The sequence below is a fragment of the Bacillus cereus group sp. BceL291 genome (assembly GCF_051776705.1).
GTDB lineage: Bacteria > Bacillota > Bacilli > Bacillales > Bacillaceae_G > Bacillus_A > Bacillus_A cereus.
This window is the reverse complement of the sequence record NZ_JBPWAP010000001.1, coordinates 286090-341766: the sequence shown is the minus strand read 5'-3', so window position 1 is coordinate 341766 and position 55677 is coordinate 286090. Positions and strand designations below refer to the sequence as shown.

The following is a 55677-nucleotide window of genomic DNA, read 5'->3' as shown; positions in this document are numbered from 1 at the left end:
TGAGACGAAAACTACAATTTAGGTAGACCGCCGTATGCCATGAAAGTGGCACGTACGGTGCGGATCGGGGGAAAAGTTGGAGATAAACTCAAAGACTTACCTATCGACAATAAAATAAAACAGTGCCTGATAAGGGCACTGTTTACTCTTTTTCATCTCAAGGAATCGACTTTTTTAGTTATTCTTAATGAACTGACGCATGCGTTAGTTGCATAAGTAAGAGGTTTGAAAAAATAGCCTGTATATATTTGAATGATGAATAACTTACCTATTTTCTTGTGTTTGTTTGCGTTACATACAGAAAAAATTCGGAAAATAAAACATATTATTTATCTGTTTGTTTTTGCTTCTTTTTCAAATACTCCGTACGCAATTTTTCAAGTTGCTGCTTTTTATCAAATTTGGCAGGCTTCTGTTTTTCATGGAACTTTGCCACAGCTACCTGACTTTTGGAATCCAATTGATATTTTCCCACTTTGTTCACCTACTTTTCTTGTCTCTAAAGAGAATCTACTCAACAAATATAATATACCTTATTTTCCTGAAGTAAACCTTATTACTTTATTTTAACTGCTTTTTCTCGTTTGTAGACGTAAATTAAAACACCCTTTCATTGCATTACTGCAAGCAAGGGTGTTTTAATTTTATTATTTTATTAGTTGATGGCCATTCCCACATAAGGGCACAGTTTACTCTTTCCCATCTAATAAACGACCAAGGCCACCTAATACACTACCTTCGCCAGTACTTTGCGCTGCTGGGCTTGTAAGGCGTGCTGCTAATCGGCTAAGTGTTAAGGACTGAATCCAAACTGTTCCAGGTCCTTCTAACGTTGCGAAGAATAAACCTTCGCCGCCAAATAGAGCTGTTTTTACTTTTCCAACGAACTCGACATCATAGTTAATGTCTTTTGTCATAGCAACGAGACAACCTGTATCAATGCGAAGTTTCTCACCAGGTTTTAATTCACGTTTATATACAGTTCCACCTGCGTGCATGAAAGCAAGACCGTCACCTTCAAGTTTCTGCATGATAAAACCTTCACCACCGAAGAAACCAGTTCCTATTTTTTTCGTAAATTCAATTCCGATAGAAACACCTTTTGCGGCACAAAGAAAGGCATCTTTTTGACAAACTACTTTTCCTTAATATTCTGTTAAATCTACAGGAATAATTTTACCAGGATAAGGAGCAGCAAATGAGACGTGGCGTTTGCCGTGACCTGTATTTGTAAATACAGTCATAAACATACTTTCGCCTGTAACGAGACGCTTACCAGCGCCCATTAATTTTCCGAATAAACCTCCAGATGGGCCAGAACCATCACCGAAGATTGTTTCCATTTCTATGTAATCTTCCATCATCATCATTGCGCCAGCTTCTGCGATCACGCTTTCTTCTGGATCTAACTCAATTTCAACAAACTGCATATCATCGCCGTATAATTTATACTCGATTTCATGTGCTTGCATTTTTCTCACCTCATAAATATGTAGTAATTATATTGTACAGAAATTATTAGAATTAGCACACTATAGTTTTGTTAATTTTCCAATAAAATATGAATATGGAAATTCAACATTATATTAAAATTATAAAAAAATGGTGGAATGAAAGTGTTCTCATTTGACGTTTTTGATATAGCGTGATATAGTGAAGTCACTATTGAGCTACATAATGTGGTACGGAAATAAAGCACGTTGAATTAAAGGCTGTAAGCTTGTTATACATTCATGTCCTTTATATCCACCTTTTCATGTGGATTCATAGTTTCATTTTTATTTAGGAGGTACATGACATGCAAACAGGTAAAGTTAAATGGTTCAACAGCGAAAAAGGTTTCGGTTTCATCGAAGTTGAAGGTGGAGACGATGTATTCGTTCACTTCTCAGCTATCCAAGGTGACGGATTCAAAACTTTAGAAGAAGGTCAAGAAGTTTCTTTCGAAATCGTTGAAGGTAACCGTGGACCACAAGCTGCTAACGTTACAAAAAACTAATTAGCTAGCGATAAAAAGCATTCCGATTTTCGGAATGCTTTTTTTTATTCTTTGGAACTCGACTCATTTGAAGATAATTCGCCCTTAAAGGTACGCTCTTCAAAGTCATCAAGCATTTGTTCATATTCTTCATGTTCTTCCGTAGCGAAAACTTGCGGATTTTTTCCATACATATCTGTACCAATAAAGTTTTCGAAATCTTCTACGTATCCTACATTTTCCTCACTGTTTACGTACATGCCATTATAGTTTTTCGAATCTCGTCTTTCTAAATCAGACGGTGTTTCAGACGTTCCATAATTGGCAACATCTTGCCACGCATCTTCTGCATCGTACTCAACAGAGCGATCCTCATCGTGTTTATGGAAAGAGGGAGACAATACTTCTTCTTCAACTGGTCGTGTATTCATATTTAGCTTATTTGTCGCGTGCTGGATGCATGTTGTAGCAGTCGGCATTGCTTCTAATCTTTCAAATGGAATTTCTTCGCCAGACACTTCGCAAATGCCGTACGTACCCGCTTCTATTTTTTGCAAGGCATGTTTCGTATCCTCTAGCTGTTTATGCCAAAGTTCAATAAGCCCGAAGTCTTTTTCACGTTCATATAGCTCTGTTGCCATATCAGCTGGATGATTATCATAGCTAGATAATTCTCCAACAGACTCACGTTCAGATGCACGATCTTCATTTTCGTGTGTTTGTATCGTTTGCTCTAGTTCGTGTTTTTGTTTTTCTAAAACGGATTTAAATTGATTTATTTGTTGTGGAGTTAACATAGTCGTCCACCTTCCTACAATTCAGTTTCTTTACATAGTATGAGCGTTGCGAGTAGGAATTATGAGATGAATTTCAGATATGAAAAAGGAGCCGCATAAGCAGCTCCTTTTATAGAAAGTATCCAAGTAATAATCCGATTCCCATGAGGAGACCGAAGATCGTATTTGTTTTTGCTGTTGCAATCATCGCAGGTACCATTTCCACTGGAATGCTTTTGCCGATAAAGCCTTTCGTCGCTTTAAATGCTTTCGGTGCACTTAAAAATACGATAAGCATCCATGGTGATACGATGCTCACGATAATTAAAGCAATTGTCCAAATGTAGGAAACGATGAACATAGAAGCAAGTACACCAACCGCTCTTTCACGTCCAACGAGAATTGCTAACGTTTTACGACCGTTTTCTTTATCGCCATCTAAGTCACGAATATTATTAGCTAGTAAAATGGCACCAATTAAAATGGAGCTTGGAATAGATAGTAAAATGACTTCTGATGTTACAGTTGCAGTTTGAATAAAGAATGAAATTCCAATAATGATAACACCCATAAATAATCCGGCTGTTAACTCTCCAAATGGTGTATAGGCAATGGGAAGTGGGCCACCCGTGTAAAGGTAAGCAACGGCCATACAAACAAGACCGATTGCAGCAAGCCACCAGCTAGAATTCATACAAATATAAACACCTAATAGTATTGCGATGCCGAAAAATCCAAATGCTAAGTTAAGCACTGTTTTTGGCTGAATGCCATCGCGAACGATAGCGCCGCCGATACCAACTGAACCTTCGTGATCGAGTCCTCTTTTATAATCAAAGTATTCATTAAACATGTTTGTTGCTGCCTGAATGAGAAGACAAGCAAGAAGCATTATAAGGAAAAGAGGGAGATGGATTTGATTTATACCTCCGACCTGCATTGCATAGGCTGTTCCGATGAAAACAGGAACGAAAGCTGCTGTTAATGTATGGGGACGTAGTAAACTCCACCAAATGCGCCAGCCTGTTTGCTTGCTTGGTTTTGGCGCCATAGGAGAGGAATTCGTTTCGACGTTCATTTCCATGTTGAATCCTCCTTTGGTCACATATTGTACACAACTAAGTGTAGAAAAAGCATCATTTAGTGTCAACGTTTATTTTCTAGGAAGAGAAGGTGAATTTCTCAGAAATGCTAAACGTTGACAGGCCTTTCGTTTGAGGTGTATCTTAAAATCAAGCGTAATTATGACTATTTTTCGCCCATAGGGGGGAGACAATTGTGATTCAAACAAAACAAAAAGGCTTGCAAGAAGTTCTTAGTGCAGCCATTAAGCATGCAACTGATGAAAAAATATTGGTTAGTTTTGTAAAACAAATAGACTGGATGGATCCGCTTCTGTTTTATGCAGCAGGAAAAAGGATTGCATTGGAAAATAGATGTTATTTTGCAGATCCAGCTCAGCATGTAATATTTGCTGGAATTGGCTCTGTTTTCACTATAGCAAATTCTTCTCACAAACGCTTTCAAGCGGCTCGTGACGAGTGGGATAAAGTAAAAGAGAAAGCATTTGTACAAAGAGAAAAATATGAATTTGGAACAGGTCCTCTTTTATTTGGTGGATTTTCATTTGACCAAGAAAAAGAGAAAACGGACTTATGGAAAGAATTCGATGATACGACATTTTCACTACCAGCATTTTTATTAACTGTAAAAAATGAAAAAGCATGGTTAACGATGAATACATTCGTTTCAGCAACAGATTGTGCAGAAACTCTTTATAACGAAATTGTTTCTTTAGAAGAGAAAATTTTTGGGGAGAGTAAATGTGCATTAGAAGGATCGAAATTAACAGTTACTTCTAAAGTGGAAGTGGATCCGAAAGGCTGGATGAAAGCCATTGAGAAAGTGCAAGATGAGATGAAGCAGGGTAACGTGCAGAAGGTTGTATTAGCGAGGGAGCTAAAAGTAGAAATGGATCATCATATTGATTCTGCTCTTGTTTTAGAAGCACTTCGCATTGGGCAACCGGATTGTTACGTATTTTCTTTTGATTATAAAGGAGCATGCTTCTTAGGAGCGACGCCAGAGAGGTTAATTCGCAAAGAAGATGAGAAGTTTACTTCGATGTGTCTTGCTGGTTCAACTGGTCATGGTCAATCTATAGAAGAAAGTAAGCGAAATAGTAATGCGCTTCTTCATGATGAAAAGAATTTAGCTGAACACGGTTATGTTGTGAACATGATCAGGTCGGTATTAAATGAGCACTGCGAATACGTTAATATTCCGGAGAGTCCAGGTCTATTAACAACGAAAAACTTAATTCATTTATATACGCCTGTAGAGGCAAAAGGCACTGCGAGTCTTTTAACGATGGTAGAAGAATTACATCCAACACCAGCTCTTGGCGGGACACCTCGTTTGGAAGCGATGAAACTGATTCGTGATGTTGAATTGTTAGACAGAGGATTATATGGTGCACCGATTGGCTGGATAGATGATGAAGGAAATGGTGAATTTGCGGTTGCACTTCGCTGCGGATTATTAAATGGCGAGAAAGCATCCTTATTTGCCGGTTGCGGGATTGTAATTGATTCAGTACCGCAACTTGAATATGAAGAGACAAGTTTGAAGTTTAGACCGATGCTTGGTGCTTTGGAGGAATTAATGAAATGAACAATCATATAGAAGCATTATCATATTATTTAGGCGCGTTCGTGGATGAACTGACGCGTCTAAATGTATGTGATGTTGTCATTAGTCCAGGCTCACGGTCAACGCCGATTGCTCTACTAATGGAACAACACGAAGGAATGAACACATATTTACATGTAGATGAAAGATCTGCAGGATTTTTTGCGCTCGGTATCGCAAAAGCGAAAAAACGTCCGGTTGCATTATTATGTACGTCAGGAACGGCAGCAGCGAACTACTATCCAGCTGTATGTGAAGCTTTCCATTCACGAGTGCCGCTTATCGTCTTAACAGCAGATAGACCGCATGAATTAAGAGATGTCGGTGCACCACAAGCGATGAATCAATTTAATTTATACGGTACGTTTGTGAAGCAATTTACAGAGATGGCACTTCCAGAAGCGAGTGAAGCGATGTACCACTACGCTCGCATGACAACGCAGCGCATGATAGCAAGTGCTTGTTTAGCGCCGCAAGGACCTGTTCATCTTAATTTTCCAGTTCGTGAACCGCTTATCCCGGACTTTTCATTAGAAAGTTTATGGGATAAAGGACGCGGGGAATATACAGGAGTAGTTCAGCAAGGGAACGTGGTGATGCCGAGTGAATATGTAGATTCTCTTGTAGGGCGCCTTTCACATATGGAAAAGGGGCTTATTATTTGTGGAGATGATAGTCATTCAGAAATCGCAACGTTTGCAACGCAACTAGCTGAAAAAACGGGATACCCAATATTAGCAGACCCACTTTCTAATATTCGTAGCGGACACCACGATAAAACGATGGTAATCGACTGTTATGATACATTTTTACGAAATGAATTGTTAAAAGAGACGTGGAAGCCGGACGTTTTAATTCGTTTTGGTGGTATGCCTGTTTCGAAAGCATTAACGCAGTTCATTAAAAAACAAACGAAAGCTGTTCATATCGTTGTTGACGAATCTGGACAATGGAGAGATCCAGCTCTCGTTGCGACAGAAGTTGTCCAAGCAAATGATATTGCATTTTGCAGTGCATTAATAGAAAAAATGCCAGTTATGAAAAAGAATGATTGGTCCCAAATGTGGCAACATATAAACGAAAAAACGAAGGAAACGCTTCGTGAAATGGAAACATATGAAACTGCATTTGAAGGAAAAGTCATTACAGATATTGTACGCGTATTACCAGAAGGAGCAACGTTATTTGCGAGTAATAGTATGCCAATTCGTGATACAGATTCATTCTTCTTCACATCAGATAAAAATATTCAAGTGATGGCAAACCGCGGTGTAAATGGGATTGATGGCATCATTTCGACAGCTTTAGGAGCGAGCATGATTTGCGATCCGCTCGTATTAGTCATCGGTGACTTATCATTCTATCACGATTTAAATGGACTATTAGCTGCAAAATTACATGAATTAAATATAACGATTGTCGTTGTAAATAATGATGGTGGGGGTATTTTCTCATTCTTACCACAATATGAGAAAAAGGAACACTTCGAATCGTTATTTGGAACGCCGATTGGGCTTGACTATGAGCATGTTGTTAAAATGTACGGTGGTTCATTTAGCCGTGTAAATGGTTGGGAGCAATTCCGGGAGGAAGTACAAAAGGGAGCAACGACAGAAGGTTTACACGTTGTAGAAATTTGTACGAACCGTGATGAAAACTTAACGTTGCACCGTACGTTATGGGCAAAAACACAGGACGTAATTACTACATCATTGCAAGGTGAATCAAAATGAAAGTAACGCTGCAAGGTGTATCGTATGAATATGAAGTAGTCGGAAGCGGGGAACCACTTCTACTTCTTCATGGTTTTACGGGAAGCATGGAAACGTGGCGTTCTTTTATCTCTTCATGGAGTGGGCAGTTTCAAGTTATTGTAGTGGATCTTGTTGGACACGGAAAGACCGAGAGTCCTGAAGATGTTGCGCATTATGACATTCGAAATGTGGCATTGCAAATGAAAGAACTATTAGATTACCTTCATATTGAAAAAGCACATATACTTGGCTATTCAATGGGCGGTAGACTGGCGATTACGATGGCGTGTCTATATCCAGAATATGTACGTTCTCTTTTATTAGAAAATTGTACAGCTGGACTCAAAAGTGAAGATGAGCGAAAAGAACGCTGTGAAAAAGATGAGCGACTTGCCGATAAAATTGAGCGAGAAGGCATAGAAAGTTTTGTATCGATGTGGGAAAATATTCCGCTGTTTGAAACGCAAAAACGTTTAGCAAAAAACGTACAAGAAGCGGTGCGAAAAGAACGACTTGCTAACAATCCAAAAGGACTTGCAAATAGCTTGCGCGGCATGGGAACAGGGGCTCAGCCTTCATGGTGGGATGAGCTACACAACTTGAAAATGCCTGTTCTTTTAATGAACGGAGAGCATGATGAAAAGTTCTTTCGCATATTAAAAAACATCGAAAAATGCGTCTCTGACGCGAAATTTGTCAAAATTGATGGTGCTGGCCATGCAATTCATGTGGAACAACCGGAAAAGTTTGATACAATAGTAAAGGGATTTCTAAAAACTATGCAGTGATGCTTTTTTCAGTTAAGAATGAAGTTACACTTATAGATGAGATCAGAAATATACAAGGAGGTAGTTGTAATGGCTATTGAATGGGTAAAAGAAGGCAATTACGAAGATATTATTTATTCAACATACAATGGTATCGCAAAAATTTCGATTAACCGTCCTGAAGTACATAACGCATTCCGTCCAAAAACGGTAATGGAGTTAATCGACGCTTTTGCACAAGCTCGTGATGATGCAAATGTTGGCGTTATCATTTTAACAGGTGAAGGTGGACGTGCATTCTGTTCTGGCGGCGACCAAAAAGTTCGTGGTCATGGTGGATATGTAGGTGACGACCAAATCCCACGTCTAAACGTATTAGACTTACAACGTCTAATTCGTGCAATTCCTAAACCAGTTATCGCAATGGTAGCAGGTTATGCAATCGGTGGAGGACACGTACTTCATATCGTATGTGACTTAACAATCGCTGCAGACAACGCTGTATTCGGACAAACAGGTCCTAAAGTAGGAAGCTTTGACGGTGGATACGGAGCTGGTTACTTAGCTCGTATGGTAGGCCACAAGAAAGCTCGCGAAATTTGGTACCTATGCCGTCAATACAGTGCTGGGGAAGCGCTTGATATGGGCTTAGTAAATACAGTAGTACCATTAGAACAACTTGAAGCAGAAACAGTACAATGGGCACAAGAGATCTTAGCAAACAGCCCAATGGCACTTCGTTTCCTAAAAGCTGCATTCAACGCAGACACAGACGGTCTAGCTGGTATTCAACAACTAGCTGGAGATGCAACGTTATTGTACTACACAACTGACGAAGCAAAAGAAGGTCGCGACGCATTCAAAGAAAAACGCAGTCCGGACTTCGGTCAATTCCCTCGTTTCCCTTGATCAAATCAAAAGCGGAGCCGACTGTTTAGCCCCGTTGACTAAGGTTCTTAGACGTAAGCGGCTCGCCCACAAAGTGAGTCGCAACCAAATGATCAAACCGGAAACAAAACAACTAAGAGACTTGATGTCACATCAAGTCTCTTTCTTTCATGAAAGGAGAATGTATGATGGAGACGATGCCAAATTGGTTAAAGCAACGTGCATTTTTAACACCAGATCGTACTGCAATTGAAATAGAGGAAGAGAAAGTTACTTTTATGCAGCTGCATGAAAAGGTAGTATCTGTTTGTGAACACCTCACGCATGTAGGAGTGAAGCGAGGGGAAAAGGTGGCTGTTCTGATGAAAAATGGTATGGAGATGATTACAGTTATTCACGCCCTATCGTACGTAGGGGCAGTAGCTGTGCTTTTAAATACGCGTCTTTCAAGAGAAGAGCTACTTTGGCAAATGGATGATGCTGAAGTTATTTGTTTAGTGACCGATCAAGAATTTGATGCTAAAGATGTTCCTGTCTATTCATTCGCCGAAGTGATGAATGGACCAAAAGAGGAAGCCTCTATACAAGAAGAATTCTCTTTAGAAGAAGCGATGACGATTATTTATACGTCAGGGACGACAGGGAAACCGAAAGGCGTTATTTTAACATATGGAAATCACTGGGCCAGCGCGGTTGGCTCTTCGCTTAATTTAGGACTTCGTGATGATGATTGCTGGTTAGCGTGTATGCCGCTGTTCCATGTTGGCGGGTTATCTCTTCTAATGAAAAATATTATGTACGGCATGCGCATTTTACTCGTTCCGAAATATGATGCTGATTTTATTCATACAGCACTTCAAACGAGAGGCGTAACGATTATTTCAGTCGTATCAAAAATGTTAACTGATTTATTAGAGAGACTGGGAGAAGAAACATATCCTTCTTCTTTACGATGTATGTTACTTGGCGGAGGACCAGCGCCAAAACCGTTACTCGAAACATGTGTAGATAAAGGAATTCCTGTGTATCAAACGTACGGTATGACAGAAACGTCTTCGCAAATTTGTACGTTGTCCGCAGATTACATGTTAACGAAAGTAGGATCAGCTGGAAAGCCACTATTTCAGTGCCAACTTCGTATTGAAAAAGACGGCGTAGTAGTGCCGCCACATGCGGAAGGTGAAATCGTAGTAAAAGGACCGAACGTAACAAGTGGTTACTTTAACCGTGAAGATGCGACGCGTGAGACTATTCAAAACGGATGGCTTCATACTGGCGACCTCGGTTATTTAGATGAAGAAGGATTTTTATACGTATTAGATCGCCGCAGTGATTTAATTATTTCTGGCGGAGAGAATATATATCCGGCTCAAATTGAAGAAGTGTTGCTGTCCCATCCAGCGATAGCGGAAGCTGGTGTTGTAGGTATGACTGATGATAAATGGGGACAAGTACCCGCTGCTTTTGTTGTGAAAAGCGGGGCGGTAACAGAAGAAGAAATTCTTCACTTTTGCGAGGAGAAATTAGCGAAATATAAAGTGCCGAAGAAAGCATGTTTCTTAGAGGAATTACCACGTAACGCTTCGAAAAAATTGTTAAGACGAGAGTTAAGAGAATTAGTGGAGGAGAGGTAAGTGGAAATAAAAAAAGCGACACTTCATATAACGGAAATGCCACTTGTCATTCCGTTTGCTGCAAGCTACGGAACGTATGAGAAGCGTGAGAGCATCGTCATTGAATTAGAAGATACGGACGGATACATTGGATTTGGAGAAGTCGTTGCGTTCTCTGAACCTTGGTATACGGAAGAAACAGTGAAGACAGCATTGCATGTACTACAAGATTTTTTATTACCTGATTTATTAAAGGCGGAGATTTCTCATCCGAATGAAGTGCCAGGTTTGTTTCAGCATATAAAAAGAAACCGAATGGCAAAGGCCGGAATTGAAGGCGCTGTTTGGGATTTATATGCGAAGCGAGAACAGGAATCGCTAGCGACGTTACTTGGCGGAACTAGGACTGAAATTGAAGTTGGTGTTGTGATTGGTATCAATACAATACCGGTTATGCTAAAACAAATCGAGAAGTATGCAGAAGAAGGATACGAGCGTTTTAAAGTGAAAATAAAACCAGAGCATGACTACGAGTTATTGAAAGAAATTCGTAAAGAGTTTCCGCATATCCCGTTAATGGCTGATGCAAATTCAGCCTATACATTAGCGGATACAGAGAAATTGAAACGATTAGATGAATTTCAATTAATGATGATTGAACAACCACTAGCGGACTACGATTTTCTCGATCATGCACAGTTGCAAAAGGAAATTGCAACGCCCATTTGTTTAGACGAAAGCATCCATAGTTTAGAAGACGCACGCGTTGCGATTACGCTTGGCAGCTGCCGCATCGTTAACATTAAACCAGGGCGAGTGGGCGGATTAACAGAATCGATTCAAATCCATAATTATTGCATGGAGCATAACATACCCGTTTGGTGCGGTGGTATGGTAGAGATGGGGATTTCACGAGCACAAAATGTTGCGCTTGCTTCATTGCCGAACTTTACGATTCCAGGAGATATATCTGCCTCTAGTCGACATTGGGAGAAAGATATTATTTCGCCGGAAGTGATGCTTGAAGGCGGAAAGGTTATTGTACCGCAAAGCGTTGCCGCTGAGTATGAAGTAGACCGCGGAAGGTTGGCGGAGATTACGAAACAGCGGATTGTTTTGGAGCGGTAGGTTGAGTCTTTCAAATAGCGGGCGAATTTCGTCGTTAATTGTCGGTAAGTCGATATTCCTTGTCGAAACGTCGATATATTAAAAAAATCGCTGATATAATTCAAGTTGTGGTCGATATATTTCGAAAATCGCCGATATAAATTTCATTTACTAAGGTTACTCCCGCGAGTAACCTTTTCTTATTGTACAAATTGGATAGACTAGTTTACAATCGAGCGTATATAAGGGGGAGTAATATGAAGCGCATTTCAATTTTAATAGCGGATGATGAGGCAGAAATTGCTGATTTAATTGAGATACATTTAGAAAAAGAAGGCTACTACGTCGTGAAAGCAGCGGATGGAGAAGAGGCAATTCATATTATTGAAACGCAGCCAATCGACTTAGTGGTTTTAGATATTATGATGCCGAAAATGGATGGATATGAAGTGACGCGCCAAATTCGCGCGAAGCACCATATGCCAATCATTTTCTTAAGTGCGAAAACGTCTGATTTTGATAAGGTGACAGGTTTAGTATTGGGTGCAGATGATTATATGACGAAACCTTTTACACCGATTGAATTAGTTGCACGTGTAAATGCACAATTACGCCGATTTCTTACGTTAAATCAGCCGAAAGTAGCGGACAATAAATCAGCTTTAGAGGTAGGCGGAGTTATTATTGATCCTGAGCGAAGAACAGTGAACGTCTATGGAGAGCAAATTGAATTAACACCGAAAGAGTTTGATATTTTATATTTATTAGCGAGCCATCCGAAGAAAGTGTACAATGTAGAAAATATTTTTCAGCAAGTATGGGCAGATGATTATTTTGAAGGTGGAAATACAGTTATGGTACATATTCGTACATTGCGGAAAAAACTTGGGGAAGATAAAAGAAAGAACAAGTTAATCAAAACAGTGTGGGGAGTAGGTTATACTTTCAATGGCTAAAAAGATGAGAAGCTTTCGCTCGAAGATGGTTATGCTATTTGCGTTAAGTATGATATTTGCTGGTGGCGTAACGTATATCATTTATGAAGGATTACGAATTTATTATAAATTGGTCGTTCGTTTTGAGGACCCGTTAGCTCAATTTCGTTCCATGGTAAGACAAATTGGGGATGTTAATTTCTTTTTAATTATTTTCATTCCTCTATCCATTATGTTTTTCTTCTTCCTTACTAGACCGTATGTAAAATATTTTGATGAGATTTCAAATGGGATTCACCATTTGGCAAACGGAGAATTTACAAATGAAGTTCGCGTGTCATCAAATGATGAGTTTGGATATATTGCACGTGAAATTAATGTAGCGAGTGAAAAATTAAAGGAAGCAGTGGAACGAGGCGACTTTGCAGAAAGTAGTAAAGACCAGCTTATTGTTAACTTAGCTCACGATTTAAGAACGCCGTTAACGTCTGTTTTAGGTTACTTAGATTTAATTCTTAAAGATGAGAATTTGACGAAAGAACAAATTAAACATTTTTCCACAATTGCTTTTACGAAATCCGAAAGGCTGGAAAGTTTAATTGATGAATTATTTGAAATCACAAGAATGAATTATGGGATGCTGAAGCTGGAAAAAAGACCAATTGATATAGGTGAATTGCTTATTCAGTTAGATGAAGAATTATATCCGTTATTAGAAAAGAAGGAATTAGAAGCGAGATTGAATATCACGCCGCAATTACCTATTAACGGTGACGGGAAATTATTAGCGAGAGTATTTGAAAATCTGTTAACGAATGCGATTCGCTACGGGTATGATGGAAAGTTTGTTGATGTGAACGGGTACATTGAAGGTGAAGAGGTAGTCGTACAAATTATTAATTACGGAGATAGCATTCCGGAAGAAGATTTACCGTATCTTTTTGATATGTTTTATACAGGTGATAAGGCAAGATCAGAGCAGCAAGGTGGTACAGGCCTTGGGCTATTTATTGCGAAAAATATTGTTGAGCAGCATGATGGAAAGATTTCTGCTGAAAGTAATGTAATTAGAACGATATTTGAAGTGAGATTGCCAAAAGAAGAGAGCGAAGTAATTTAATAAAAATTTAAACTTTACCCCACTTTTTATTTTAATAGTTTTTTCTATTCTATACGTAAGTTACGTGAAGGAGGAACTAGAAATGAAAAAGTGGGTATTTATTTCTTTTTTTATAGCATGCACAATCTGTGTAGGCGTTTATATATCACCATTATTTCAAAAAGAGATCGATGTTAAAGTTGCAGACAAAGATAATACGGTAAGAGCTGCGAATACGGAAAATATAGAGGTTACAAAAGAAGACATTTATAAAGGGGATCTATTATTAGTTAATAAAGATTACCCAGTTAAAAAAGATAGTATTAGGTCTGACATTATAAATGTAAATCATAATAGTGAATTAGTAAGAGGCTACGTCATATTTGATAGAAATCTTCGCTTATCAAAGGATGTTGTGGAAAATTTTTTGAACGTTGTCGATGCAGCTGGAAAAGATGGAGTACAGCATTTCTTAATGAGTAGCGGATATCGAGATTTTAAAGAACAAAGTAAGTTATATAAAGAAATGGGATCTGACTATGCACTTCCAGCAGGATACAGTGAACATAATTTAGGATTATCACTCGACGTTGGATCTACGCAAAAGAAGATGGAGAAAGCGCCTGAAGGAAAATGGATTGCGAATAATGTATGGAAACACGGATTTGTTTTACGTTATCCGAAAAATAAAAGTCATATTACAGGCATTCAATATGAGCCGTGGCATATACGTTATGTAGGATTACCGCATAGTGCTATTATGCAAAAGGAGAAAATTACACTAGAGGAATATTTGGACTTCTTAAAAGAGAAAAAAGAAATCACAACCGATGTGGAAGGTAAGAAATATACGGTTTCTTATTATAAAGTTTCCGGGAACAGGAAAGTGAATGTTCCAGCGAATAAGCAGTATGAAATTTCTGGGAATAATATGGATGGGGTTATTGTGACGGTTCAGGAATAGATAATCTTGATTCTCCCATAAAAGTCCGATTGGTGAGGGCTAATAATCAGTGGGGGATGAAGAAAACCCCCACTGATTAAAGTTTCACTTTATATGACGAGGGTTGTAATGAACACATCTTCAATGACGTTCATTCCTAGTAAAAAAGATTGGAGCCTCATCAACATTCTTCAGCCACATATACTCCTGACTATGTAAGCTATCCTTCACCCAGACATCGCCTTTATATATATTTGCTTTCTTGCGAAGCCAAGTAAGATAAGGTCCAATAACTTGAGGGTCTTCATCACGTTCATTCTGTTTTGGGAACGAGATTTGTTTCTGTTCTTCTGTTTTTATATTAATCGTATAAAGTGTTGTAAACATCTTCGGAACAGGGCCTTCTTTCCATACCTTATTGTCTTTTGCACGAGCTACAACCACTTTGTTTGGTGAAAGCCATTCTAAATCAAGGTCTACATAACCGATAGGTGTGTAGACCTTTTGTTGTTTTGCTGTTACCATGTCTGCAACTGTAAATTTTTTATTTTCTACAAAAAACCTTCCTTCGCCTGAAATATAGGCCAGTTGATTAGTTGATGGAGCCCACTTCATCCAATCTTTGAACCATAGCATGTTACCAATCGTTCGAAAGTGTTTCCCTTTTGATGAGATAACACATAATGTATTGCTATCCATTGCCAAAGAAGCAGTAGGATTTGCCAAAAGGCTAATCCACTTTCCATCAGAACTCCACTTGAAATAGTTAGCGTTAATCGCAAATAAATCAGTTTCATTTGTTTGAATCGTATAAAAAGGCTTTATTTTATCTTTAGCAAGATTTGCATCAACTGGTATTTTATAAAGTGGAATTGTGCCCCACCCGGTCGGACGCAAGCAGGATTGTGAGGAGACGATAAATTCCTTTCCGTTCGGGAACCATTCGAAATCACTAACCCCAAGTGATACATTTTCAAAACCTTGTGGGCGACCATTTTTAATTTTTGTAACGTTTAATAAACCTTGATCAGTGTAAGCCAATTGATTTTTATTTGGTGACCACTTAAAGTCAGATGTTACGACTCTTACATAAGGCTGGTAGTTTATTTTCTCTTCCGTATCATAAATGAATAAGTTAGATTTTTTACCCGTTTCATCACTATCAATATAACCAATAAACCTACCGTCATAAGACCATTTCGGAGAATACACATATCGGTTTTTTGTGATTTGGATTTCTTGATTTCCTGTCTTTATCCATAGCTGATGGTCTCGGATAAATGCAGCCGTGAGTGATGGAGGGGCTGCGCTAACCGTTGTTGGTACATATAAAATGATTAAAATTATAAATAATAAAATTCGAAGTCTCAAGAATATCCCTCCTGCTTATAGGTTGTCCGAATATGTAATGGAAACTCACATTTTAATATAAAATTAAACATTATAACGTTATATTTACTTCTCCCTTTTTTTATGTTACGCTAAACGTGTGAAAGACATATAAAATGAAACTTTAATGTAAGCGTATTCTCATGGCTTCTTATAGAAAAGGGTGGAAGTACAATGACAGAACGATTCGTACTACGTAATGTAAAACGTGTGAACGGGGAAGAGATTGACATTGTAATTGAACATAATAAAATCGCACAGGTGACGAAAGCTGGTGCTGGCGAAGGTGGAAAGGTTCTTGATTACTCAGGTACTTACGTATCGAGTGGCTGGATTGATTTGCACGTTCATGCTTTTCCGGAGTTTGATCCGTATGGCGATGAGGTGGATGAAATTGGCGTTAAGCAAGGGGTAACGACAATTGTTGATGCGGGTAGCTGCGGAGCTGATCGTATTGCAGATTTAGTAAAAAGTAGAGAACAGGCAAAAACGAATTTATTTGCCTTTTTAAACATTTCTCGCATCGGTTTGAAACGAATTGATGAATTGTCCAATATGGAATGGATAGATAAAGAGAAAGTAATAGAAGCAGTAGAAAAGTATAAAGATGTAATCGTTGGGTTAAAGGCGAGAATGAGTAAAAGTGTCGTTTGTGATAGTGGAATTGAACCGCTTCATGTAGCGCGCTCGTTATCTCGTGAAACATCATTACCGATTATGGTACATATCGGTTCAGCCCCTCCTCGCATAGAGGAAGTTGTACCTCTTTTAGAAAAAGATGATGTGATTACACATTACTTAAACGGGAAAGAAAATAATTTATTTGATGAAGAAGGAAAACCGCTACCTGTATTACTAGATGCAGTGAAGCGCGGTGTTCATTTAGATGTTGGTCATGGCAATGCTAGTTTTTCTTTTAAAGTAGCAGAGGCGGCGAAGCGTCACGATATTGCTTTTAATACAATTAGTACAGATATTTACCGAAAGAATCGTATACACGGTCCAGTATATAGTATGGCTCACGTTCTTTCGAAATTCCTTTACTTAGGTTATCCGCTAGAAGAAGTAATTGACGCGGTTACGAAAAATGCAGCAGAGTGGCTGAAAAAACCAGAGCTTGGCCGCATTCAAGAAGGCGATATTGCAAACTTAACTTTATTTACGGTGAAAGATGAGAAGGTTACGTTAATTGATTCAGAAGGGGATCAGCGCGTTGCTGAAAGAAGAATTGATACGAAAGGGGTTGTAATCAATGGGTCATTCATTGAATGCTAAGTATGGATTAAAAAGAGTAATTAATGCGAGCGGTAGAATGAGTATTTTAGGTGTATCTGCTCCTACAGATACGGTAATGGATGCGATGAAACATGGTGGACAAAATTATGTGGAAATTGCTGATTTAGTAGATAAAGCAGGAGACCATATTGCGAGAATTCTAGATTCAGAGGCAGCGGTCGTTGTAAATTCAGCATCGAGCGGAATTGCGCTTTCTATCGCTGGTATCGTTACAGAAGGAAATCGCCGTAAAAGTGAAAGAATTCATCAAGAAGTAATCGCGAAAAACGAAGTGATTATGTTAAAAGGTCATAACGTTCAATACGGTGCTCCTGTTGAAACGATGATTTATTTAGGCGGCGGTAAACTTGTAGAAGTTGGCTATGCAAATGAAGGGAAAGCAGAGCATATTGAAGAGGCAATTGGTGAAAATACAGCAGCAATTCTTTATGTGAAATCACATCATGCAGTGCAAAAAAATATGATTTCTGTTGAAGAAGCATGGGAAGTTGCGCAGCGAAATAATGTACCGCTTATCGTTGATGCAGCAGCTGAAGAAGACATTCAAAAGTATGTGAAGTATTCAGACCTTGCCATTTATAGTGGTTCAAAGGCAATTGAAGGACCTACTTCTGGTATTGTTGGAGGTAAACGAAAATATATCGAATGGCTGAAAGTGCAATTACATTGCATCGGAAGAAGTATGAAAGTCGGGAAAGAGACAACTTTTGGCTTACTTCAAGCGCTTGATGAGTACGGAGTAAAAGAAGATAAGAGCGAGCAAGAAAAAGAATTGCTACAAATACTTATGCCGCTAAAAGAATTAAATGGTGTAAATGTAACGATCGTTCAAGATGAAGCTGGAAGAGCAATCTTTAGAGCTCGTATTCATATTAACGAGAAAGAGTTAAACAAATCAGCAAGAGATGTTGTGACTGCATTACGCGAAGGGGAAATCGCCATTTATACACGTGATTACGGAGTAAGACAAGGATTCTTTGATATTGATCCACGTCCACTTCAAGGTGATGACATACATGTAATTGAAGAAAAATTGAGAGAAATCGTAGGGGGAAACTAAAATGCCAAACATTCAAAAACGTTTTTATAAAGGCCGCGTAGCATTAAATGTATTAGCAAACAATATAGAAAATGCAAAAGATATTTTTGAAGCAGCAGAAGGTTATGTAGTAGTGGGAGTGTTATCAAAAGACTACCCAACAGTAGAAGAAGCAGTTACAGCTATGAAAGCATACGGAAAAGAAATTGATGACGCTGTATCAATCGGACTAGGCGCAGGAGATAATCGCCAAGCGGCAGTTGTAGCTGAAATTTCGAAGCATTATCCTGGTAGCCATATTAACCAAGTGTTCCCTTCAGTTGGAGCAACGCGTGCAAATCTTGGCGAAAAGGATAGCTGGATTAATAGTTTAGTATCACCAACAGGAAAAGTAGGTTACGTAAATATTTCTACTGGCCCAATTAGTGCGGCTGGAGAAGAAAAAGCAATCGTTCCAATTAAAACAGCGATCGCACTTGTACGTGATATGGGCGGAAATTCATTGAAGTACTTCCCGATGAAAGGGCTAGCTCATGAAGAAGAATATCGCGCAGTTGCGAAAGCTTGTGCAGAAGAAGGATTTGCATTAGAGCCAACAGGCGGAATTGATAAAGAAAACTTCGAAACAATTGTACGTATTGCGCTTGAAGCAAATGTAGAGCAAGTTATCCCGCACGTGTACTCTTCTATTATTGATAAAGAAACTGGTAACACGAAAGTAGAAGATGTGCGTGAATTATTAGCAGTCGTGAAGAAGTTAGTTGATCAATATGCGTAAGAAAATTGCAGCATTCGGCGAAGTAATGATGCGCCTGCAAGTACCTGGATATGAGTTATTGTCGCAAGCTAACACATTAAATTACTCTTTTTCTGGTACAGGTGTGAACGTGGTAGCGGCACTTTCTCATCTCGGGCATGAAGGCTTTCTTATTTCAACTTTACCAGAAAATTCGGTTGGAGATGCTGCATTATCTTACATTCAAAAGTTAGGTGTGCAAACCTCACTTGTTTCAAGAGGTGGCAAATATGTCGGCATGTACTTTTTAGAAAATGGATTTGGTGCACGTGCAAGCCGCGTTACGTATTCGAATCGACTAGAAAGTAGCTTCAATATGGCATGTGAAGAAATGTATCAATTTGAAGAAATCGCAAAGGAAATTGATATCGTTCATTTTTGTGGTATTACACTTGCGATGAATGATACTGTGCGCCATCATATGAAATCTTTAGCGAAAGCAGTGAAAGAAAACGGAGGAACCGTCGTTTTTGATTGCAATTATCGTCCATCACTTTGGGGAGAAGACGGATATGAACAGGCAAAGCCGCATTATGAAGAAATGTTGGCTCTTGCTGATATCGTTATGATGAACGAAAAAGATGCAATGTTCGTTCTTGGAATGAAAACAGAGGAGACGGAGCGAGAAGCACAACTTATTGATCTTATTCCAAAGGTGGCTGAAACATATCATATCGCTACAATCGCTGGTACACATCGCTCTATTAATAGTGATAATACACAATCGCTTCGCGGATTTATATGTAAAGATGGTGCGTTCACTTTTGCAAAAACACTTACGTTTTCTGTATATGATAGAATAGGTGCTGGAGATGCTTATACGAGCGGGATTATTCATGGCGAGATAAAAGAGTTTGCACCAGAGAAAGCTGTTTCATTTGCGTCAGCAGCTGGAATGCTTGCACATACAATCGTCGGTGATACGCCCATGTCATCAGAGAAGGATATACTTCGGGCAATGACGGCATCAGTAGGTGATGTAGAAAGGTAGTGGGTGTAACGGTGAACGTAACGAGGAAAAAAGGACCATTATATTTACAAATAAAAAATATTATTCGTGATCGAATATTGCATGGTGTATATGCGATTCATACGAATATTCCTTCTGAACCGCAGTTAGAAGAAGAGTTCAAAGTGAGCAAAATTACAGTGCGTAATGCAATTAAAGAACTCGCTCAAGAAGGATATTTAGAAAAGAAAAGCGGTAAAGGAACGAAAGTTATCCGTAATACTTCTGCGACAAAGTTGTCAAAAGGTAAGAAATTTACAGAAGTGTTAGTGGAAGAAGGATATAAAGTACAAAAGAAATTGCTAAAAGCAGAAATCGTTCATAATGAAGAAGGAACGGTGCCATTTCGATTATTCGGCAAGGAGAGTTTTCGTATTGAACGTTTATATACGTTAAATGATGCACCTTACATTCATTATACGCACTATTTCTCAGCAGGAATGGCAAGTACAGATTTATCGGACTTTGACTTGCAATCGCTTTATGATTTAGTTGAAGACCGAGGCATTCACTTAGAAAACTTCAGAGATGAATTCGCTGTTGGACTCGCGCCTAGTTTCGTTGCAGAAGCGCTAGGTGAAAAAGAGGGGACAGCGCTATTAAAACGTATGCGCTATTCTTATGATGAAGTTGGCGAAGTAATTGAATATAGCGAAGGCTACTACAATACAGAGATGCAGCATTATGTAGTGAATTATGACGTATAAAAAAGAGGGGATGTTCCCTCTTTTTTTATAAAGTAAAACTTTAATTAGTGGAGGAGGGCATCATCCACTAATTATTAGCTCACACCAATCGGGATAAAAGTAAGGGGAATGGGAGATGGATATATACTTATTAATCGTCACGTTACTTGCGATCACAATTGTTATTTTAGGGGTATCATGGTGGAAATGGCATGCATTTATTAGTTTAACAGTTGCGAGTTTATTTTTAGCCATTATGTCTGGACTGAATGTAACGAAAATAGTGACTGCCTATGAAACTGGTGTTGGTAGTGTACTAGGGCATTTAGTTGGTATTTTAGCTCTCGGAACAATTTTAGGGAAAATGATGTCCGATTCAGGGGCCGGCATGCAAGTGGCAGATTTCTTTATTCGATTTTTCGGTGTAAAGAAACTACCTTGGGCTATGTTATTTGCAGGGTTTGTTATAGGGATTCCCGTATTTTTTGAAGTGGGGATTGTCATTTTATTACCACTCGTTATTTCAATTCGAAAAACGACGAAGCAAAATATATTATTAATTGCGTTACCTGTCATTGCAGGATTATCTATTGTTCACGGGCTCGTACCACCACATCCAGGGGCGATGACAGCAATCGGTATTTATAACGCGAACTTAGGAAAGGTACTTTTATATTCATTAATTATCGCGTTACCAACAGCCATTATCGCAGGCCCAATATTTGCAAAGTGGGTACATAAGAGGGTTATACCTGAAAATGAACCGGAGCTTGTTCGAGTTACGACAGTATCAACTGATTTGCCAAGTCGTAAAGTTTCATTCTTTATTATTTTATTACCAGTTGTATTGATGATTTTATCAGTAGTTGCACCATATATTTCATTACCGAAAAAATTGACTGAATTTTTTGTGTTTATAGGGAGTCCAGTAATCGCCTTACTTATTTCATGTTTCGCAGCATTTTATTTACTTGGTATCAAACAAGGTATTAATAAAAAGATGATTAAAAAATTAACAGATGAAAGTTTATTGCCTGTCGGTTCTATTATTTTAATAATTGGTGCAGGCGGTGGATTTAAACAAATATTAATTGAAAGTGGCGTTGGAACGGCGATTGCGCAAATGGCAGAACATATTTCGTTATCACCAATTGTATTAGCTTTCATGGTAGCTGGATTAATTCGAATTGCAACAGGTTCAGCTACAGTAGCATTAACGACAGCAGCAGGGATTGTTTCACCAGTTATTCAGCACATGTCTGGTGTGAATTTAGAGTTGCTAGTTATTGCAACCGGTGCAGGATCATTAATGTTTTCTCACGTAAATGATGCAGGGTTCTGGCTTGTAAAAGAGTATTTAGGTTTGACGGTGAAGGAAACATTTAAAACGTGGACGGTACTCGAGACATTGTTATCATTTATTGCATTTGGTTTTGCTCTTTTGTTGAATATGTTTCTTTAGGGAGAAAAGCCCATTTTAATTAATAAAACCCACAGGAGAAATTCAAATTCTCTGTGGGTTTTGCTATTTTTTAATCGTAGTTACTTACAAATATACAGGGCAAGGTGCTTTTTATATCTTTTTTCTATTGTCCTATTATTTAATAGAACGGACATACTGATTTTCTCCATCGTCTTTGACAAAGACTCCTAGCTCATTCAAATCTTTGCGTAAATGCTTCTTTTTTTTCGAGTTTCCTTCTCGAAGGGCATTTCGTCTTTCATACAAAATAGTATTTATGCTTTTATTAAATCGCGCATCCTCTAATTTCCATAAGCTATACTCATGTTTATAAGGATCTTGTTCCACCCAGGGGAAGTCGTGCATTAAGAAAGTATCTTTAATTTTGCTTGGGGTAATGTCAGATGTTTCACGTAACCATTCTCGGTCTTCTTGATCAATGATAACCACTTGACGCTTATCTACAAAAACGGCTTTTACATTTGATCTGGTGATTTGTTTCTTTTGATCGTCCTTATTCACGTGAATGCTTTCCGAAGTAATGTTCATTTTTAAAGCTTCACTATAAATAATTAAAGAAAATAAAATTCCTGCAATAACACCAATTAGCATGAGGATAATAGGAAGCCAGAAGGGATTAATAAAATTTAAAAGTTCTATAATTTTTGAATCAGAAAAGAGAGGAATCTTTTTTATAATCTCTATTAATTTAGGTGAAAAATATCCAATAACGCCTAAAAGGATTGGACTTACTATAGCAAGTAACTTTTCTAAAAAACCTAATCCAATGACAGATGCCTTTTTCATGTGTAGTTCATCCTTTCTTATATATATTTTTTAACCAGGGCATGTTTTAAATAGTGAGTTTTTTCACCATTTTTATGAGCTCATCTGAGTAATTTTCTATGGATATAGATGAATTTGCCTTCAACATTCTTTCTTCGATTGCTCCTAAAATAAATGAAGCTAATGTGTCGGTTTGAAAAGAGTTAGAAAACACGCCATTTTGTTGTCCAGTCTTCAAAATATCTAATAACATCGTTCTAAGAGCATCCTCTTCGTCGTCTTCGATTCTGTAATAAGGAATGTTCTCTTCATTTCTTGCATTAAAGACAATCTCAATTAAGGCAATATTATTTTTGTAATGAGTTTCTTGATAAGCCAAGTGTGCTTCAATAAAAGCCTCTAGTTTATTTATTTCAGATTGAGCTAATAGTACTCGATTACTAATAAATTCATGTTGTTTGGCAACTAAAAATTGTAATGTACGGTTCATAAGGTAAAGCTTATCATTAAAATGATAAGAAATAAGTCCGGTACTAATCTTAGCCTTTTTTGCCACCTTCGTTAAGCTCAAGTTGTTATATCCAACCTCTTCTAATGTATCAATACATGCAAGAATAATTTGTTCACGCCTAGCCTCTGCAATAAAAGAATCAGTCACGCTATTCAACTCCTGATTTATATAATTTGAATGTATAATCAAAAAATTGATTGATCGTTCAATTAAATATTAGTAAGAAATTATTAGTATGTCAAATGTTTTATACCTACATCTTGATAAGGCTCATTTTCTGAAACAAGCCCGTTTTTAAGAAAGCCAAGCTTCCTATTCGCCCTGAAAACATACTATAAATGGAATCCCCTCATTTAGAACAAGAGGAACTTGTTATGAATGATACTAAAGGAGGAATAGGGTAATGAGCGAAAAGTGTGAACACAGACATGATGATTGTAACCGCAGACATGGTTGCGGAGGCGGTTTTGCGCTTCTAATCGTATTGTTTATTTTATTAATTATCATCGGTGCTAGCTGCTTCGGCGGAGGCGGCGGTTGTGGTTATGGCGGTTACGGCGGCTACGGATATGGTGGCTACGGCGGATATTGCTGCTAATTATTAAAAACTATTGAAAATGGCCTTGTGCAATACGCACAAGGCCATTTTATTCATATTTTTATATGCTGTGATAATTTATTAATGTACAGAGAACGGATTAAGAAGAAGAAAATGATCTCGATAATCCCGAAAAAGGTGAGTACGATACATGTCTCTTTTAGTAAGGAGAAAGAAAACATGCTTTGTAAAAACTTAACCGCAAATAATGTGTGAACACCAGCAACGATGTAAGGAACGAAAAATAAAATTCCTAATTGAATCGTTGCAGAGCGAAACATTTCTGATTCAGTTAAGCCAAGCTTTGTAATCGTAATATATTTTTGTCTTTCAGTTGTTAAGTCATTATACATACGGAAGTATAGAACACTAGCCGCACCGATAAAGAAAATAAAGCCGAGAAATGCCCAAATAAAGAATTGAGCAACTGCATTTCCTTTACCGTAAATGAGTTCATCCGTAGCCGTATGTATGAAGAAAGGAACTTGAGCGTTCTCTTCTGTATGCTTTTCGTAGAACTCACGCGCATCGCCACTAATAACACGTAACATATTTTTGGTTGGAACGATTGCATTTTCCCAGTTTTCTACGAAGTAGTTATAGATTACAGTTGTTTCAATATGAGGAATCATATTATCAAATACATAATCTTGTACGACAGCTAAATGTGGGAATGCAAAGGATGGTTCGATTCCCTTATTAATAAACCCTTTAATATGAAATTCTTTTTTATTAGAACCGAGTGTAATCGTATTTTGCTTTGCAAATGGATTAGATACGAGATCGAGAAGTTCTGGTGAGTGCCGAGAAATAATATAAACTTCTGTAGAATCGATTGTTATTTCCGGTCTTTTCAATTGTTTAGCAATTGCGTTATAATCACTCATCTTCATAAGCATAATATCTTCTTTGGAAGCTGTATCTTTTAATACTGTAAACTTATATTTTTTGTAAAGAAAATTATTAGTTGTAAGCTCCGTTTCAATTGTAGAAATATGCTTTTGTTCAAGGGAATTGTCACCTTCTGATGTATACGTGAAGGGAACGGGATATCGCTCTAATACTGATGCCTTCGTATTGTTATTAGCGGCGAATAATCCAATAATAATCGTAAATGCAAGTGCAGATAGCATAGAAACAATAAAGAGTACATTAATATTACTGCGTGTACGAGAAACTAAATCTGAAATCCATAACATATTTATTTGTTTCAAATAAAACTTTCTGCGCTTCTTTAAAATATAGATGAAAAGAAGGAATGTTTGTGAAAAGAATAAATATGTCCCGACTATTACGAGCGGTAAAATAGATAACATAATAAAAAAGACAGATCCATTTTGCACATTTTTTTCCGTTACGTAGCCTCGCGGATAACCAGCGATATAATAGCATAGCCCTAAACAAATTAAAGCGAATAAAGAGATGAGTATAGATGGTCTTTTTTCAGCTGGCATTTTCTTGTTCCCTTTAATGAGGTGGGCTGTCTTTCGAGTACGAATAAACATTGGTGTAAATGTAGAAACGATTAAAAATAAAATGATAAACGTTACGGTTGTAACGATAATCGCTTCTGTTGGCCAATATAAATAGAGACCTTTCGCACTTGTTAATTTCGAAGTGACTAATAAGAAAAAGTTAGAAAATACAAGTCCACCTTGAATGCCGATAAAGATAGATAATATCCCAATTATCATGTTTTCGGTAAATAACAATCTTTTTAATTGTCTCTGTGAGATACCAAGAATAGTGAGTATCCCGAATTGCTGCTTCCGAACATTTAAAAATGTTCCAATTGAATATAAGAGAAAGAAGAACGAGAACATAACGATCACAAGTTGTGCTGTACTAGCTAAGTTCATTAGAGGATCACGTTCTTGAAAGCTTTGTACACTCTGTAAGCGCGGATGATACGCGTATACAGTAAATGAAAAGAAAACCATGATAGAAAAAGCACTACTTACAAAGTAGGCGAAATATGCTTTCGAATTACGCGAGACATTTTTAAATGCGAATTGCCAAAATGTCATCCACGTCTTCCTCCTAATAACGCTAGAACATCTAATATTTCTTGATAAAATTTCTCGCGATATAATCCGCGGTGTAGTTCATTGTAAAGCTCTCCATCTTTAATGAAAATAACACGGTTACAATAACTTGCTGCAAACGGATCGTGCGTAACCATTAAAATCGTTGCATCTTCTTCTTTATTTAATTTCGTAAATAACTCCATTACGTCAATTGCCGCTTTTGAATCTAAGTTTCCTGTCGGTTCATCGGCTAGTAAGAGAGAAGGGTGATGAATAACAGCACGTGCTACTGCGGTACGCTGTGCTTGTCCCCCAGAAACTTCAAAAATACGCTTGTCCAAAATATGATCAATTCCAAGCTTTTTTGAAATGTTATCAAGCTTTTCATCCATTTCTTTTAATGGAACATTATCTAATGTTAAAGGTAGTACGATATTTTCACCGATTGTTAGTGTATCTAGTAGATTAAAGTTTTGGAAAACAAATCCTAACTCTTGTCGGCGGAAAATAGCTAACTTCTCTCTACGAAATGTGTGCGGTTTTTTTCCGTTAATAACGACATCACCAGAAGTAGGGGAATCAATTGTAGAGATAACGTTTAAAAATGTAGATTTACCACTGCCAGATGGTCCCATGATAGCGACGAATTCACCTTTATCTACATGTAAATTTATATTTTTTAAAGCAGTATGAGGAACTTTTCCTTCATACACTTTTGAGACGTTTTTTATGTGTAAAACTTCTTCCATAGTAATCACCTTTCTATCCTTTAAAACTTAATATGTTGTGATAATTTTTGCATATAAAAGGAACGAATTAAAAGGAAAAATAAAATTTCAACTGTTCCAAAAATCAACAGTACGACTGTAATTTCAGCGAAGAACGAGAGATGTAATATTTCTTGTAGCATCTTTGTCGCAAACATCGTATGGATTGATGCCATAATGTAAGGTACGAAGAAAAGAATCGCAAGCTGAATTGTCGCTGAACGTTTCATTTCAGTCTCAGTTAAGCCGATTTTCGTAATCGTTATATATTTTTCTTGCTCATTTGTTAAATCTGTATACATCCGGAAGTAAAGAACACTGCCAGCACCGATAAAGAAAATAACTCCTAGGAAAGTACCAATTAAGAAGAACGAAGCGACATTTAGTTTTGTCTTATATAGAGAATCGCTCGCTTCACTTGCATGGAAAGGTGGATGCTCTGCTTGAATTGCTGCATTATCGTTATGGATTTTTGTTATAAACGATGAACCGATATTATGTGCTTTTTCCCAATCTGTAACTTTGAAGTTATATACACTCATTTGTTTGGAAACGGTGGATAAGGCTTCTACATTTTCATCAGATAGTATGAGTAATTGGTATATTAAGCTGTTTGGGAATGGGCTATAACTTTTATATTCTTTCACTTGTAGTTGTAAATTGTTTTGAGTAAGTGTAAGAGTATTTTTCTGTTCTTTATTATGGAGCGTTCCAATAACTTGATCATCTAAGTCTTTCATAAGAATATAAGATTCATTCTTATTGACCGTGAGCGTTTCCCAATTTAAAGCCTTAGCAAGTACATTATAGTCACTTTGTTTAATGGCATAATAGAGCTGCGTGTTATCTTCAGCTGAAGATACTTCATATATATCTGTTTTAAATTTTGTATAAGTAAAGTGCTCTTCATTAAATTTCTGCTCTAACCAGTTTAAATGTTCATCAGCTAACGTATTTTCAGTATGCGATAAATAAGTAAACGGGAAAGGATTTTGTCTAATCGCATCAAACTTTGTAAATTTCCCGAAGCCATATAAGAATGTAATCATTGTAAAAGCGAGCGTCGATAGCATCGCTACAATAAAGAGCATGTTAATGTTTGTCCCAATACGTGATGCTAGATCTGAAATCCAAAGCATATTAATTCGTTTCATATAAAACTTTCTTCGTGTTTTTAAAATACGAATAAGTAAAAAACTAATTTGTGAAAAGAAAAAGTATGTTCCAGCTGCAATAAGCGATGGGATGACAAATATACTAGAGACGGCATATAAAAGCCCAATTATGTCACCTAGCGACATAAAATACAGCGGATTTGCGGCTAACGCATATCCACATATTAAACAGGTCGCACCAAATAGAGAGATGAGCACGGATGCTTTTCTTTCTTTTTGTTGTTTTCCTTCTTTTAAAAGACGTACGGCTTTTCTCGTGCGAATGAGCATCGGTGTAAAAGATGATACGAGAATGAAGAGGCCGAGAAAGATGATGATAGTTAAAACGATAGCACTTGTAGGCGGATATAAATATAAACCAGGTACGTGTGTAATTTTGGCGGTAACTAACAAAAAGAACTGTGAAAAGACAAGTCCAAGTTGAATGCCAAAAAATATAGAAAGAGCACCAATTAACATATTTTCTATAAATATGAGTCGCTTTAATTGTTTTTGAGATATGCCAAGCACTGTTAAAATCCCGAACTGTTTTTTTCGTACTTTTAAAAACGTCCCGATTGAATACAGTAAAAAGAAAAATGAAAAGAACACAATGACAACTTCTGAAATTGTCATTAATATGTTCAGAGAAAAATTCACGTCTGTCATATGCAATTTAGGATGAAATAAATAAACTGCAAATGAGAAAAAGATTGCGATGGAGAACGCACTGCTTACAAAATAGGCGAAATAAGCTCTGGCGTTTCTTGTGACGTTTTTAAATGCAAACTGCCAAAATGTCATTCACCTAAACCTCCTAATAGGGTGAAGATGAAAAGAGTATGAGAGATACTCTTTTCATCAAGTTTGTTTTAAATATTTTGTCCACTCGTGTAATGTGATAATTTTTGCATATAAAGTGAACGAATGAATAAGAAAAATACGATTTCAACGAATCCAAAAATAATAAGAACGGCTGAAATTTCTTTGAACAGAGATAAACCAATTACATCTTGTAGCATTTTTGTTGCGAACATTGTATGAATGGATGCCATAATGTACGGAATGAAAAATAAAATACTAAGTTGAATGGTTGCAGATCGTTTCATCTCTGTATCTGTTACACCGATTTTAGAAATCGTTATATATTTCTTTTGTTCGTTCGTCAAATCCGTATACATTCTAAAGTAAAGAACGCTACCAGCTCCAATGAAGAAAATAACTCCTAAAAATGTCCCGATTAGGAAGTACGCGGCACTACCTGATGTTATTTTGTATAACGATCCTGCTGATTCAAAGGATCGAATAAGAGGCCCTTCATACTGGTATTTATTTCGATCTTTTTGCACTTTTTTTATAAAATTATCAGCAATTTCATATGTCTGTTCCCAGTTTTGAATTTTGTAATTGTATGCTGATATATGTTTTACGGTGTTAGGTAAGTTATTTACGATAACATCAGGCAACACTATCGTTTGATATGAAAAGTCAGATGGGATTGCGTTTACATGCTCATAGCCTTTAACTCTTAATTTCGTATTTGTACTAGAGAGTGTAATGTAATCTCTATTGTAGCTTTGCTCAAATTCGTTGAATATGGTGATATAAGATGTCCCTGTTAACACATATGCTTCGTTATCATCCATAAATAGTTGTTTCATTCGTAAAGAATTCGCAAGTTTGTTATAGTCACTTTGCTTAATTGCGTATACGTCATTATAAATAGCTATATCTTTATCTTCTTTTAGTGGTGTTTCATATATATCAGCTTTTATTTTTTGATAAGGGAAATGCTCTTTTTGTAATTGTTGCTCAAGCCAATTTAAATGCTCTGTAACAAAAGGGTTCGCATCATAAGAGAAATAAGAAATTGGGAAAGGGGAAGTTCTATTCACCTCTAGCTTAATAAATTTCCCGAATCCATATAGGAACGTGATCATTGTGAAAGCAATTGTAGAGAGCATCGCTACAATAAAAAGCATATTAATATTCGTCCGAATACGGTTTGCTAAATCTGAAATCCAAAGCATATTAATCCGTTTCATATAAAATCTTCTTCTTTTCTTTAAAATATAAATCAGTAAGAAACTAATTTGAGAAAAGAAAAAATATGTTCCTATTGTAACAAGCATTGGGATAACGAAAATACTCGAAACCATATATATAACACCGATTTGCGGGCTTACTGATACGAAATATTTAGGATTTCCAGCTAACGCATAACCACCAAATAAACAAATCGCACCAAATAATGAAACAAGTATGGATGGTTTTCTTTCTTTTTGTTTTCCACCATTTGTTTTTAAAAGGTGTACCGCTTTTTTTGTACGAATAAGCATTGGTGTGAATGCAGATACAATGATAAAAAGACTAAGGAAAACAATGGTTGTTAAAATAAACGCGTTAGTAGGACCGTATAAATATATTCCTGGAACATGCGTAAGTTTGGCTGTTACTAATAAAAAAAATTGAGAAAAAACAACTCCAAACTGCATGCCGAAAAAGATAGATAAAATCCCGATTAACATATTCTCCATAAAAACAAGACGATGTAATTGTTTTCTTGATATTCCTAAAATGGTCAAAACACCAAATTGTTTTTTTCTAACTTTTAAAAAAGTACCAATGGAATATAGTAAAAAGAAGAAAGAGAAAAATACAATTACTACTTCTGAAAATATCATTAATCCTGAAATTTCAGAGGTCATGTCAAAGTTTTGTAATTTCGGATGGAATAAGTAAACAGCAAACGAAAAGAACACAGCAATGGAAAAGGAACTACTTACAAAGTAAGCAAAATAAGCTCTCGAGTTGCGCGTGACGTTTTTAAATGCAAATTGCCAAAATGTCATAGATTATACCTCCGGCTAGAAGATATAGAAGTAGTTGTATTGCAAAAAATGTATGAGAGTGTGTTCTCATACATTTTGCTTGCATATGTTACGATCATGCTTCGGTCACCTTCTCCGTATGTTCTGCTTGATTATTTGCAGCGTTGTGGAAGATGATTTTAATCGTCGTTCCTTTACCAACTTCAGAATCTAGTTTGACAGAGTGACCTAAATAATCACAAATTTTACTTACAATATAAAGCCCCATACCAGTAGATTCTCCGAATGCGCGACCGTTTTTCCCAGTGTAAAATGGTTCAAATACTCTTCGAATATCTTCTTGCGGAATACCAACACCTTCATCACGAACTTCTAAAATAATATCCTTTCCGTTTCGGTAAGCAGATAAGAAAACTTTCTTTCCGCGCTCACCAGAGTAACGAACAGCATTTGTCATTAACTGATAGATGATAAATTTTAGCCATTTCGCATCAGAAGCAACTTTTAAATCAGAATGGACTTCTAAAACAGGGAAGACACCATTACGAATGAATAGTTCTTTTAATCCGTTAATATTTTTTGTTACCGTATCTTTTAATGAAATCGTCTCAACATGGAAATCTTCATGGAAGTTATTTAACCTAGCCATGTATAAAGCCATATCAAGCCCTTGGTTTAGACGCTCTAATTCTTTTTTAAACTTTGGAATTAAATGCTCGTCTTCCATTTCTAGCACCATAAGCTGCATAACAGAAACAGGTGTCTTCATTTGATGTACCCAGTGGTTAATGAATAATTGATGTTCTTGTTGTTTTACTTCATACGATTGTAGTTCTTTTTGGAAGAGGCGGTACTGCGTACGCACGAGTTCATTGACACCGTGAGGCATCGGAGCAGTTGCTCTTTCAATAAACGCATCTTCCATTTTTTCTGGTTGCTCGCTTAATCTATGGTACATTCTACGATTGCGAACGTAACGGTAAGCGAGGAAACAAATAAATAAATATAAACTTAAAACGACGAAATAAAATTTATTGTTTTGAAATCCATCTACTGCATCATAAAGAACGAAAATGATACCGAAGTTTAAAACGTACAGTAGGAAAAATGCAAAATGATCACGTAAAAATAGCTTCATGCTTATTCACTCCAAGTTGCGTTAAAGCGATATCCAAGTCCACGTACTGTTTCAATAGAGTTCTCAATACCAAGCTCATTAAACTTTTTACGAAGACGCGTAATGTTTACGTTTAATGTATTTTCTTCAACGAAGCTTTCGTCATCCCAAAGCGCAGCTAATAAATCTTCACGGCTTGCTGTACGAGGGAATTTAGATAATAACATTTCAGCTAAAATAGCTTCTTTTTTCGTTAAAAGAACTTGTTCAGATCCGAAGTGAATTTCAGGACGTTCTGGGAATAGTTTTAAACCTTCTACTTCAACGATACGTTCAGAAATATTTGGTGCATAATCACCGTAAATACGGCGTAATTGTCCTTTAATTTTTGCCATTACAACGTCGTAGTGGAATGGTTTTGTAATGTAATCATCCGCACCGCTTTCAATTGCCATAATTTGTTCCATCTCACCAGCACGCGCTGAAATGAAAATAATTGGACAAGTAGATTCATGACGAATTTGACGGCACCAGTAGAAACCATCGAATTTCGGTAAGTTTACATCAAGTAAAACAAGATGTGGTTTCACAGCGTTAAACGATTCCATAATATCATCGAAATTCTCTGCAACAACAGCTTCATAACCGTACTTCTGAATGTGAGATTGCAGTAATGATGAAATATTTGGATCGTCTTCAACGATTAAAATTTTATACATATGTATATTCCTCCTCAGAAAAACAATTGTAGCTATAGTGTATCATGTGTTTCAAGTCTTTTCATTATGTTGAAAGATAAGCTAGTAAACAGTATAGGTTAAAAGTGAGAAAAGTAAAAAGGGCCTCGTATATAATTGACAATCAACTGAAATCATTTTAACATTTAGATAAGTATCTAAATGTCTAATTATCGAAAGGAAGAAAGACATTGAATCAAGCATTCAAAGCATTAGCAGATCCAACAAGGCGAAAAATTTTAGACTTATTAAAAGAAGGTGATCTAACCGCTGGTGAGATCGCTGAACATTTCAATATGACAAAACCAAGTATTTCACACCACTTAAACGCACTTAAAAATGCTGAACTTATTCAAGATGAAAAGAAAGGGCAATTCGTTGTGTACTCTTTAAACACAACGGTCTTTCAAGATTTGTTGACTTGGGTGTTTACATTTACGAATAAGGGGGAAGAGGGGAAATGAGAAAGCATATATTTCCGTTACTATTAATAGCTTTAACGATTATTGCATGGTGCATCGCGTGGCCGCATTTACCGGGAGAGGTTCCGAGTCATTGGAATGTGTCTGGTGAGGTAGATGGGCGTATGTCAAAAATGGGCATGATGATTTTGGATGTTGCAGTTATGGTTTTTATATATGCTTTATTGACTTTATTGCCTAAGATAGATCCTAAGCATGAGAATTATGAGAAATTTTCTAAAGGGTATAATGTAATAAATTATAGCGTATTATTCCTATTATTTTTAGTAAGTATCATTGGAATTGGAGCTGGATTAGGTTATGACATTCCAATGAATAGTACACCATATATTCTTGTTGGTCTTTTATTTATAATCATCGGAAACTATTTACCACAATGTAAACCAAATTACTTTGTAGGTATAAAAACACCGTGGACATTAAGTAACGAGGAAGTATGGAGAAAGACACACCGTTTTAGTGGGAAGGTGTTTGTTGTATTAGGAGTTATTATGATTTTAAGTATTTTTGCTCCGGCAGCGTGGAAAGGTTTCCTAATCATTGGCATTATTACCGGTGCAGTAGGATTAACAATGGGATATTCATATATTGCTTATAAAAAAGAAATAGGGGCTTAATAAAAAATTATGGGGGAGAGAGGATGAAAAGACACGTATTACCATGGAGTTTAATTATTGGCATTGTAATTGGATGGTATATTGTATGGCCACATTTACCAGAACAAATTCCACGCCATTATAATGCAGCAGGAGTAGTAGATGGATATTTTTCTAAAGTAGAAGCAAGTTCTGTTTCAATAGGAAGCATGATGTTGCTGTATTTGATATGGCTAGCTCTTGGGTATATTGACGTAACGAAAGATAAGTATAAACAGCATGCTAAAGTCCTTTCCGCAATCCGTTATGCTATTCTTTTGATAGGATTCGGCTGTAACTTATTTGCGCTATTAGCAGCGTCTAATTATATTGCATCGGGCTCAATTGCATTTAATTTTGGACTTGGAACATTGTTTCTTGTACTAGGTAATTACATGCAACAAACGAAGCCAAACGGGTTAGTAGGCATTCGAATGGACTGGACATTAGAAAATCCTGTAGTTTGGAGGAAAACACATAGATTTGCTTCGAGGGTATTTGTAATAGGTTCACTTTGTATATATGCCGGGGCTTTGCTTCCAGATCCATTTAATATTTTTATAGGGATTGGAATCATATTAATATGCATTATCGTATCAACAATAAAGTCATATAGTATTTATAAAGAAGAGTTGAAAATGTAAATAAAGCTGCTTTTCCTTTTAGGGAAGAGCAGCTTTGTTTTTTATCACTTCTTCAAAACCGGTATCCAAATTTCACTTTTAAAGTTTGGAGAAGATATATCTTTCTGTTTATTCCACAATATCTCCGGTCCTTCCGCTAGTTCATAGTTCGAAGAAGGGAACCATTCAGAGTAAATACGTCCCCATACATTTTGTAATGCATCAGGAAATGGACCGACAGCTTCGAATATAGCCCATGTTGAAGCAGTAACTTCAAGCTGTTTAAACTGCTCTGGACAATCCTTTGTTGTGGCTACTCCAATGTAGTGATCGAGTTCTCCCTTTTCCTCCATTCTTCCTTCAGAAAAGTTAGTAGAAGCACTAATGATTCCAGTAGGTTCAATGTTTGAAAGGGACTTTAATGTTTGAATAGAATCTGGGTTTAAACTTTTCCACATAGAAGCAATTTCTTCATTTACACCGTTAAAAACGATTGGTACTCGTTTTGTAATACCTATAATTCGAAATGGCTCTTTTTCTTCAATTCGATAGTTCATTTCATTTCCTCCTTGAATGGATAATTGGAAGGTCATTGGTGAATAAGCCTTCAAAGAATGGCTACTATTTCGGGCTTCAGAAGGTGTTATACCGTGCAAGTTTTGAAATGCACGAGCGAATGAATCTGGTGAGTTGTACCCATATTTTATAGCGACATCAATGACTTTTGCATCGCTATTTTTTAGTTCAAAGGCAGCGAGAGTAAGACGTCTACAGCGAATATAATCAGACAGTGATATACCTGCTAAAAACGAAAACATTCTTTTAAAGTGATACTCAGAACAGAGAGCTAGCCTCGCAACTTCTTTAAAATCAATTTCATTCGTAAGGTTATCTTCAATATAGCGCATTGCAGTATTCATATTTTTAAGTGAATCCATATTATGACCTCCTCTGTACATAGAATAGCAGGAACGAAATAGCTCCATCCGACATTTCGTGCACAACTTTGTAGGGGACATTTTTAACCTTACAAAATTGTAATGTTCCTGTAAGGAGAATGAATGGATGGTATGATATCCCAATGTTATAGTAACAAAGTACTTTTGTTCAGTAGGTTAAATTTTTATATCTTTACTTATGCGTCTTACATAACTGTCATGTTTGTGTAAGAAACATCGATAGTGGCAAGAGTAGAGAGTGTATATAGTTGAAAATAGAGAATAGAAGAAATGAGGGATGTCGAGATGAAAACAGTGTTAGAAGCAAAAAATATTGAAAAAGTGTACGACACGGGTGGGAATAAATTTGCAGCGTTAAAAGGTATTAACTTACAAGTAAAAGAAGGTGAGTTCGTTGGAATTATGGGACCTTCTGGTTCTGGTAAGACGACTTTACTGAATGTTCTTTCTACAATTGATAATGCGACGAACGGTGAAATTTTAATTGATGGAAAAGATATTGTAAAGATGAATGATGATAAGTTAGCGTTATTCCGCCGTGATCATTTAGGTTTCATTTTCCAAGATTATAACTTATTAGATACGTTAACGGTGAAAGAGAATATCGCTTTACCACTTGCGTTATCAAAGGTGAAAGCGAGTGAGATTGATCGCCGCGTTCTTGAAATCTCAAAGAAATTCGGTATTGATCATATTTTAAGTCAGTTCCCATATCAAGTATCTGGTGGACAGAAGCAGCGCTGTGCAGCATCGCGTGCAATTGTTACGAATCCAAGTATGATTTTCGGAGACGAGCCAACTGGAGCACTTGATTCTAAATCTGCAACAGATTTACTTGAAAGTATGAAGTCGTTAAATGAATATGATAACTCAACAATTTTAATGGTAACGCACGATGCGTTTGCAGCAAGTTATTGTAAACGAGTTATTTTCATTAAAGATGGTGAACTATATAAAGAATTACATCGCGGTGAATCGACGCGTAAACAGTTCTTCCAAAAAATTGTTGACGTAATGTCTTCTATTTCTGGAGGTATGGCTGATGACCTTATCTAGCATTGCCCTCCGCAACATACAGCGGAACTTTAAAGACTACTTTGTATATTTTGCATCTATGATTTTTAGTATCGTTATTTATTTTACATTTAAAGCACTGCAATATAATTCACAAATGGAAAAAGCAGCAGAAGCTTCAAAAAAAATTAGCGGAGCGTTCCAAGTTTCAAGTGTGATGCTTATCATTTTCGTAGCAGTGTTCATTATATATTCGAACGGATTCTTTACACGTAAACGTAAAAAAGAAGTTGGCTTATATTCGTTATTAGGTATCCGTAAAAGACAAATTGGTAAAATGCTCTTTTATGAAAATATGTTAATGGGATTAATGTCATTAGTAATTGGGATTGCGATCGGTAGTGTCCTTTCAAAATTATTCCTTGAGTTATTAGTAAATATGATGGGATTAAATTTAAACGTTCATTTTGAAGTACCGATGGCTGCCATTATTGATACAGCAATTATTTTCTTTGTGATTATTTTATATACATCACTTCAAGGATATCGTTTAATTTATCGCTTTAAGTTAATTGAACTTTTCCGTGCAGAACGTGAAGGAGAAGCAATGCCAAAAGGATCTGTCATTATGGCATTAATTTCAGTTTTCTTAATCGGTTCAGGTTATTTTTTAGCATTAATGTACATGAAAGCAGTTATGTATGCAGACTTTATGGTCGTTGCATTATATATTTTATTAGCGACAGTAGCAGGGACTTATTTACTGTTCATGTTCTTCACAGTATTTGTATTGAAACGTGCAAGAAATAATAAGTCAGCATTTTATAATGGTATGAATATGGTAACGACATCACAGTTACTATATCGTATTAAAGGAAATGCGAAATCACTGGCGACAATCGCTATTTTAAGTGCGGTAACATTAACAGCGGTTGGTACGTCAGTTACGATGTATTACAACACATTTACGCAATCAAAAGTTGCTGCGCCGTATAGTTATTCCTATGAGAAAAAAGATGCAGCATTAGATAAAAAAGTAAATGAAATACTTGCTGGAGAGAAGAATAATCACCCAGTCACATATGAATCAGAAGTTGAAATGATTTCTGTGAAGGGAACATTTAAAGGTGAAAGAGCTGATCAAGTTCTGAACACACACTATAATGTTACGAATCAGTACCAGCTTATTTCTCAATCAAGCTTTAATACACTTGTGAAACATTTAGATGTAGAACCTGTAAATTTAAGTGCGAATGAAGCTTTCGTATATGATAGCTTATATATTGAGAAACTTGGTTTTGGTCCTCTTTATACAGGAAATACAGCTGTATTCCCTGTTGGAAACGAGTCAAAAGAATTAAAAATTAAAGGTGTAAATAATAGAAGCCTTACAAATTTAAATGAACTATTTGTAATCGTTCCTGATAAAACATATGAGCAAGTGAAACAAGTAAACGAAACGCGTACTGTAAAAAATATTGATGTAAAAGGTGAGCGAAATAGTAAAGAGTTAACAGCAAAATTAGCAAGCATTATGCCAGCTGGAGAATCAGAAGTTTTAAAACCATTTAACGATTTCTATACAGGATTCCAAATGGGGCTTGAAACAACAGGCTTAATGATGTTTATTGGGTTATTCTTAGGATTAGTATTCCTATTAGCAACAGGCTCAATCATTTACTTTAAACAATTAACAGAAGCAAGTGCTGACCGTGATCGCTACGTTGTTCTTCATAAAATTGGTGTAACGAAGCAAGAGATGAAGAGAGCTATCGCAAAACAAGTGAGCTTTATCTTTGCTATTCCGTTAGTAATTGGTATTTTACACAGCCTATTTGCACTAAAAGGTTTATCAAATATATTACCATTTGAAATTATGATTCCGCTTCTAATTAGTATCGGAGTATACGGCGCGATTTATATTGGATATTACTTCTTAACAGTTCGTTCTTATTATAAGATCGTGAGTGCGAAGTAATAAGGGACAGCTATCGCTAGAGGCGATAGCTGTTTTTTTATTCTTCATAAAATCTTAAGAAATCTCCTCAATTTTTATTAAGAAATAATAGTTATACTTAGAAACAAGTTAAAAACTATTGAACGAATGAGGAGAGGTTTATATGCAACTCATAACATTCTTACATGAATTTATTAAACATCCGAAACATACTGGTGCAATTGCGCCAAGTTCAAAAATATTAGCAAAGAAAATGGTAGATGTAATTGATTTTAATAAAGCGAAATGCATTGTAGAGTTAGGTCCTGGTACGGGAGTCTTTACGAAAGAAATTATGAAGAGAAAGAAGAAGGAAACAATATTTCTTCTTATTGAAATTAATGAAGTGTTTTGCAAGGAACTAAAGAGAAAATTTAAAGATGAGCAGAACGTCATTGTTGTACACGGTTCAGCCGAAAATATAAAAAAGTATATAGAAGATCTCAATATAGAATGCGTGGATTACGTTTTATCGGGATTACCTTTTACCTCTTTACCAGAAGAAGTTTCAAAGCGTATTTTAAACAATGTAATGGAAGGGATACATGAGAATGGTGAATTTATTACATTTCAATATTCACTTGTGAAAAAAGGATTTATACAGCACTTCTTTCCTGAAATTACGCTAGAGAAAGTGTGGCTCAATTTCCCACCAGCGTATGTCTTTAGCTGTAAAAAAGAGCTAAGGAGAGCATATGCATAATGGAATTACATGAATTATTATCTTATATTGAACAATACGGTTATTGGGCATTATTTTTCTGTTTATGGTTAGGTATTATTGGTATGCCAATTCCAGACGAAATGATCGTAATGAGTGGTGGCTTTGTATCTTCACTAGGGATATTAAGTGTCATTCCTGCATTTTTATTAACATATTTAGGTGTTGTATCTGGGCTTTCTTTAGGTTATATATTAGGGAAAATATTTGGTACGAAAGTACTTGATAAGCTAATGAAAAAGAAAAAGGCGAAATATCTTTTGAAATCTCAACAAATGGTAGAGAAGTATGGTCATTATGCGTTAGTCACAAGTTACTTCATACCAGTTGTAAGACATATCGTACCGTATTTAGTTGGAATGAATAACATGCCATTTAAGACGTATGCTTTGTATTCTTATACGACAGGATTTGTTTGGACACTCGTTTACTTTGTGCTCGGTGCTTTATTTGGACAACACATTGAAAGTATTGTAGCGATTGCGATAGAATATGGCTTGTATTTTGGCGTGATTGTTTTTATTGTTACAGGTATTCTTTATTTATATAGACAAAAAAGAATCACACTGATGAGTAAATAGAAGTAAAGAAAGTTTCTTCCAGTATGAAGGACAAGATAGGATTATAAGTATAAAATTATCTTTATTTAATGGTAAAATATAGGTAAGTAGTTAAGGGAGGAAGAGCGTTGTGCTACTCATTTTTAGCCTTATCTTAATTGGAATTATGTGCAGTATGAAAATAGTATCTTTACACATGATAGAACGACAAAAGGTAGAGGAACGATATGTATATTGTCCAAAATGTGATACAAAAATTAGAAGAGGAAATTCAGCTCCTTTTTGTTCGAAATGTAATTTAATATTTTAAAAATAAAAAGTCCGAAATCACTTTATATAGTTTCGGACTTTTTATTTTTAAGTAAACATTAATCCACCTAGTTCTCTTTCGTTTGTTTATTAGCTAAAATGGATTATGAATAACAATAGTATGTAAACGAAAATAAATATAAATGTACACATGGAGTGTTATATTTGGAGATTTTAATCATAGTAGGATGCCTAAACTGTATGGATGTTAACCTTTTTAGAGAAAGATATCCCAGCTAATTTAGTTTGGAAGATTGAAAGAATAGATTGAAAATAGATGAGAAGTGGAGTGCATATGATGGAGACACAAATCGTTATTGGAGTACCTGGTTTATGGAAAGATAGAACAGAATTAATACAAGAAGTTGTGAGTAAAAGTAACTATATATTAGCGGGAAATGTTATGCACCATAAGGAGAAAGAGATTGGCTTTGAAATTGATATATATGAACAAGACCCTTCTTTGAGAGAGGCTTTCTTCTATGCAAGTGGTGAGCGTTTTGATGAAGAATTGCTTCAGGAGTTGGAGAAGCATACTTATACAGTGTATGTTATTGCAAAAGTTGACGATACAGAGAGATTACAAGAAGTAATTGATGTAGGAATGGAACTTTTAAATGCAGGTGGACTTGCTTTAAAAGTTGAAACAGCAGGTATGGCTTATTCGAAAGAAGAATGGCAAGAGCTTGCAGAGGATAAGGAAATATTCCCGATGTATTCGCACCTTGTAACTTTAGTTGGAGATGAAGAGGACGGCTACTATTCATGTGGAATGCAAGCATTTAATCTACCAGACGTTGTTTTAGACGGATGGATAGATCCGGAAGTAGCTGTAGATTTATTAAATGATTTTAACCTACATAATATATTGGAAAAACCTAATTTGAAAGATGGAGATACAATTAGTTTCACAGAAGATGCTCCAGTGTATCTTTTATCTCATTATATAGATAATCGTTATGAACAAGAGGATCCATTTTATAATCCGTGTGGGGTATGGAAGTTAGAGAGTGCTTCGGCAAAGAAATCTATCTTTCAAAAATTGGGGAGTGTGCTAAAAGGATGGAAAAATACATAAAAGAACAGAGGAGTATATGTGATAAATATAAAGCGGAGTATGTAGAATCTCCGAATGACTTGAAATTAGGAATAGCGCAAAATGTGAAAGATGGTATCGCTCCGATTAATGGGTTACGAATGCCTATAGAAAACGGAACGACAGGTTGGTACATTTGGGCTGGTGAAGAAATGGGGACAGAAGAAGATTTCTTTCTTCCTTTACACGTTCAACATATTGATGAATGGGCACCTGAAATAAAGAAGTATTTAGGGTTACCACCTGGTTGGAGATTTTTAATTGCTGGAGATTACGAGGATGTGTGGTATGATCCGAATTTGTTTGATGAAGATTTAGAAGAGGATGCAGATGAATGGGAAGAAAATATGCTACAAGAGTATGGATGGTACATGCATAGCATATTAGCAGAAGATATTGATGGCATCCATGCTAATTATCATACGCATGGTCTAAGAGATAACTTTAATCATCAAGATTTACAAATAGCATTAAATATGGATCCTGAAGTCGCGCATAGTGTTTTTTGTACGATAATAGAAGAAATAAAGAGCGGAAAAAAGTTTGAACAAGGGATTGAGTATACGAATATTATTGAAGGATATCCCATTATTATGAAGTCTTTCGTAGAGATGGAACGAGAAGTTTTGAGGGTTTTATTACCTGATGACAGAGGGATTCTTCCTACGAGGTCAGAGTGTGATGAATGTTATAAGACTCAATTGGATGATATTGAGGAGAGTTGATAAAAAAAGAGCTTGAAACTATTCAAGCTCTTTTTTTATCACTATTTATGTCCTAAAATATGCTCAATCTCATGCAAACTTAATTTACTTGCCTTAGCAATCGTTTCAAGTGGTATACCAAGATCATACATATTTTTAATCATTTGAACTTTTCCCTGCTGAACTCCTTCTTTTCGACCTTGTTCAATGCCCTGTTCAATGCCTTGTTCAATGCCCTGTTCAATGCCTTGTTCAATGCCTTTTTTAATTCCTTGTTTCATCCCTTGTTCCATTCCTCTTTTTATTCCTTCTGTCTCTGCATGGGCGAATTTTGCGGCTTCATCCATTAAAACTTTCTCCCTTGCATCATAGGCTTGTCGGAAAGAAGAATCTTGACTCATACGTTCCCATTTATTTATCGCTTTTTGTAAAATAGGGTCTTGGTTCATAGCAATATCCTCCAATAGTTTAGTTAAGTGCTCATCCTCATTTGCTGAAAGCAATAAAAGCCAACGAACAAATGGATCTTTCCACGGATTTACTTTTTCTTCATGCCATTGTTCAGTTAACTTTGGAATTTCTATAATGTGGATTTCAATGTCGTCACTCAGGAGTTTTTGTTGTTGTGTATTCCATAATATGCTTGTTGTATGGAAGGCTGGGTGTTCCGAAAACATTACGAAGTTTAGTAAGTTTATGGTGATGGTTTTGTGAAGTGCACTGTAGGGCATCCCTTTTTGTAGTTGAGATGTGTATAGTCTTCCCCAATAATATAAACTGCGTTTAACCATATCGTGATTATTATTGAGTTGTATTTCTACATTGACTTTTGTTCCTGTGTCTAATGTTGCTGAAATGTCTAAAATAGATAACTTATCCTCTTCATATTCCCTGTGTAAATGTGGATCTTCTAGTTGTAGAGAAGCAATGGGCGACTCTAAAGACTCTTGTAACATAGCATTTAAAAATGCAATTAGAATATCTTCGCTACCATTCGTACCAAACAATTGTTTAAATGCAAAATCAATGCGTAAATTAACTAACTGTTGGTTGAACAAAGTTTGTCCTCTCCCTTATATGAAGGTGCTTCTTTCCTTCATTGTACATAAAAAGAACTAGAGTATGCAAACAAGCCATTCTTCTATTTTATTAGAGGATGTTTAGAGATTCCTATAATTGACTACCACGAAAATTTCATATGGACTGTGTGGGTATCACTTAGTAAAGAAAGTTATGATGAAGTATTAGAAAAGTGGGATGAGAGAGGCCGAGAAAATAGTGATCCTTATTTTGGTTGGTTATCTGTAGAAATACCAGTTTATCCAGAAACACTAAATTTAAAAACAAATGTACATATAAGAGAAGTTGGAATGGCACCGTATGTTGAATTAGAGCCAACCGAGCATCCTTTAGCGATCGAACAAAGAAATGGAATTACTTTAGAGAGAGTTAAAGAAATAGAGGAAATGATCCAACAATATAACTAGATTAGAAGAGAAAAAACGAGTGCTAGCACTCGTTTTTTTATTACACAACCGCAGGATTATAAATCATCGTAAAGTGTCCTGGTAATAATTCAATGTGACAAGGTGTATGAAGCGAGCTTTCTCCATCTGTATCTACTTCTTTTTCTTCTTTCGTTTCAATATGAATGGATTTCGCTTTTACGTGGAAGATGTCATTTTCATTTGAGTCTTCAAATAGTTTCTTTCCGATGTAATCTTTAAATGCTTGAATACCTGTTGATTTGACTACGAAAATATCAAGTGTTCCGTCATCACATTTTACGTTCGGAATAAAGGATGGAATACCACCAAGATATTCACCATTTCCAACCATGACAAGGACAGCTTCGTCTTCATATACTTGTCCGTCATAAGTAATTTTTACTGGGAATGTTTCAGCATTTTTTACAGTTCGAATTGTGCTTAAATAGTAACCGATTTTACCAAGCTTTGCTTTTTCTTCTGCATCGATATTGTTTGATACTTCAGATACGAGTCCAATGCCCCAGAAGTTTAAGAAATGTTGTTCATTTGCTTTTGCAACGTCAACTGGTTTTATATGTTCTTTTGTAATAAGTTTTGCCGCTTCTGCAATGTTTTGCGGAACACCAAGTGTGCGAGAGAAGTCGTTGCAAGTTCCACCTGGAATGATTGCAAGTGTAGGTCTAGTTTCGAGAGGTGCTAAGCCATTTGTGCATTCAAATACTGTTCCATCACCACCAAAGACGATAATTAAATCTACTTTACTAGCAAACTCTTGGCAATATTTTGTTGCATCATCTTGTTTTTTCGTATGAAGGATATGTAGATCAGGAAAAGCTGCGGCAAGAGGTGGTACGATTTTCGTTAAATTTGTATGTAAGTCACCTTGACCAGCTTTCGGATTTACGATGAGGAGTACTTTTTCAAATTTTGTCTTTGTCATATTTCATCTCTCCCTGTAGTTTGTAATGGAAAGAAAGGAGCTGTTCCCATGTATTTTAGAACAGCTTCTCCCTATTAATTGGGTGCTAAGATTGTCAGTTATTGTCGGTAAGTCGATATATTAAAAAAATCGCCGATATACATTTTATGTACTATCGATTTTTTAAGTTATACGATTATTCCGTTACAACTGAAGCAATGAATGGTAAGTTACGATATTTTTCCGCACAGTCGATACCGTATCCAACGATGAATTCGTCTGGAATTTGGAAGCCAACATATTCAGCTGTTAAGTCTACTTTACGACGTTCTGGTTTATCAAGTAATGTACAGAACTTGAGTGCTTTTGGTTTATGCATAAAGAAGTGATCTTTTAGGAAATGAAGTGTTAAACCAGAATCGATAATATCTTCTACAACAATTACGTTTTTCCCAGTAATGTTTACGTCGATATCTTTTAGTAGTTTCACTTTTCCTGTTGTTTCTGTTTGATTTCCGTAGCTAGATGCAGAAATAAAGTCAATTGTTACATCATTTTTGATGTTACGAATTAAATCAGCAGCAAATACGAATGAACCTTTTAATACGGCGATAACTACGATTTCTTCTCCTTCAAAGTCACGTTCGATTTGAAGTGCTAATTCTTTAACTTTTGCTTGTAATTGTTCTTCAGAAATTAAAGTGTCTTTTATTTCAATATTCATTGTAATCCTCCTACAGTGTAAAACTTATGAACATTTCGACTGTAAAGGATAGAATAGAAAAAGTCAAAGGAGATAGTAATTTTTTACAAAGATAACGACAAAATCATCTGATGATATGATATACTAAGTATATTAAGAAAACGCTTCCATAAAGGGTGAATATGATGAAGAAGAAACAGTACACAAGTGTAACATTTATAAAAGCATTACTTTTAACAATTGTTCTTGGCCTGTTGGCTTACGTAATTGATGTACCTGCGATTCGTATTTCATTAATTGGAATGACTTTAGTGTTAGGAGCAATTTCGCATGGTATGATGTCGCAGCTAAAAGAAGCTGGACTTGATGATATGAGAGATCATATAGATAAAAAGTAAGAAACCTTCATTATATAGAGTGAAGGTTTTTTTGTTTCTTACAAAAATGTAAGGTAGTTGTAAGGCAAATCGATAGTTGCATAATAGCATTTTGGATAAACTATGGGTGTAAGGTAAAAGGCAAGCATATTTTAGGTAAATTAAGTTTTAGGCACTCTATATGTGAAAAAGGAGTAGGAGGGCATGGAGAAACGTTGGACGACCTTTTCTTTTTTAGCGACTAGTAACACCGTAATGCTAGATGGAAAAATGGATTTTTTGCACTTGTTTGATCGTGAAAATGATCATTCTTCTTCTAAATTTACAATGAAATGGAATAAATGGAGCGAGAGTTGTAAGATTGAAGAAGAGGCCCCTAACGAAGAGCAAAAGATTATTTTAACAAACCCTATTAAAGCGTGGGTTGTTCAACGTCGTAAGTGTAACGTCAAAAATCACTTCAAGAAAACTGAGCCGAGACAATTAGTTATCGCTCCGGCCCGTTCTACTTCCAAATCACGCGAAAGTAACATGTAAATAATTGAGACACACACCCGAAAAAAACATCGTACATATTGCGATGTTTTTTTCTTTTTCTACAATGAAATCTTTAAATGAAATATATTTCATCTGCATCTTATATTTATATCTCTTGCTTATTCTAGTAATACATCCGATGCGAGTAGATGTGAATAAAATATAAGGAGAGAGTGAAAATGAAAAAGAAACTATTACCAATTTGTGCAATGGCACTTTTAACAGTAGGATATTCTTCAGTAGCGAGTGCGGATACTGGAACAGTAACAAAGGAAGAAGAAGCGCAAGTACAACAGGATAAAGCTAAAAAAGAAGAAGCAATCAAGGAACAGCAAAAAAGTGAAATAGAGAAAAAGCAAGCAGCACAAGTACAAGAAAAAAATGATATGGCTAAAAAAGAGGAAACAATAAAAGCTGAGAAAAAAAGTGAAGAAGAGAAAAAGAGAATAGCGCAAGAACAGTTAAAAAACGATATGGCTAAAAAAGAAGCAGCGATAAAAGCCGAGCAAAAGAATGAAGTAGCTAAAAAAGAAGAAGCAAAGCCAGTTGTACAAGGTGAGAAATTACCAAATACAGCATCAAATAATGTAGCAATGATGGGATTAAGTGCATGTCTTGTAGCGGTAGGTACATTATTTGGTTTGAATCGTCGCAATAAGATTAAAGCGTAAATAAAATATTTTCCTATAAAGAATGGGATAATTTCATATATTAAAAATGGTAGGTTACTCCTACCATTTTTGGCATGGAGGAATGAAGAATGAAGTTACTCAATTATATCGGTATCATATTGATGGCTATAGGGCTATTCATGGGATCCTATTATGCTGTGGAATGGTATAAAGGAAGAAGCTCTGCCGGGCAATTAACGGCAGAAGAAATAAAGAGCCTTAAAAATATACAAGATACTCAACTTTCTCATGAAACACCTGTAACTTCTCAAGTGCCTTCTTCTCAAACAGAACATAAAGAAGGAGAAAAGGTAGCGATGTTAAACATACCGAAAATAAAGAAGAAGTTTTCTATATATTGGGGAGCAGATGATACGACTTTGAAAAAAGGAGTGGGTATGTTCGTTAGTGATTTAACGACAACTCCATCTGGAGGGGGACATACTGTACTGAGTGGACATCGAGATACTGTATTTACAGATTTAGAAGAGTTGAAAGAAAAGGATACCCTTGTTTTAGAGTATGATAATAAAACGTACACATATGAAATTCAAAAGACATGGATTACTCATGCGGATGATCGTACTGTTATTATAAAAAAAGAAGAACCGATATTAACACTGACAACTTGTTACCCATTTGATTATATAGGGGATGCACCAGATAGATATATTATCGAGGCGAAGTTAACTGGCAGTTATTCAAAGTGAAATTATAGTTTCTGAAAGCGAGAGGGGGATATATAAGTTATGTCAAAAAACATTTTAATTGTTGAAGATGAAGACATATTACGTGAAATATTAAAAGATTATTTTTTAAGTGAACAATATGTAGTGTTTGAAGCGAGGGACGGGAAAGAGGCTTTAGTTGTATTTGAAGAAGAAGAGGTTGATTTAGTTATTTTAGATATTATGTTGCCAGAACTCGATGGATGGTCTGTTTGCCGAAGGATTAGGAAGACGTCCGAGGTGCCTATTATTATGCTGACGGCGCGTGTAGATGAAGACGATACGTTACTTGGTTTTGAACTTGGAGCAGATGACTATGTGACGAAGCCGTATAGTCCTCCAATTTTATTAGCAAGAGCGAAACGATTATTAGAAAGTAGAAAAGCATCGAAGAACCCTTTAGAGAACGAAGATGATACGTTATCGATTCATGGCATCCATGTCCATTTTCCGTCGCGTACTGTTACTGTTGATGAGGCAGATGTTAGTTTAACGCATACGGAGTTTGAAATATTGGTGTATTTCATGAAAAATCAAGGAATCGTTTTAACGCGAGAGCAACTCATTTCAAGAATTTGGGGATATGAATTTGCTGGCGATGATCGAACGGTGAATAGCCATATTCGTAATTTAAGAAATAAATTAGGAGAGAAAGCAAAGTATATTACAACTGTAGTACGAACTGGTTATAAATTTGAGGGGAATGTATGAAGAAAGGAATTGTACTAAAATTATTTACTCTTACAACAGCATTATGTATGTTGATTTTAGCGACGATATTTATTGGACAAACGATATTTTTTAAACAATATTATGCGAATCGAAAAGTGGAAGATATTAAAGTGAATTTAAATTCTTTTGAGAAGAACTATTTAAATCGTGCAGGAAATGCAGAAGAAATTCAGAAACTAGAGCAAGACTTTTTAAGAGAAAATAATACGTGGATTACGACATTAGATAAGAACGGGAATTTAAAACATGCAGATGATTTTTATTTTGAAGTAACGATAGATCGTAGGCAACAAAAGAGCTTTGGACAACAAATATTTAAAATTCCCTTAGGTAATCTCGTCAATATAGAGGAAATTGATAATAAATTATCAGAGCAGTTTTTAGGGCAAGAAATTTATTTTTCTGGAGTGAGAAAAGAAGATAGTTTTATTCCATTCTCTTTTTCTTTATCTAAGCAGAATTTAAGTGGATCTAATAAACCGTTAGAAAAAGCATTTAATGAGAAAATGAGCAAATTAAATGAGGAGAAAAAGAGAGCAGTTGAGGAACAACTTGTTAAGGAAAAGAAACCAGCTGTTCAGGAGCAAGCTGCTCAGGAATTAGGCGTTTACATAGGAGGACGTGTTACAAAAGTACAGTTACCAGATGTAAAAGGTCCTGTGAATCCAATTTATAAAAATGGCATCTTCTTAGATAGCATAAAAGAATTTCAAACTAATTTATTATTAAAAGAGAGCAAGCCCATACAATATACAACACAAACAATGGACTATGAAAAAAATGATATTAAATATAAATTATTAATCAAGCCAATAGAAAAAGACGGATCAGTAACATATATTTATGCGATGGCTTCTTTACAGCCCGTAGATGAAGCTGTACAAATGGTGCAAGATTATTACATCTATATCATTGCATTTGTAGTCGTTCTTATTTTTTTAGCTTCGTTCTATTACTCAAAACAAATTGCCAAACCGTTATTAAAAATAAATGATACGACGAAGAAAATAGCACAATTAGATTTTACAGAAAAAATACCGATTACTTCAAAAGATGAAATTGGAGATTTGTCGAAAAATATTAATGTGCTATCAAATAAACTCCATTCACATATTGGACAGTTAGAAGAAGATATTGAAAAGGAAAGAAAGTTAGAAAATACACGGAAAGAATTCATTTCTGGTGTTTCGCATGAATTAAAAACACCGCTAAGTATTATGAAAAGTTGTATTTCCATTTTAAAAGACGGGGTAGCTGAGCATAAAAAAGAGTATTATTTTCAAGCGATGGAGAGAGAAGTAGACAAAATGGATACTTTAATTTTGGATATGCTTGAGCTAGCTAAATTTGAATCTGGTACATATAAAATGAAAAAGTCTGCGTTTTATATTGATACAGTAATTGAAGATATATGTGAACATCTATCTGTGGAAATAGAGAAAAAAGAACTTCATGTTCATAAAAATATACATTCATTTGAAGTGATTGCAAATCAAGGCCGGATTGAACAAGTCATCGTTAACTTCATTACGAATGCCATACGTTATACACCAAATAAAGAAGATATTATTATTTCTGCAATAGATGAGAAGGATCGTATAAAAGTTTGTATTGAAAATAAAGGTACTCACATTGAAGAAGAACAATTAGATAAAATTTGGGATCGTTTTTATCGCGTGGATACAGCTCGTCAGCGTTCACAAGGTGGGACGGGACTGGGGCTTGCTATTTCTAAAAATATTTTAGAATTACACGATGCTGAATATGGAGTGAAAAATACAGAAGACGGTGTATTATTTTACTTTTACTTACCGAAAAAAGCGTAGATAATGCATGCTACGCTTTTTTTAATTTATTTTCATATTATCTTTACCTAATCTTTATTTTTAAGCGATATAATCTGGTTAGAAAATGAGGTTATGTAAGGAGTCGATGAACCGTGCATAGCAATTGGCTAAGTATAATGGTATTTATTTTCTTTTGCGCATTTATTGTATTTTTAATTAATATTACGATATGAAAAAAGAGCGCTCATTAAGCGCCCTTTTTTTGTGTATTCATTTGATAAGCACTGATGCTTTTGAATAAGCGTGGGGAAGTGAGGAATAAAAATATAAGTAAAACTGTACATAAAATAAAAGAACCAAGCATTGTACTTCCATTTACGATTAATGAATATAACACAGCTGATTGACCTTTCGGCGCATATTGTCCCCAGAAAATAATACCGGCAATAAAGTGACAGAAATAGCGAGCAAAGCTACCGACAAATGTAGCAAGGATAATGTAAACAAGGATTTTCTTACCATGGTTTTGTTTTGCTGAAGGTTTTTCATTGCGACTACCTAAACTTGAATGTTCTTCACTATTTTCATTAGACGTTAAAAGTGCTTTTTGAATTGGACGATAGAATAAGCCAGCAAATCCGATAAAAGCAAAGGCAATGAAGTACTCAATGAATGCTTGAACAGGTGTTAAAATATAAGCATCCCCCACGACTATTTGTAATAGTCCCCAAACTAAACCACCTAAGAAAGCTGATTTAAAGCCCCAGCGGTAAGCAATAATAAAAATAGGAATCATAGCGAATGAGATAGAACCGCCTGTTGGAAGTTTAAGTGATAATGGTAAAATATCGATAATCATGGCGAAGGCTGCAAGAATAGCAGATTCGATCATCGCTTGTAAATTAGTGTTACGCATGTTGTCTCCCCCTAAATCCAAGTTGTACAAAAAAGAATAGATATCATAGGAGGATACGAAATACGTAAATAAAAATGAGGTATGTATTTCGGACGTTTGCACAATCCCTGCGTTAGCATTAACTAACAGGTTCGAAGGGTCGGAACGAAGTGTTCCCTCTCAGCGGCATGGCTCCCCAGTGATAACGAGATTCTTTATTTGCTATTGTTTATTGTAAGCGAAATGGATGAGAATGGCAAACGAATACAGTATGACAATAATTGAAATAGAATTGTAGCGAAATGTTAATAAATATGAAGCAAAAGGGTATAGTACAAGAGAAATTGGGTGTGGTATAATTTTTTTGAAAATAATTATCATTCTCTTCTGAGGGGGAAGGTTATGAGTTTAGTAGATATTAAAATTGGAGAGAAAGTGTTAGTAAAAAGTATTCAGTCTTTAGATCAGCTATTAAAGCGTAGACTAGCTGCTTTCGGTCTTGCTGAAGGAAGCGAACTTCGCCTGAAACAGAAAGCGATGTTTAAAGGTCCTTGTACATTGGAGTGTCGTGGACAGTTAATTAGTATTCGTCATTGTGACGCGAAAATGATAAAGGTGGAATTAGCGTGAATAAGGTAGCTTTGCTAGGAAATCCGAATACAGGGAAGACATCATTATTTAATGCACTTACTGGTTCTTATGAGTATGTAGGAAACTGGAGCGGTGTAACAGTAGAAAAGAAGGTTGGTAAATTAAAAGATAGACAAGGAACATTAATTGATTTACCAGGTGTTTATGATTTAAATCCAGTTTCACGTGATGAAGGTGTTGTAACAAACTTTCTATTAACAGAAGAATTTAATCATATGTTAAATATCGTAGATTCCTCGCAGTTTGAAAGAAATATGCATTTAACGTTGCAGTTACTTGAATTTGGTAAGCCAGTCTCAATTGGTTTAAACATGGTTGATGTGGCGAAGCAAAGAGGAATTGTCATTAATGTAAAACGATTATCAGAACTATTAGGTGTAACAGTCGTTCCTGTTGTTGCAAGGAGTGGAAAAGGCTGTGAAGAACTGCTTACGACTCTTAAAGAAAATGACAAAAAAGAGAAAAAGCCATTCCTTATTTCATATGGTGTACAAATGGATGAAGGAATTGGAGAAGTAATTGCTCTTTTAGAGACAGTGAATTACGAGCATCCGAGATGGTTAGCACTTCAATTTTTAAGCAATAACGAAGTAGTAGAAAAAGAAATGAAAGCATTACCAATTTATAAGGAACTCATAGCCATTCGATCTCGCTTAGAAGGAAAACTTGATTGTACGTTAGAAGAGCACATTTACAAAACTCGTGAAGCGTATATTGAAAAGTTAAAAACAAATGTTATGAAGCATGAGAAAGAAGGAAAAATTCCTTTTTCAGAAAAAATTGATAGATTAATTACACATAAAATTTTAGGACTTCCAATCTTTTTAGCAGTTATGTTTTTTATTTTTCAGGTTACGTTTACGTGGATTGGTACACCTTTATCTGATATGTTAGATGAGTTTTTTGGTGGCCAGCTTACGGATTGGGTGACGGCTGGACTTACAAGTATTGGAGCTTCTCATTTTATTCAAGCACTCGTTACAGAAGGTATTATTGCCGGTGTTGGTGCTGTATTAGTATTCGTACCACAAATCTTTGCACTATTCTTTTTCATTTCATTATTAGAAGACTCAGGGTATATGGCGCGAATTGCAGTTGTTATGGATAGAATTATGGAGTTTTTCGGCTTAAACGGAAAAGCTTTTATTCCGATGATTATCGGTTTTGGATGTAACGTTCCAGGTATTATGGCTGCGAGAACGATTGAACAGGAGAAAGAACGTTTACTTACCATTTTAGTAACACCATTTATGTCTTGTTCAGCACGATTACCTGTATATGCATTATTTGCGGGCGTATTCTTCCCGCATAGTCAGGCGACTGTTGTATTTTCTTTATATGTTGCAGGGATTGTTCTTGCGTTATTAGTTACAAAAATTATGTCTCTTACGATTTTGAAAGCGGAAAAGTCTATTTTCGTAATTGAATTACCGCCTTACCGTGTGCCACAAGCGAAAACATTATGGCTGAGCACGTGGGAGAAAGGAAAAGGATTTGTTCGTAAAGCTGGTACATTCATCTTTGGTGGTTCGGTTGTCATTTGGTTATTAAACTATGCAGGTCCATCAGGATTTGGTGTTGATATGGGAGACAGTTACTTAGCGATGATTGGTGGATTTATCGCACCGCTATTCGCACCGCTCGGCTTTGGAACGTGGCAAGCTGCAGCATCCCTTTTAACAGGATTTTTAGCGAAGGAAGTTGTCGTTTCTACAATGGCAATTATTTATGCAGTTAAAGAAGATGTGCTTGGAAATGTAATGGGAGTACATTATACAGCATTATCAGCTTATGCATTTATGTTCTTTATTTTATTATATGTTCCGTGTTTAGCGACGGTAGCTGTTATTAAACGTGAAACAGGATCAGCGAAATGGACGATTTTCTCAGTCGTTTATCCACTCGTAGTTGCTTATGTATTAACGCTCATTATATATCAAGTTGGATCCTTACTCGGATTCTAGAAGGAGATGTATTACGATGATGGTCAATATTATAATTGGAGCTATCATTTTTGGTTATGCAGCATACACGTTAGTTAATTTTGTAAAGAGAAGTAAAAAGGGAAAATGCGCAGCATGTTCTTTAAATAAGTCATGTCAGTCGAAAACTTGTAGTCCAGATATGGAACAAGTTGCTCATAATAAATAGAAAAAAGCTTTGCGAATGTCGCAAAGCTTTTTTGTTTTACTTTTTAATTTTTACAAGTTGAGAAGCTTCGACGCCGTTGTAACCAGGGAATTCTTTACTTGGGTCTTTATCAAATTTTAATACACCTACAGATTTTTCATCACCTTTTACATTGTTGTAAGTTGCGTCATCGACAATCGCATACATATCTGTATATGCACGGCCACTTCCGATAATTGTGTTGCCTTCATATTTTAATTTCGCTCCATCAAGTGTAGCATTTTCTACTTTTTCTTTTGCAAATAATACACCTTGTTCTGTTGTTACAGCTGGTAATTTATCAAGTGGTTTCGTGTTGTCTTTTTCATCAACTTTGCTAAGTAACTCTTTTTTCACTAGTTCCTCACCAGTTTTCTTATCCATTACAAGAACTTTTTTACCATCTAATGTTGTCATTTTCATTTTATAGAAGTCTTTTTCTTTCACTTCTTTTTTGTTTTTATCTGTAATTTGCTGAACTTGTTCTTCTGAGCCGTACAGTACAAAACCGTTCGCTTTCTCTCCTAATAAAGAACAACCTGATAATGCTCCAAGTGAAATTGCTGCTGCTAATCCGATTCCTACTAATTTTTTCATGATGATTTCTCCTTTTATATATTTTATATTAAATACAATTTTTGTATTATTGCTTACAAGTGAAGAAGCTTGTTTGTTGCTTCTGGTATTAGTGTATAAGAAATATTAGAATGCAACTATCGAGTTAGCTTACAGTAACATTACACTTATGTAATTTAGTGAAATTGCATAAAAGTAAGTTAATTTCAAAGAGGAATAATGAGAATATATTAGAAATACAATATTGTATATAGAATGTCATATTATAATGGATGTATTTTGGAAATAACATGTAAGGACATATTAGTTTTGTTATAATAAACACATAGGCTGTAAAAATGAATATTCTTTACTGTAAAGGGAGATTTTTCAGTTTTCCAAGTAGTGAATTTGAAATATGAGGTATATCATAGGAGGAATTTAGATGTCTGTATTTAAACGATTAAGAGATTTAACAATGTCAAATGTGTATTCGTTAATTGAGAAAGCGGAAGATCCAGTTAAGATGACGGATCAATATTTACGCGATATGCAAGCGGATGTACAAGAAGCTGAGAAAAGTGTAGCAGCTCAAATCGCGCTTGAGAAGAAATTCAAAATATTATTTGAAGAGCAAGAAGCACTTGTGAAAAAACGTGAAGAGCAAGCTCATATGGCTGTTCAAGCTAATAACTTAGATCTTGCGCGCCGTGCACTAGAAGAAAAACAAAATGCGGAGCAAAAGATGAATGAGTATAAAGCAAGCTATGAGCAAAATAAAGCTGCTGCTGATAACCTGCGCCTAAAGCTAGAAGAAATGCGTAAGCAATTAAATGAGCTGAAAAATAAACGTGAGACACTTGTAGCGCGTGTAAATGCGGCGAAAGCACAAAAGAATATTAATCAGGCGATGTCTGGATTTGATTCAAACTCAGCAAAAGCTGGTTTAAGCCGTATGGAAGAGAAAGCTCTTCAATTAGAGGCTGAAGCAGAAGCGAGCGGTGAAGTTTATAAGAAAGAAAAATCATTAGATGATGAATTCGCAAGCTTAAACAAAAATTCTGCTGTTGACGATGAATTAGCTCGTATTATGAAGCAGTATGAGAAATAATATAGAATAGAGACAAATGAACCGACATGTCTAAATATATTCATGTCGGTTTTCTATTATATTTAGAGGAGGTTTTGCAATGACATGGACAAATGTATTAGCCATGCTTGTATGGACTGGAGCGAGTGCAGTACTTTTATTTGCAATTATGTGGGTTGATTCAATTTTTACAAAATACAATGATTTAAAAGAAATCAAAAATGGAAATACAGCTGTAACAACTCGTTTTATTATGAAATTATTTGCACAAGGGTACATTTTATCCCAATCAATTACGAAAGCAAATGACTTATGGCAAGCACTTCTTGCATCAGCAGTTTCTTTCGTTATTTTATTAGTGGTAGAAATGTTTATCGAATTCGTATTAAAGAAAATGTCTGGTCTTGATTTAGAAGAAGGTACGAAAGAAGGTAGCGTTGCACATGCGATGTTAGCTGGATCATTACATATTGTTGGTGCACTTATTTTAGGTGCTTGTTTATAAAGAGAAAAGGAGG

At 35.9% G+C, this 55677-nt stretch carries 56 protein-coding genes and 2 pseudogenes; 39 read left to right on the top strand and 19 right to left on the bottom strand.

Annotated elements, in window-relative coordinates; all coding sequences use genetic code 11:
- Window positions 1-325: 325 nt before the first annotated feature.
- Entirely contained in the window at window positions 326-475 is a 150-nt protein-coding gene (locus tag ACS2CR_RS01815; protein ID WP_000521639.1) for a hypothetical protein, read from the bottom strand.
- Window positions 476-689: 214 nt separating this feature from the next.
- Window positions 690-1472, bottom strand: a pseudogene (locus ACS2CR_RS01810) (TIGR00266 family protein).
- A 326-nt stretch (window positions 1473-1798) separates the two neighbouring features.
- Here ACS2CR_RS01810 and cspD point away from each other — a divergent pair.
- The gene (gene cspD / locus ACS2CR_RS01805) at window positions 1799-1999 is read left to right on the top strand and encodes a cold-shock protein CspD (RefSeq protein WP_001193054.1); all 201 of its coding nucleotides are present in this window, start codon (window positions 1799-1801) and stop codon (window positions 1997-1999) included.
- 44 nt (window positions 2000-2043) lie between these two features.
- On the opposite strand, the gene ACS2CR_RS01800 is transcribed toward cspD, so the two are convergent.
- Together ACS2CR_RS01800 and ACS2CR_RS01795 are read right to left on the bottom strand one after the other, a co-directional pair.
- Window positions 2044-2775, bottom strand: coding sequence for a yteA family sporulation protein (locus tag ACS2CR_RS01800; protein WP_000957366.1), 732 nt, complete (start codon window positions 2773-2775; stop codon window positions 2044-2046).
- Window positions 2776-2884: 109 nt separating this feature from the next.
- The gene (locus ACS2CR_RS01795; RefSeq protein ID WP_053514575.1) at window positions 2885-3838 is read right to left on the bottom strand and encodes a 1,4-dihydroxy-2-naphthoate polyprenyltransferase; all 954 of its coding nucleotides are present in this window, start codon (window positions 3836-3838) and stop codon (window positions 2885-2887) included.
- Between the two features lie 194 nt (window positions 3839-4032).
- On the opposite strand from ACS2CR_RS01795, the gene ACS2CR_RS01790 reads away from it, so the two are divergent.
- The 9 genes from ACS2CR_RS01790 to ACS2CR_RS01750 all read left to right on the top strand — a co-directional run bounded on the left by ACS2CR_RS01790 (window position 4033) and on the right by ACS2CR_RS01750 (window position 14572).
- Window positions 4033-5427, top strand: coding sequence for an isochorismate synthase (locus tag ACS2CR_RS01790; RefSeq protein ID WP_000616750.1), 1395 nt, complete (start codon window positions 4033-4035; stop codon window positions 5425-5427).
- Window positions 5424-7178, top strand: coding sequence for a 2-succinyl-5-enolpyruvyl-6-hydroxy-3-cyclohexene-1-carboxylic-acid synthase (gene menD / locus ACS2CR_RS01785; RefSeq protein WP_016110863.1), 1755 nt, complete (start codon window positions 5424-5426; stop codon window positions 7176-7178). The genes ACS2CR_RS01790 and menD overlap by 4 nt, the downstream gene beginning before the upstream one ends.
- Entirely contained in the window at window positions 7175-7987 is an 813-nt protein-coding gene (gene menH / locus ACS2CR_RS01780; protein WP_000869215.1) for a 2-succinyl-6-hydroxy-2,4-cyclohexadiene-1-carboxylate synthase, read from the top strand. The genes menD and menH overlap by 4 nt, the downstream gene beginning before the upstream one ends.
- Before the next feature lie 69 nt (window positions 7988-8056).
- Window positions 8057-8875 (top strand): 1,4-dihydroxy-2-naphthoyl-CoA synthase, encoded by an 819-nt coding sequence (gene menB, locus ACS2CR_RS01775; RefSeq protein WP_000963884.1) that lies wholly within the window; start codon window positions 8057-8059, stop codon window positions 8873-8875.
- 167 nt (window positions 8876-9042) lie between these two features.
- Window positions 9043-10488, top strand: coding sequence for an o-succinylbenzoate--CoA ligase (locus tag ACS2CR_RS01770; RefSeq protein WP_053514576.1), 1446 nt, complete (start codon window positions 9043-9045; stop codon window positions 10486-10488).
- On the top strand, window positions 10489-11595 hold the full coding sequence (gene menC / locus ACS2CR_RS01765) for an o-succinylbenzoate synthase (protein ID WP_016110861.1): 1107 nt from the start codon (window positions 10489-10491) through the stop codon (window positions 11593-11595).
- A gap of 236 nt (window positions 11596-11831) precedes the next feature.
- Window positions 11832-12530: a response regulator transcription factor gene (locus tag ACS2CR_RS01760; protein ID WP_016110860.1), complete on the top strand. Its 699-nt coding sequence runs from the start codon at window positions 11832-11834 to the stop codon at window positions 12528-12530.
- On the top strand, window positions 12523-13629 hold the full coding sequence (locus ACS2CR_RS01755; protein ID WP_016110859.1) for a HAMP domain-containing sensor histidine kinase: 1107 nt from the start codon (window positions 12523-12525) through the stop codon (window positions 13627-13629). Before ACS2CR_RS01760 ends, ACS2CR_RS01755 begins: the two co-directional genes overlap by 8 nt.
- Before the next feature lie 82 nt (window positions 13630-13711).
- Entirely contained in the window at window positions 13712-14572 is an 861-nt protein-coding gene (locus tag ACS2CR_RS01750; protein WP_016110858.1) for a M15 family metallopeptidase, read from the top strand.
- A 120-nt stretch (window positions 14573-14692) separates the two neighbouring features.
- Here the strand turns inward: ACS2CR_RS01750 and ACS2CR_RS01745 are convergent, their stop codons facing one another.
- Window positions 14693-15922: a hypothetical protein gene (locus tag ACS2CR_RS01745; protein ID WP_053514577.1), complete on the bottom strand. Its 1230-nt coding sequence runs from the start codon at window positions 15920-15922 to the stop codon at window positions 14693-14695.
- 192 nt (window positions 15923-16114) lie between these two features.
- Between ACS2CR_RS01745 and ACS2CR_RS01740 the strand changes: the two genes are divergently transcribed.
- The 6 genes from ACS2CR_RS01740 (at window position 16115) to gntP (ending at window position 22228) form a co-directional block, all read left to right on the top strand.
- Window positions 16115-17215, top strand: coding sequence for an amidohydrolase/deacetylase family metallohydrolase (locus ACS2CR_RS01740; protein WP_053514578.1), 1101 nt, complete (start codon window positions 16115-16117; stop codon window positions 17213-17215).
- Window positions 17193-18296, top strand: coding sequence for a DgaE family pyridoxal phosphate-dependent ammonia lyase (locus ACS2CR_RS01735; RefSeq protein WP_053514579.1), 1104 nt, complete (start codon window positions 17193-17195; stop codon window positions 18294-18296). The genes ACS2CR_RS01740 and ACS2CR_RS01735 overlap by 23 nt, the downstream gene beginning before the upstream one ends.
- A gap of 1 nt (window position 18297) precedes the next feature.
- The gene (gene dagF, locus ACS2CR_RS01730) at window positions 18298-19053 is read left to right on the top strand and encodes a 2-dehydro-3-deoxy-phosphogluconate aldolase (RefSeq protein ID WP_053514580.1); all 756 of its coding nucleotides are present in this window, start codon (window positions 18298-18300) and stop codon (window positions 19051-19053) included.
- Window positions 19046-20062 carry a sugar kinase gene (locus ACS2CR_RS01725; protein WP_053514581.1) on the top strand — a complete coding sequence of 339 codons (1017 nt, stop codon included), beginning with the start codon at window positions 19046-19048 and terminating at the stop codon, window positions 20060-20062. Before dagF ends, ACS2CR_RS01725 begins: the two co-directional genes overlap by 8 nt.
- A complete protein-coding gene (locus ACS2CR_RS01720; RefSeq protein WP_000539261.1) occupies window positions 20062-20787 on the top strand; it encodes a GntR family transcriptional regulator in 726 nt (241 codons plus the stop codon). The genes ACS2CR_RS01725 and ACS2CR_RS01720 overlap by 1 nt, the downstream gene beginning before the upstream one ends.
- A 115-nt stretch (window positions 20788-20902) precedes the next feature.
- Window positions 20903-22228 (top strand): gluconate permease GntP, encoded by a 1326-nt coding sequence (gene gntP, locus ACS2CR_RS01715; RefSeq protein ID WP_000356201.1) that lies wholly within the window; start codon window positions 20903-20905, stop codon window positions 22226-22228.
- 135 nt (window positions 22229-22363) lie between these two features.
- Here the strand turns inward: gntP and ACS2CR_RS01710 are convergent, their stop codons facing one another.
- Both ACS2CR_RS01710 and ACS2CR_RS01705 read right to left on the bottom strand, forming a co-directional pair.
- Entirely contained in the window at window positions 22364-23035 is a 672-nt protein-coding gene (locus ACS2CR_RS01710; protein ID WP_000710356.1) for a YqeB family protein, read from the bottom strand.
- Between the two features lie 46 nt (window positions 23036-23081).
- Window positions 23082-23672: a TetR/AcrR family transcriptional regulator gene (locus ACS2CR_RS01705; protein ID WP_000132246.1), complete on the bottom strand. Its 591-nt coding sequence runs from the start codon at window positions 23670-23672 to the stop codon at window positions 23082-23084.
- Window positions 23673-23928: 256 nt separating this feature from the next.
- Here ACS2CR_RS01705 and ACS2CR_RS01700 point away from each other — a divergent pair, with 256 nt between their 5' ends.
- Entirely contained in the window at window positions 23929-24123 is a 195-nt protein-coding gene (locus ACS2CR_RS01700) for a YjcZ family sporulation protein (RefSeq protein WP_001290395.1), read from the top strand.
- A 53-nt stretch (window positions 24124-24176) separates the two neighbouring features.
- Here the strand turns inward: ACS2CR_RS01700 and ACS2CR_RS01695 are convergent, their stop codons facing one another.
- From ACS2CR_RS01695 to ACS2CR_RS01670, 6 genes are all read right to left on the bottom strand, one after another.
- Window positions 24177-26150, bottom strand: a complete 1974-nt coding sequence (locus tag ACS2CR_RS01695) for an FtsX-like permease family protein (protein WP_000144954.1) — start codon at window positions 26148-26150, stop codon at window positions 24177-24179.
- Entirely contained in the window at window positions 26147-26899 is a 753-nt protein-coding gene (locus ACS2CR_RS01690; protein ID WP_000393250.1) for an ABC transporter ATP-binding protein, read from the bottom strand. Before ACS2CR_RS01690 ends, ACS2CR_RS01695 begins: the two co-directional genes overlap by 4 nt.
- A 20-nt stretch (window positions 26900-26919) precedes the next feature.
- On the bottom strand, window positions 26920-28875 hold the full coding sequence (locus ACS2CR_RS01685) for an FtsX-like permease family protein (RefSeq protein ID WP_153602466.1): 1956 nt from the start codon (window positions 28873-28875) through the stop codon (window positions 26920-26922).
- A gap of 68 nt (window positions 28876-28943) precedes the next feature.
- On the bottom strand, window positions 28944-30923 hold the full coding sequence (locus ACS2CR_RS01680) for an ABC transporter permease (protein WP_153602467.1): 1980 nt from the start codon (window positions 30921-30923) through the stop codon (window positions 28944-28946).
- Window positions 30924-31017: 94 nt separating this feature from the next.
- A complete protein-coding gene (locus ACS2CR_RS01675) occupies window positions 31018-32040 on the bottom strand; it encodes a sensor histidine kinase (protein ID WP_000765341.1) in 1023 nt (340 codons plus the stop codon).
- Window positions 32041-32042: 2 nt separating this feature from the next.
- Window positions 32043-32738 carry a response regulator transcription factor gene (locus ACS2CR_RS01670; RefSeq protein ID WP_000276738.1) on the bottom strand — a complete coding sequence of 232 codons (696 nt, stop codon included), beginning with the start codon at window positions 32736-32738 and terminating at the stop codon, window positions 32043-32045.
- A 209-nt stretch (window positions 32739-32947) separates the two neighbouring features.
- On the opposite strand from ACS2CR_RS01670, the gene ACS2CR_RS01665 reads away from it, so the two are divergent.
- From ACS2CR_RS01665 to ACS2CR_RS01655, 3 genes are read left to right on the top strand one after another with little or no spacing between them, the layout of a single operon-like run.
- Window positions 32948-33220, top strand: a complete 273-nt coding sequence (locus ACS2CR_RS01665; protein WP_001070526.1) for an autorepressor SdpR family transcription factor — start codon at window positions 32948-32950, stop codon at window positions 33218-33220.
- Window positions 33217-33855 (top strand): SdpI family protein, encoded by a 639-nt coding sequence (locus ACS2CR_RS01660; protein ID WP_053514582.1) that lies wholly within the window; start codon window positions 33217-33219, stop codon window positions 33853-33855. The genes ACS2CR_RS01665 and ACS2CR_RS01660 overlap by 4 nt, the downstream gene beginning before the upstream one ends.
- Before the next feature lie 23 nt (window positions 33856-33878).
- Window positions 33879-34517, top strand: a complete 639-nt coding sequence (locus ACS2CR_RS01655; RefSeq protein ID WP_000820678.1) for an SdpI family protein — start codon at window positions 33879-33881, stop codon at window positions 34515-34517.
- Between the two features lie 44 nt (window positions 34518-34561).
- On the opposite strand, the gene ACS2CR_RS01650 is transcribed toward ACS2CR_RS01655, so the two are convergent.
- A complete protein-coding gene (locus tag ACS2CR_RS01650; RefSeq protein ID WP_000377728.1) occupies window positions 34562-35434 on the bottom strand; it encodes an AraC family transcriptional regulator in 873 nt (290 codons plus the stop codon).
- Between the two features lie 306 nt (window positions 35435-35740).
- Between ACS2CR_RS01650 and ACS2CR_RS01645 the strand changes: the two genes are divergently transcribed.
- The 7 genes from ACS2CR_RS01645 to ACS2CR_RS01615 all read left to right on the top strand — a co-directional run bounded on the left by ACS2CR_RS01645 (window position 35741) and on the right by ACS2CR_RS01615 (window position 41876).
- Complete coding sequence (locus ACS2CR_RS01645) at window positions 35741-36511, top strand: ABC transporter ATP-binding protein (RefSeq protein ID WP_000859655.1); 771 nt, start codon at window positions 35741-35743, stop codon at window positions 36509-36511.
- Window positions 36498-38447, top strand: coding sequence for an ABC transporter permease (locus ACS2CR_RS01640; protein WP_153602468.1), 1950 nt, complete (start codon window positions 36498-36500; stop codon window positions 38445-38447). Before ACS2CR_RS01645 ends, ACS2CR_RS01640 begins: the two co-directional genes overlap by 14 nt.
- A gap of 142 nt (window positions 38448-38589) precedes the next feature.
- Window positions 38590-39168 carry a class I SAM-dependent methyltransferase gene (locus ACS2CR_RS01635; RefSeq protein ID WP_001176053.1) on the top strand — a complete coding sequence of 193 codons (579 nt, stop codon included), beginning with the start codon at window positions 38590-38592 and terminating at the stop codon, window positions 39166-39168.
- Window positions 39168-39767 carry a DedA family protein gene (locus ACS2CR_RS01630; RefSeq protein WP_000418920.1) on the top strand — a complete coding sequence of 200 codons (600 nt, stop codon included), beginning with the start codon at window positions 39168-39170 and terminating at the stop codon, window positions 39765-39767. The genes ACS2CR_RS01635 and ACS2CR_RS01630 overlap by 1 nt, the downstream gene beginning before the upstream one ends.
- Before the next feature lie 109 nt (window positions 39768-39876).
- Window positions 39877-40056 carry a hypothetical protein gene (locus ACS2CR_RS01625; RefSeq protein ID WP_001986677.1) on the top strand — a complete coding sequence of 60 codons (180 nt, stop codon included), beginning with the start codon at window positions 39877-39879 and terminating at the stop codon, window positions 40054-40056.
- A gap of 297 nt (window positions 40057-40353) precedes the next feature.
- On the top strand, window positions 40354-41133 hold the full coding sequence (locus ACS2CR_RS01620) for a DUF4261 domain-containing protein (RefSeq protein WP_053514584.1): 780 nt from the start codon (window positions 40354-40356) through the stop codon (window positions 41131-41133).
- A complete protein-coding gene (locus ACS2CR_RS01615) occupies window positions 41118-41876 on the top strand; it encodes a DUF4262 domain-containing protein (protein WP_016110843.1) in 759 nt (252 codons plus the stop codon). Before ACS2CR_RS01620 ends, ACS2CR_RS01615 begins: the two co-directional genes overlap by 16 nt.
- Window positions 41877-41917: 41 nt before the next feature.
- Here the strand turns inward: ACS2CR_RS01615 and ACS2CR_RS01610 are convergent, their stop codons facing one another.
- Window positions 41918-42913, bottom strand: a complete 996-nt coding sequence (locus ACS2CR_RS01610) for an Rpn family recombination-promoting nuclease/putative transposase (RefSeq protein ID WP_153602469.1) — start codon at window positions 42911-42913, stop codon at window positions 41918-41920.
- A gap of 84 nt (window positions 42914-42997) precedes the next feature.
- On the opposite strand from ACS2CR_RS01610, the pseudogene ACS2CR_RS01605 reads away from it, so the two are divergent.
- A pseudogene (locus ACS2CR_RS01605) lies at window positions 42998-43342 on the top strand (DUF2199 domain-containing protein); the annotation flags it as partial.
- A gap of 40 nt (window positions 43343-43382) precedes the next feature.
- On the opposite strand, the gene ACS2CR_RS01600 reads toward ACS2CR_RS01605, so the two are convergent.
- Together ACS2CR_RS01600 and hpt are read right to left on the bottom strand one after the other, a co-directional pair.
- Complete coding sequence (locus ACS2CR_RS01600; protein ID WP_053514586.1) at window positions 43383-44285, bottom strand: diacylglycerol/lipid kinase family protein; 903 nt, start codon at window positions 44283-44285, stop codon at window positions 43383-43385.
- A 175-nt stretch (window positions 44286-44460) separates the two neighbouring features.
- Window positions 44461-44988, bottom strand: a complete 528-nt coding sequence (gene hpt, locus ACS2CR_RS01595; RefSeq protein ID WP_001019298.1) for a hypoxanthine phosphoribosyltransferase — start codon at window positions 44986-44988, stop codon at window positions 44461-44463.
- Between the two features lie 161 nt (window positions 44989-45149).
- On the opposite strand from hpt, the gene ACS2CR_RS01590 reads away from it, so the two are divergent.
- From ACS2CR_RS01590 to ACS2CR_RS01565, 6 genes are all read left to right on the top strand, one after another.
- Window positions 45150-45365: a hypothetical protein gene (locus tag ACS2CR_RS01590; RefSeq protein WP_002001286.1), complete on the top strand. Its 216-nt coding sequence runs from the start codon at window positions 45150-45152 to the stop codon at window positions 45363-45365.
- A gap of 183 nt (window positions 45366-45548) precedes the next feature.
- Entirely contained in the window at window positions 45549-45881 is a 333-nt protein-coding gene (locus ACS2CR_RS01585) for a hypothetical protein (RefSeq protein WP_000415619.1), read from the top strand.
- A gap of 179 nt (window positions 45882-46060) precedes the next feature.
- Entirely contained in the window at window positions 46061-46552 is a 492-nt protein-coding gene (locus tag ACS2CR_RS01580) for an LPXTG cell wall anchor domain-containing protein (protein ID WP_000728022.1), read from the top strand.
- 89 nt (window positions 46553-46641) lie between these two features.
- Window positions 46642-47262 carry a class D sortase gene (locus tag ACS2CR_RS01575; RefSeq protein WP_000771590.1) on the top strand — a complete coding sequence of 207 codons (621 nt, stop codon included), beginning with the start codon at window positions 46642-46644 and terminating at the stop codon, window positions 47260-47262.
- Window positions 47263-47301: 39 nt separating this feature from the next.
- Entirely contained in the window at window positions 47302-47991 is a 690-nt protein-coding gene (locus ACS2CR_RS01570) for a response regulator transcription factor (RefSeq protein WP_053514587.1), read from the top strand.
- Complete coding sequence (locus ACS2CR_RS01565) at window positions 47988-49838, top strand: sensor histidine kinase (protein ID WP_053514588.1); 1851 nt, start codon at window positions 47988-47990, stop codon at window positions 49836-49838. The genes ACS2CR_RS01570 and ACS2CR_RS01565 overlap by 4 nt, the downstream gene beginning before the upstream one ends.
- Before the next feature lie 208 nt (window positions 49839-50046).
- Here the strand turns inward: ACS2CR_RS01565 and thiT are convergent, their stop codons facing one another.
- Entirely contained in the window at window positions 50047-50715 is a 669-nt protein-coding gene (gene thiT / locus ACS2CR_RS01560) for an energy-coupled thiamine transporter ThiT (RefSeq protein ID WP_001246585.1), read from the bottom strand.
- Window positions 50716-51096: 381 nt separating this feature from the next.
- Here thiT and ACS2CR_RS01555 point away from each other — a divergent pair, with 381 nt between their 5' ends.
- The 3 genes from ACS2CR_RS01555 to ACS2CR_RS01545 are packed head-to-tail and all read left to right on the top strand — an operon-like array spanning window position 51097 to window position 53496.
- A complete protein-coding gene (locus ACS2CR_RS01555) occupies window positions 51097-51324 on the top strand; it encodes a FeoA family protein (RefSeq protein WP_000060512.1) in 228 nt (75 codons plus the stop codon).
- Window positions 51321-53309, top strand: a complete 1989-nt coding sequence (gene feoB / locus ACS2CR_RS01550; RefSeq protein WP_016110840.1) for a ferrous iron transport protein B — start codon at window positions 51321-51323, stop codon at window positions 53307-53309. The genes ACS2CR_RS01555 and feoB overlap by 4 nt, the downstream gene beginning before the upstream one ends.
- A 16-nt stretch (window positions 53310-53325) precedes the next feature.
- Window positions 53326-53496, top strand: coding sequence for a FeoB-associated Cys-rich membrane protein (locus ACS2CR_RS01545; RefSeq protein WP_000989593.1), 171 nt, complete (start codon window positions 53326-53328; stop codon window positions 53494-53496).
- Window positions 53497-53532: 36 nt separating this feature from the next.
- Here the strand turns inward: ACS2CR_RS01545 and ACS2CR_RS01540 are convergent, their stop codons facing one another.
- Window positions 53533-54111 carry a lipoprotein BA_5634 family protein gene (locus ACS2CR_RS01540; RefSeq protein WP_000737502.1) on the bottom strand — a complete coding sequence of 193 codons (579 nt, stop codon included), beginning with the start codon at window positions 54109-54111 and terminating at the stop codon, window positions 53533-53535.
- 403 nt (window positions 54112-54514) lie between these two features.
- Here ACS2CR_RS01540 and ACS2CR_RS01535 point away from each other — a divergent pair, with 403 nt between their 5' ends.
- Together ACS2CR_RS01535 and ACS2CR_RS01530 are read left to right on the top strand one after the other, a co-directional pair.
- The gene (locus tag ACS2CR_RS01535; protein ID WP_000110280.1) at window positions 54515-55180 is read left to right on the top strand and encodes a PspA/IM30 family protein; all 666 of its coding nucleotides are present in this window, start codon (window positions 54515-54517) and stop codon (window positions 55178-55180) included.
- Between the two features lie 79 nt (window positions 55181-55259).
- Window positions 55260-55664: a DUF350 domain-containing protein gene (locus ACS2CR_RS01530; protein WP_000220321.1), complete on the top strand. Its 405-nt coding sequence runs from the start codon at window positions 55260-55262 to the stop codon at window positions 55662-55664.
- Window positions 55665-55677: the final 13 nt, after the last annotated feature.

Excerpts from the sequence above, each read along its gene's own strand:
- cspD (WP_001193054.1), top strand. The coding sequence starts at position 1,799 with ATGCAAACAGGTAAAGTTAAATGGTTCAACAGCGAAAAAGGTTTCGGT.
- ACS2CR_RS01575 (WP_000771590.1), top strand. The coding sequence starts at position 46,642 with ATGAAGTTACTCAATTATATCGGTATCATATTGATGGCTATAGGGCTA.
- menH (WP_000869215.1), top strand. The coding sequence starts at position 7,175 with ATGAAAGTAACGCTGCAAGGTGTATCGTATGAATATGAAGTAGTCGGA.
- ACS2CR_RS01800 (WP_000957366.1), bottom strand. The coding sequence starts at position 2,775 with ATGTTAACTCCACAACAAATAAATCAATTTAAATCCGTTTTAGAAAAA.
- ACS2CR_RS01615 (WP_016110843.1), top strand. The coding sequence starts at position 41,118 with ATGGAAAAATACATAAAAGAACAGAGGAGTATATGTGATAAATATAAA.
- ACS2CR_RS01650 (WP_000377728.1), bottom strand. The coding sequence starts at position 35,434 with ATGGATTCACTTAAAAATATGAATACTGCAATGCGCTATATTGAAGAT.
- dagF (WP_053514580.1), top strand. The coding sequence starts at position 18,298 with ATGCCAAACATTCAAAAACGTTTTTATAAAGGCCGCGTAGCATTAAAT.
- ACS2CR_RS01685 (WP_153602466.1), bottom strand. The coding sequence starts at position 28,875 with ATGACATTTTGGCAGTTTGCATTTAAAAACGTCACAAGAAACGCCAGA.
- ACS2CR_RS01620 (WP_053514584.1), top strand. The coding sequence starts at position 40,354 with ATGGAGACACAAATCGTTATTGGAGTACCTGGTTTATGGAAAGATAGA.
- ACS2CR_RS01770 (WP_053514576.1), top strand. The coding sequence starts at position 9,043 with ATGGAGACGATGCCAAATTGGTTAAAGCAACGTGCATTTTTAACACCA.
- ACS2CR_RS01655 (WP_000820678.1), top strand. The coding sequence starts at position 33,879 with ATGAAAAGACACGTATTACCATGGAGTTTAATTATTGGCATTGTAATT.
- ACS2CR_RS01540 (WP_000737502.1), bottom strand. The coding sequence starts at position 54,111 with ATGAAAAAATTAGTAGGAATCGGATTAGCAGCAGCAATTTCACTTGGA.
- ACS2CR_RS01590 (WP_002001286.1), top strand. The coding sequence starts at position 45,150 with ATGATGAAGAAGAAACAGTACACAAGTGTAACATTTATAAAAGCATTA.
- ACS2CR_RS01635 (WP_001176053.1), top strand. The coding sequence starts at position 38,590 with ATGCAACTCATAACATTCTTACATGAATTTATTAAACATCCGAAACAT.
- ACS2CR_RS01600 (WP_053514586.1), bottom strand. The coding sequence starts at position 44,285 with ATGACAAAGACAAAATTTGAAAAAGTACTCCTCATCGTAAATCCGAAA.
- hpt (WP_001019298.1), bottom strand. The coding sequence starts at position 44,988 with ATGAATATTGAAATAAAAGACACTTTAATTTCTGAAGAACAATTACAA.
- ACS2CR_RS01755 (WP_016110859.1), top strand. The coding sequence starts at position 12,523 with ATGGCTAAAAAGATGAGAAGCTTTCGCTCGAAGATGGTTATGCTATTT.
- ACS2CR_RS01645 (WP_000859655.1), top strand. The coding sequence starts at position 35,741 with ATGAAAACAGTGTTAGAAGCAAAAAATATTGAAAAAGTGTACGACACG.
- ACS2CR_RS01640 (WP_153602468.1), top strand. The coding sequence starts at position 36,498 with ATGACCTTATCTAGCATTGCCCTCCGCAACATACAGCGGAACTTTAAA.
- ACS2CR_RS01565 (WP_053514588.1), top strand. The coding sequence starts at position 47,988 with ATGAAGAAAGGAATTGTACTAAAATTATTTACTCTTACAACAGCATTA.
- ACS2CR_RS01750 (WP_016110858.1), top strand. The coding sequence starts at position 13,712 with ATGAAAAAGTGGGTATTTATTTCTTTTTTTATAGCATGCACAATCTGT.
- ACS2CR_RS01530 (WP_000220321.1), top strand. The coding sequence starts at position 55,260 with ATGACATGGACAAATGTATTAGCCATGCTTGTATGGACTGGAGCGAGT.
- ACS2CR_RS01695 (WP_000144954.1), bottom strand. The coding sequence starts at position 26,150 with ATGACATTTTGGCAATTCGCATTTAAAAATGTCTCGCGTAATTCGAAA.
- menB (WP_000963884.1), top strand. The coding sequence starts at position 8,057 with ATGGCTATTGAATGGGTAAAAGAAGGCAATTACGAAGATATTATTTAT.
- ACS2CR_RS01555 (WP_000060512.1), top strand. The coding sequence starts at position 51,097 with ATGAGTTTAGTAGATATTAAAATTGGAGAGAAAGTGTTAGTAAAAAGT.
- ACS2CR_RS01795 (WP_053514575.1), bottom strand. The coding sequence starts at position 3,838 with ATGGAAATGAACGTCGAAACGAATTCCTCTCCTATGGCGCCAAAACCA.
- ACS2CR_RS01670 (WP_000276738.1), bottom strand. The coding sequence starts at position 32,738 with ATGTATAAAATTTTAATCGTTGAAGACGATCCAAATATTTCATCATTA.
- ACS2CR_RS01700 (WP_001290395.1), top strand. The coding sequence starts at position 23,929 with ATGAGCGAAAAGTGTGAACACAGACATGATGATTGTAACCGCAGACAT.
- ACS2CR_RS01740 (WP_053514578.1), top strand. The coding sequence starts at position 16,115 with ATGACAGAACGATTCGTACTACGTAATGTAAAACGTGTGAACGGGGAA.
- ACS2CR_RS01710 (WP_000710356.1), bottom strand. The coding sequence starts at position 23,035 with ATGAAAAAGGCATCTGTCATTGGATTAGGTTTTTTAGAAAAGTTACTT.
- ACS2CR_RS01630 (WP_000418920.1), top strand. The coding sequence starts at position 39,168 with ATGGAATTACATGAATTATTATCTTATATTGAACAATACGGTTATTGG.
- ACS2CR_RS01580 (WP_000728022.1), top strand. The coding sequence starts at position 46,061 with ATGAAAAAGAAACTATTACCAATTTGTGCAATGGCACTTTTAACAGTA.
- thiT (WP_001246585.1), bottom strand. The coding sequence starts at position 50,715 with ATGCGTAACACTAATTTACAAGCGATGATCGAATCTGCTATTCTTGCA.
- ACS2CR_RS01690 (WP_000393250.1), bottom strand. The coding sequence starts at position 26,899 with ATGGAAGAAGTTTTACACATAAAAAACGTCTCAAAAGTGTATGAAGGA.
- ACS2CR_RS01735 (WP_053514579.1), top strand. The coding sequence starts at position 17,193 with ATGGGTCATTCATTGAATGCTAAGTATGGATTAAAAAGAGTAATTAAT.
- gntP (WP_000356201.1), top strand. The coding sequence starts at position 20,903 with ATGGATATATACTTATTAATCGTCACGTTACTTGCGATCACAATTGTT.
- ACS2CR_RS01760 (WP_016110860.1), top strand. The coding sequence starts at position 11,832 with ATGAAGCGCATTTCAATTTTAATAGCGGATGATGAGGCAGAAATTGCT.
- ACS2CR_RS01725 (WP_053514581.1), top strand. The coding sequence starts at position 19,046 with ATGCGTAAGAAAATTGCAGCATTCGGCGAAGTAATGATGCGCCTGCAA.
- ACS2CR_RS01535 (WP_000110280.1), top strand. The coding sequence starts at position 54,515 with ATGTCTGTATTTAAACGATTAAGAGATTTAACAATGTCAAATGTGTAT.
- ACS2CR_RS01545 (WP_000989593.1), top strand. The coding sequence starts at position 53,326 with ATGATGGTCAATATTATAATTGGAGCTATCATTTTTGGTTATGCAGCA.
- menD (WP_016110863.1), top strand. The coding sequence starts at position 5,424 with ATGAACAATCATATAGAAGCATTATCATATTATTTAGGCGCGTTCGTG.
- ACS2CR_RS01660 (WP_053514582.1), top strand. The coding sequence starts at position 33,217 with ATGAGAAAGCATATATTTCCGTTACTATTAATAGCTTTAACGATTATT.
- ACS2CR_RS01680 (WP_153602467.1), bottom strand. The coding sequence starts at position 30,923 with ATGACATTTTGGCAATTTGCATTTAAAAACGTCACGCGCAACTCGAGA.
- ACS2CR_RS01675 (WP_000765341.1), bottom strand. The coding sequence starts at position 32,040 with ATGAAGCTATTTTTACGTGATCATTTTGCATTTTTCCTACTGTACGTT.
- ACS2CR_RS01585 (WP_000415619.1), top strand. The coding sequence starts at position 45,549 with ATGGAGAAACGTTGGACGACCTTTTCTTTTTTAGCGACTAGTAACACC.
- ACS2CR_RS01570 (WP_053514587.1), top strand. The coding sequence starts at position 47,302 with ATGTCAAAAAACATTTTAATTGTTGAAGATGAAGACATATTACGTGAA.